Annotated in this window: 56 protein-coding genes (2 of these 56 cut by a window edge); 34 read left to right on the forward strand and 22 right to left on the reverse strand. The window is 68.9% G+C overall.

The annotated features are described in order from the left end of the window. From AC0QTQ_RS16905 to AC0QTQ_RS16925, 5 genes are all read right to left on the reverse strand, one after another. Positions 1–222, reverse strand: the 5' end (the start) of a protein-coding gene (locus tag AC0QTQ_RS16905; RefSeq protein ID WP_480257533.1) for a sulfate/molybdate ABC transporter ATP-binding protein. It extends 498 nt beyond the left edge of the window; only the first 222 of its 720 coding nucleotides appear in the window; the start codon lies at positions 220–222; its stop codon lies beyond the left edge, outside the window. A 12-nt stretch (positions 223–234) separates the two neighbouring features. Further along, positions 235–1,119, reverse strand: coding sequence for a sulfate ABC transporter permease subunit CysW (cysW, locus tag AC0QTQ_RS16910; protein ID WP_480257534.1), 885 nt, complete (start codon positions 1,117–1,119; stop codon positions 235–237). After that, positions 1,112–1,942 carry a sulfate ABC transporter permease subunit CysT gene (gene cysT / locus AC0QTQ_RS16915; RefSeq protein WP_480257535.1) on the reverse strand — a complete coding sequence of 277 codons (831 nt, stop codon included), beginning with the start codon at positions 1,940–1,942 and terminating at the stop codon, positions 1,112–1,114. The genes cysW and cysT overlap by 8 nt, the downstream gene beginning before the upstream one ends. 7 nt (positions 1,943–1,949) lie before the next feature. Then, positions 1,950–3,077, reverse strand: coding sequence for a sulfate ABC transporter substrate-binding protein (locus AC0QTQ_RS16920; protein ID WP_480257536.1), 1,128 nt, complete (start codon positions 3,075–3,077; stop codon positions 1,950–1,952). Between the two features lie 187 nt (positions 3,078–3,264). Next, complete coding sequence (locus AC0QTQ_RS16925) at positions 3,265–3,729, reverse strand: RrF2 family transcriptional regulator (RefSeq protein ID WP_480257537.1); 465 nt, start codon at positions 3,727–3,729, stop codon at positions 3,265–3,267. 198 nt (positions 3,730–3,927) lie between these two features. On the opposite strand from AC0QTQ_RS16925, the gene AC0QTQ_RS16930 reads away from it, so the two are divergent. Together AC0QTQ_RS16930 and AC0QTQ_RS16935 are read left to right on the forward strand one after the other, a co-directional pair. Further along, entirely contained in the window at positions 3,928–4,200 is a 273-nt protein-coding gene (locus AC0QTQ_RS16930) for a hypothetical protein (RefSeq protein WP_480257538.1), read from the forward strand. A gap of 9 nt (positions 4,201–4,209) precedes the next feature. Continuing rightward, positions 4,210–4,656 carry a hypothetical protein gene (locus AC0QTQ_RS16935; protein ID WP_480257539.1) on the forward strand — a complete coding sequence of 149 codons (447 nt, stop codon included), beginning with the start codon at positions 4,210–4,212 and terminating at the stop codon, positions 4,654–4,656. Here AC0QTQ_RS16935 and AC0QTQ_RS16940 read toward each other — a convergent pair. Next, entirely contained in the window at positions 4,628–5,713 is a 1,086-nt protein-coding gene (locus AC0QTQ_RS16940; protein WP_480257540.1) for an AI-2E family transporter, read from the reverse strand. The two genes, AC0QTQ_RS16935 and AC0QTQ_RS16940, sit on opposite strands and share 29 nt — an antisense overlap. Before the next feature lie 287 nt (positions 5,714–6,000). Between AC0QTQ_RS16940 and AC0QTQ_RS16945 the strand changes: the two genes are divergently transcribed. From AC0QTQ_RS16945 to AC0QTQ_RS16965, 5 genes are all read left to right on the forward strand, one after another. Further along, on the forward strand, positions 6,001–7,023 hold the full coding sequence (locus tag AC0QTQ_RS16945) for an HlyD family secretion protein (RefSeq protein WP_480257541.1): 1,023 nt from the start codon (positions 6,001–6,003) through the stop codon (positions 7,021–7,023). 7 nt (positions 7,024–7,030) lie between these two features. Further along, positions 7,031–9,739, forward strand: coding sequence for a ribosome-associated ATPase/putative transporter RbbA (gene rbbA / locus AC0QTQ_RS16950; protein WP_480257542.1), 2,709 nt, complete (start codon positions 7,031–7,033; stop codon positions 9,737–9,739). Between the two features lie 4 nt (positions 9,740–9,743). Beyond that, positions 9,744–10,868 carry an ABC transporter permease gene (locus tag AC0QTQ_RS16955; RefSeq protein WP_480257543.1) on the forward strand — a complete coding sequence of 375 codons (1,125 nt, stop codon included), beginning with the start codon at positions 9,744–9,746 and terminating at the stop codon, positions 10,866–10,868. Positions 10,869–11,001: 133 nt separating this feature from the next. Then, positions 11,002–13,851, forward strand: a complete 2,850-nt coding sequence (locus tag AC0QTQ_RS16960) for a sensor histidine kinase (RefSeq protein ID WP_480257544.1) — start codon at positions 11,002–11,004, stop codon at positions 13,849–13,851. Positions 13,852–14,225: 374 nt separating this feature from the next. After that, positions 14,226–15,590 (forward strand): PAS domain-containing sensor histidine kinase, encoded by a 1,365-nt coding sequence (locus tag AC0QTQ_RS16965; protein ID WP_480257545.1) that lies wholly within the window; start codon positions 14,226–14,228, stop codon positions 15,588–15,590. A 152-nt stretch (positions 15,591–15,742) separates the two neighbouring features. Here AC0QTQ_RS16965 and AC0QTQ_RS16970 read toward each other — a convergent pair whose 3' ends face one another. The 6 genes from AC0QTQ_RS16970 to AC0QTQ_RS16995 all read right to left on the reverse strand — a co-directional run bounded on the left by AC0QTQ_RS16970 (position 15,743) and on the right by AC0QTQ_RS16995 (position 21,105). Next, positions 15,743–16,102: an Hpt domain-containing protein gene (locus AC0QTQ_RS16970; protein WP_480257546.1), complete on the reverse strand. Its 360-nt coding sequence runs from the start codon at positions 16,100–16,102 to the stop codon at positions 15,743–15,745. Between the two features lie 26 nt (positions 16,103–16,128). Continuing rightward, positions 16,129–17,112, reverse strand: coding sequence for a response regulator (locus AC0QTQ_RS16975; protein WP_121533647.1), 984 nt, complete (start codon positions 17,110–17,112; stop codon positions 16,129–16,131). A gap of 221 nt (positions 17,113–17,333) precedes the next feature. Next, positions 17,334–19,133, reverse strand: coding sequence for a translation elongation factor 4 (lepA, locus tag AC0QTQ_RS16980; RefSeq protein WP_480257547.1), 1,800 nt, complete (start codon positions 19,131–19,133; stop codon positions 17,334–17,336). Positions 19,134–19,221: 88 nt separating this feature from the next. Beyond that, positions 19,222–19,770, reverse strand: coding sequence for a biotin transporter BioY (locus tag AC0QTQ_RS16985; protein ID WP_121533651.1), 549 nt, complete (start codon positions 19,768–19,770; stop codon positions 19,222–19,224). Between the two features lies 1 nt (position 19,771). Beyond that, the gene (locus AC0QTQ_RS16990) at positions 19,772–20,404 is read right to left on the reverse strand and encodes an energy-coupling factor transporter transmembrane component T family protein (RefSeq protein WP_480257548.1); all 633 of its coding nucleotides are present in this window, start codon (positions 20,402–20,404) and stop codon (positions 19,772–19,774) included. Continuing rightward, entirely contained in the window at positions 20,398–21,105 is a 708-nt protein-coding gene (locus tag AC0QTQ_RS16995; protein ID WP_480257549.1) for an energy-coupling factor ABC transporter ATP-binding protein, read from the reverse strand. Before AC0QTQ_RS16995 ends, AC0QTQ_RS16990 begins: the two co-directional genes overlap by 7 nt. Positions 21,106–21,258: 153 nt before the next feature. Between AC0QTQ_RS16995 and AC0QTQ_RS17000 the strand changes: the two genes are divergently transcribed. Next, a complete protein-coding gene (locus tag AC0QTQ_RS17000) occupies positions 21,259–21,447 on the forward strand; it encodes a heavy-metal-associated domain-containing protein (protein WP_121533656.1) in 189 nt (62 codons plus the stop codon). Between the two features lie 208 nt (positions 21,448–21,655). Then, positions 21,656–21,952 carry a hypothetical protein gene (locus AC0QTQ_RS17005; protein WP_480257550.1) on the forward strand — a complete coding sequence of 99 codons (297 nt, stop codon included), beginning with the start codon at positions 21,656–21,658 and terminating at the stop codon, positions 21,950–21,952. Here the strand turns inward: AC0QTQ_RS17005 and AC0QTQ_RS17010 are convergent. Next, positions 21,937–22,386 carry a low molecular weight protein-tyrosine-phosphatase gene (locus tag AC0QTQ_RS17010; protein ID WP_480257551.1) on the reverse strand — a complete coding sequence of 150 codons (450 nt, stop codon included), beginning with the start codon at positions 22,384–22,386 and terminating at the stop codon, positions 21,937–21,939. The genes AC0QTQ_RS17005 and AC0QTQ_RS17010 overlap by 16 nt on opposite strands. Positions 22,387–22,414: 28 nt before the next feature. On the opposite strand from AC0QTQ_RS17010, the gene AC0QTQ_RS17015 reads away from it, so the two are divergent. The 4 genes from AC0QTQ_RS17015 to AC0QTQ_RS17030 all read left to right on the forward strand — a co-directional run bounded on the left by AC0QTQ_RS17015 (position 22,415) and on the right by AC0QTQ_RS17030 (position 24,671). Next, entirely contained in the window at positions 22,415–23,104 is a 690-nt protein-coding gene (locus AC0QTQ_RS17015; protein WP_480257552.1) for an NAD-dependent deacylase, read from the forward strand. A 239-nt stretch (positions 23,105–23,343) separates the two neighbouring features. Continuing rightward, positions 23,344–23,631 (forward strand): 50S ribosomal protein L28, encoded by a 288-nt coding sequence (gene rpmB, locus AC0QTQ_RS17020; protein WP_121533664.1) that lies wholly within the window; start codon positions 23,344–23,346, stop codon positions 23,629–23,631. Between the two features lie 120 nt (positions 23,632–23,751). Further along, positions 23,752–24,105 (forward strand): hypothetical protein, encoded by a 354-nt coding sequence (locus tag AC0QTQ_RS17025; RefSeq protein WP_480257553.1) that lies wholly within the window; start codon positions 23,752–23,754, stop codon positions 24,103–24,105. Between the two features lie 44 nt (positions 24,106–24,149). Then, a complete protein-coding gene (locus AC0QTQ_RS17030; protein ID WP_480257554.1) occupies positions 24,150–24,671 on the forward strand; it encodes a copper chaperone PCu(A)C in 522 nt (173 codons plus the stop codon). Between the two features lie 69 nt (positions 24,672–24,740). On the opposite strand, the gene meaB is transcribed toward AC0QTQ_RS17030, so the two are convergent. Continuing rightward, positions 24,741–25,754 (reverse strand): methylmalonyl Co-A mutase-associated GTPase MeaB, encoded by a 1,014-nt coding sequence (gene meaB, locus AC0QTQ_RS17035; protein WP_480257555.1) that lies wholly within the window; start codon positions 25,752–25,754, stop codon positions 24,741–24,743. 123 nt (positions 25,755–25,877) lie between these two features. On the opposite strand from meaB, the gene AC0QTQ_RS17040 reads away from it, so the two are divergent. Together AC0QTQ_RS17040 and hrpB are read left to right on the forward strand one after the other, a co-directional pair. Next, positions 25,878–26,633, forward strand: coding sequence for a DUF3108 domain-containing protein (locus AC0QTQ_RS17040; RefSeq protein ID WP_480257556.1), 756 nt, complete (start codon positions 25,878–25,880; stop codon positions 26,631–26,633). 7 nt (positions 26,634–26,640) lie between these two features. Further along, entirely contained in the window at positions 26,641–29,079 is a 2,439-nt protein-coding gene (gene hrpB / locus AC0QTQ_RS17045) for an ATP-dependent helicase HrpB (RefSeq protein ID WP_480257557.1), read from the forward strand. A 336-nt stretch (positions 29,080–29,415) separates the two neighbouring features. Here the strand turns inward: hrpB and argF are convergent, their stop codons facing one another. Together argF and AC0QTQ_RS17055 are read right to left on the reverse strand one after the other, a co-directional pair. Further along, positions 29,416–30,342 (reverse strand): ornithine carbamoyltransferase, encoded by a 927-nt coding sequence (gene argF / locus AC0QTQ_RS17050; protein ID WP_480257558.1) that lies wholly within the window; start codon positions 30,340–30,342, stop codon positions 29,416–29,418. Between the two features lie 64 nt (positions 30,343–30,406). Next, a complete protein-coding gene (locus tag AC0QTQ_RS17055; protein ID WP_121533678.1) occupies positions 30,407–31,588 on the reverse strand; it encodes an aspartate aminotransferase family protein in 1,182 nt (393 codons plus the stop codon). A gap of 283 nt (positions 31,589–31,871) precedes the next feature. On the opposite strand from AC0QTQ_RS17055, the gene AC0QTQ_RS17060 reads away from it, so the two are divergent. Next, positions 31,872–32,741: a 50S ribosomal protein L11 methyltransferase gene (locus AC0QTQ_RS17060; RefSeq protein ID WP_480257559.1), complete on the forward strand. Its 870-nt coding sequence runs from the start codon at positions 31,872–31,874 to the stop codon at positions 32,739–32,741. A gap of 108 nt (positions 32,742–32,849) precedes the next feature. Further along, positions 32,850–33,197, forward strand: coding sequence for a hypothetical protein (locus AC0QTQ_RS17065; protein ID WP_121533681.1), 348 nt, complete (start codon positions 32,850–32,852; stop codon positions 33,195–33,197). Positions 33,198–33,292: 95 nt separating this feature from the next. On the opposite strand, the gene AC0QTQ_RS17070 is transcribed toward AC0QTQ_RS17065, so the two are convergent. Continuing rightward, positions 33,293–33,481 (reverse strand): DUF1127 domain-containing protein, encoded by a 189-nt coding sequence (locus AC0QTQ_RS17070; protein WP_480257560.1) that lies wholly within the window; start codon positions 33,479–33,481, stop codon positions 33,293–33,295. Positions 33,482–33,814: 333 nt separating this feature from the next. Between AC0QTQ_RS17070 and ruvC the strand changes: the two genes are divergently transcribed. From ruvC to AC0QTQ_RS17090, 4 genes are all read left to right on the forward strand, one after another. Further along, the gene (gene ruvC / locus AC0QTQ_RS17075; RefSeq protein ID WP_121533685.1) at positions 33,815–34,366 is read left to right on the forward strand and encodes a crossover junction endodeoxyribonuclease RuvC; all 552 of its coding nucleotides are present in this window, start codon (positions 33,815–33,817) and stop codon (positions 34,364–34,366) included. Then, complete coding sequence (gene ruvA / locus AC0QTQ_RS17080) at positions 34,363–35,031, forward strand: Holliday junction branch migration protein RuvA (RefSeq protein ID WP_480257561.1); 669 nt, start codon at positions 34,363–34,365, stop codon at positions 35,029–35,031. Before ruvC ends, ruvA begins: the two co-directional genes overlap by 4 nt. A gap of 74 nt (positions 35,032–35,105) precedes the next feature. After that, entirely contained in the window at positions 35,106–36,152 is a 1,047-nt protein-coding gene (gene ruvB / locus AC0QTQ_RS17085) for a Holliday junction branch migration DNA helicase RuvB (protein ID WP_480257562.1), read from the forward strand. 61 nt (positions 36,153–36,213) lie between these two features. After that, complete coding sequence (locus tag AC0QTQ_RS17090) at positions 36,214–36,621, forward strand: group III truncated hemoglobin (protein ID WP_480257563.1); 408 nt, start codon at positions 36,214–36,216, stop codon at positions 36,619–36,621. A gap of 67 nt (positions 36,622–36,688) precedes the next feature. Here AC0QTQ_RS17090 and AC0QTQ_RS17095 read toward each other — a convergent pair whose 3' ends face one another. Both AC0QTQ_RS17095 and AC0QTQ_RS17100 read right to left on the reverse strand, forming a co-directional pair. Then, positions 36,689–37,702, reverse strand: a complete 1,014-nt coding sequence (locus AC0QTQ_RS17095; protein ID WP_480257564.1) for a YcjF family protein — start codon at positions 37,700–37,702, stop codon at positions 36,689–36,691. Then, positions 37,699–39,102, reverse strand: coding sequence for a YcjX family GTP-binding protein (locus tag AC0QTQ_RS17100; RefSeq protein WP_480257565.1), 1,404 nt, complete (start codon positions 39,100–39,102; stop codon positions 37,699–37,701). The genes AC0QTQ_RS17095 and AC0QTQ_RS17100 overlap by 4 nt, the downstream gene beginning before the upstream one ends. A 273-nt stretch (positions 39,103–39,375) precedes the next feature. Here AC0QTQ_RS17100 and truA point away from each other — a divergent pair, with 273 nt between their 5' ends. Beyond that, positions 39,376–40,143, forward strand: coding sequence for a tRNA pseudouridine(38-40) synthase TruA (gene truA / locus AC0QTQ_RS17105; protein ID WP_480257566.1), 768 nt, complete (start codon positions 39,376–39,378; stop codon positions 40,141–40,143). Position 40,144: 1 nt separating this feature from the next. Here the strand turns inward: truA and AC0QTQ_RS17110 are convergent, their stop codons facing one another. The 3 genes from AC0QTQ_RS17110 to AC0QTQ_RS17120 form a co-directional block, all read right to left on the reverse strand. After that, a complete protein-coding gene (locus AC0QTQ_RS17110) occupies positions 40,145–42,073 on the reverse strand; it encodes a polysaccharide biosynthesis protein (protein ID WP_480257567.1) in 1,929 nt (642 codons plus the stop codon). A 125-nt stretch (positions 42,074–42,198) separates the two neighbouring features. Next, complete coding sequence (locus AC0QTQ_RS17115; RefSeq protein ID WP_480257568.1) at positions 42,199–42,804, reverse strand: sugar transferase; 606 nt, start codon at positions 42,802–42,804, stop codon at positions 42,199–42,201. Continuing rightward, positions 42,801–43,751: an NAD-dependent epimerase/dehydratase family protein gene (locus tag AC0QTQ_RS17120; RefSeq protein ID WP_480257569.1), complete on the reverse strand. Its 951-nt coding sequence runs from the start codon at positions 43,749–43,751 to the stop codon at positions 42,801–42,803. The genes AC0QTQ_RS17115 and AC0QTQ_RS17120 overlap by 4 nt, the downstream gene beginning before the upstream one ends. A 130-nt stretch (positions 43,752–43,881) precedes the next feature. On the opposite strand from AC0QTQ_RS17120, the gene AC0QTQ_RS17125 reads away from it, so the two are divergent. The 12 genes from AC0QTQ_RS17125 to AC0QTQ_RS17180 form a co-directional block, all read left to right on the forward strand. Continuing rightward, entirely contained in the window at positions 43,882–44,928 is a 1,047-nt protein-coding gene (locus tag AC0QTQ_RS17125; protein ID WP_480257570.1) for a polysaccharide biosynthesis/export family protein, read from the forward strand. 122 nt (positions 44,929–45,050) lie between these two features. After that, entirely contained in the window at positions 45,051–45,917 is an 867-nt protein-coding gene (locus AC0QTQ_RS17130) for a branched-chain amino acid aminotransferase (RefSeq protein WP_480257571.1), read from the forward strand. 86 nt (positions 45,918–46,003) lie between these two features. Beyond that, positions 46,004–47,038: a hypothetical protein gene (locus AC0QTQ_RS17135; protein WP_480257572.1), complete on the forward strand. Its 1,035-nt coding sequence runs from the start codon at positions 46,004–46,006 to the stop codon at positions 47,036–47,038. A 10-nt stretch (positions 47,039–47,048) separates the two neighbouring features. After that, positions 47,049–47,504, forward strand: a complete 456-nt coding sequence (locus AC0QTQ_RS17140; RefSeq protein ID WP_480257573.1) for a universal stress protein — start codon at positions 47,049–47,051, stop codon at positions 47,502–47,504. A gap of 108 nt (positions 47,505–47,612) precedes the next feature. Continuing rightward, positions 47,613–48,170: a NifU family protein gene (locus AC0QTQ_RS17145; RefSeq protein ID WP_480257574.1), complete on the forward strand. Its 558-nt coding sequence runs from the start codon at positions 47,613–47,615 to the stop codon at positions 48,168–48,170. After that, entirely contained in the window at positions 48,160–48,813 is a 654-nt protein-coding gene (gene tsaB / locus AC0QTQ_RS17150) for a tRNA (adenosine(37)-N6)-threonylcarbamoyltransferase complex dimerization subunit type 1 TsaB (protein ID WP_121533713.1), read from the forward strand. The genes AC0QTQ_RS17145 and tsaB overlap by 11 nt, the downstream gene beginning before the upstream one ends. Next, positions 48,813–49,238 (forward strand): ribosomal protein S18-alanine N-acetyltransferase, encoded by a 426-nt coding sequence (gene rimI / locus AC0QTQ_RS17155; protein WP_480257575.1) that lies wholly within the window; start codon positions 48,813–48,815, stop codon positions 49,236–49,238. Before tsaB ends, rimI begins: the two co-directional genes overlap by 1 nt. 155 nt (positions 49,239–49,393) lie before the next feature. Further along, complete coding sequence (locus AC0QTQ_RS17160) at positions 49,394–50,383, forward strand: BMP family lipoprotein (protein ID WP_480257576.1); 990 nt, start codon at positions 49,394–49,396, stop codon at positions 50,381–50,383. Continuing rightward, entirely contained in the window at positions 50,383–51,957 is a 1,575-nt protein-coding gene (locus AC0QTQ_RS17165) for an ABC transporter ATP-binding protein (protein WP_480257577.1), read from the forward strand. The genes AC0QTQ_RS17160 and AC0QTQ_RS17165 overlap by 1 nt, the downstream gene beginning before the upstream one ends. Continuing rightward, a complete protein-coding gene (locus AC0QTQ_RS17170) occupies positions 51,954–53,045 on the forward strand; it encodes an ABC transporter permease (RefSeq protein ID WP_121533717.1) in 1,092 nt (363 codons plus the stop codon). The genes AC0QTQ_RS17165 and AC0QTQ_RS17170 overlap by 4 nt, the downstream gene beginning before the upstream one ends. Beyond that, the gene (locus AC0QTQ_RS17175) at positions 53,045–54,013 is read left to right on the forward strand and encodes an ABC transporter permease (protein WP_121533718.1); all 969 of its coding nucleotides are present in this window, start codon (positions 53,045–53,047) and stop codon (positions 54,011–54,013) included. The genes AC0QTQ_RS17170 and AC0QTQ_RS17175 overlap by 1 nt, the downstream gene beginning before the upstream one ends. Beyond that, positions 53,997–54,102, forward strand: partial view of a purine-nucleoside phosphorylase gene (locus tag AC0QTQ_RS17180; protein ID WP_480257578.1) — the start only. It continues 695 nt past the right edge of the window; the window shows 106 of its 801 coding nt (coding positions 1–106); the start codon lies at positions 53,997–53,999; its stop codon lies beyond the right edge, outside the window. Before AC0QTQ_RS17175 ends, AC0QTQ_RS17180 begins: the two co-directional genes overlap by 17 nt.

Genomic DNA, 54,102 nt, shown 5'->3' on the forward strand with positions numbered 1-54,102 from the left:
GCGCTCCTGGATCGTCATCCCCGTCGCGTCCTGCCCGTCGAAGAGCACGCGGCCGGATTCGGGAAACTCGAGCCCGCCGAGGATGCGCAGCAGCGTCGTCTTGCCCGAGCCCGAGGGGCCGAGCAGCGCCACCAGCGCCCCCGAGGGGATCGACAGCGACACCGGCTGCAGCGCGGCGGTGCGGCCGAAGGTCTTGGCGATCTCGTCGATCTCGATATGCATGGCAGGCTCCTTTCAGGCGCGGCGGTTGGCCGACAGCGCATCGGCATGACGCCATTCGAGCGCGGTCTTGAGGGCGAGGGTGAAGAGCGCCAGCACGGCGAGCAGCCCTGCAAGCGAGAAGGCGGCGACGGTGAGATACTCGTTGTAGAGCATCTCGATCGCGATCGGGATCGTGGCGGTGACGCCGCGGATCTTGCCCGACACGACGGCGACGGCGCCGAACTCGCCCATGGCGCGGGCGGTGGCGAGCAGCACGCCATACATCAGCGCCCAGCGGATATTGGGCAGCGTCACGGTGAAGAACATCCGCCAGCCCGAGGCGCCGAGGCTGAGCGCGGCCTCTTCCTCGGTGCGGCCCTGCTCGACCATCACCGGCAGGATCTCGCGCGCGACGAAGGGGAAGGTGACGAAGACGGTGGCCAGCACGATCCCCGGCAGGGCGAAGACGACGGGCATCCCCTGCCCCACCAGCCAGCCGCCCAGCGTGGTATTCGCGCCGAAGAGCAGCACGAGGCAGAGCCCCGCCACCACCGGCGAGACCGAGAACGGCAGGTCTATGAGGGTGATGAGCACCGCCTTGCCGGGAAAGTCGAAGCGCGCGATCGCCCAGCCGGCAGCCAGGCCGAAGACGGCGGTCAGCGGCACCGACAGCGCCGTGACCAGCAGCGTCAGCCGGATCGCGGCCTGTGCCTCGGGCTCGGCCAGCGCGGTCAGGGCGGCGCCCGCGCCCTGCGACAGCGCCTCGCCGAAGACGGTGACGAGGGGGGCGAAGAGCAGCACCGCCAGCAGCGCGAGCACAAGGCCGATCAGGGCACGGCGCAGGAACGCCGGCTCCTCGGTCGCGGCACGGAAACGGCGCGCCGGGCGGGGCGGGGCAAGATGGGCGGCATCAGACATGACCGATCCTCCGGCGGCTCCAGACCTGGACCGCGTTGATGAGCAGAAGCATGGCGAAGGAGATGCCGAGCATGGCGATGCCGATCGCGGCGGCGCCGTCGACGTCGAATTCCTCGAGCCGGATGACGATCAGCAGCGGCGCGATCTCGGTCTTCATCGGCAGGTTGCCGGCGATGAAGATGACCGAGCCGTATTCGCCCACCCCCCGCGCCAGCGCGAGGGCAAAGCCGGTGAGTGCCGCCGGCATCAGCACCGGCGCCACCACCCGGCGCAGCGTCGTCAGCCGCGAGGCGCCGAGCGTCGCCGAGGCCTCCTCGACCTCGCGGTCGACCTCGGCGATCACCGGCTGCACGGTGCGCACGACGAAGGGCAGACCGACGAAGACCAGCGCCACCAGAATGCCCGGGGGCGCATAGGCGATGCGCAGCCCGGCCTCGGCCGCGATCTGGCCGAAGACGCCGTTCGGCGCGTAAAGGGCGGTGAGCGCGATGCCCGCGACCGCCGTCGGCAGGGCGAAGGGCAGGTCGATCGCGGCGTCGATCAGGCGCCGGCCGGGGAAGCGGTAGCGCACCAGCACCCAGGCCACGAGCACGCCGAAGACGAGGTTGAAGGCCGCGGCGATCAGCGCCGAGCGGAAGGAGAGCAGGAGCGCAGAGCGCACCCGCTCGCCCGAGATCGCCGCCGTGAGATCGGACAGTCCCATCCCCGCGCCGCGCACGAGCAGCGCGCCGATGGGCAGAAGCACGATCAGGCTCAGCAGGCTGAGCACCAGCCCCGCGCTGAGCGCGAAGCCGGGCATCGGGGATTTCGCGACGATGCGCATGACGGCCTCACTTCGCGGAATAGATCTGGTCGAAGGTGCCGCCGTCGCCGAAGTGCTCGGGCTGCGCCTTGGCCCAGCCGCCAAAGTCCTCGATCGTCACCAGATGCAGCGGGGCGAAGCGGGCGGCATCCTCGGGCGCGGCCTTCGAGCTGTCCCAGGCGCGGTAGAAGTGCTTGAGCGCGAGCGCCTGCGCCTCGGGGCTGTAGAGGTGCTCGAGATAGGCATTGGCCAGGTCGCGCTGCGCATCGGTCTTGATGTTGGCGTCGACCACCGCGACCGGCGGCTCGGCCAGGATCGAGACCGAGGGCACGACGATGTCGAAGGCATCCTCGCCAAGCTGCTTCTCGGCCAGCCAGGCCTCGTTCTCCCAGGCCAGCAGCACATCGCCGATGCCGCGCTGCGCGAAGGTCGTGGTCGCGCCGCGCGCGCCGGTATCAAGCACCGGGACATGGCGGAAGAGATCGCCGACGAAGGTCTTCGGGTCCTGCCCGTTCTTCTCGGCCCAGGCCCAGGCGGCCAGGTAGTTCCAGCGCGCCCCGCCCGAGGTCTTCGGATTCGGGGTGATGACCTCGACGCCGTCCTTCACCAGGTCGCCCCAGTCGTGGATGCCCTTCGGATTGCCCTCGCGCACCAGGAAGACGATGGTCGAGGTATAGGGGGAGGAGTTATGCGGCAGACGCCCCTGCCAGTCGGCCGGCAGCTTGCCCGCGGCGGCGATCTTGTCGATGTCGGAGGCGAGCGCGAGGGTCACGACCTGCGCATCGAGCCCGTCGATCACCGCCCGCGCCTGCGCGCCCGAGCCGCCGTGCGAGACTTCGACCTTCGCCGCCTCGTGCCCCTGGGCAACCCACCAGTCGGAGAACAGCTTGTCGTAATCGCGGTAGAACTCGCGGGTCGGATCGTAGCTGACGTTGAGCAGCGTCTCGGCCGCCTGCGTCGGATGGGGCGCGGCGGCAAGGGCCGCGAGCGCCAGCGCCAGCGCGGTGATGGTCGTGCGCGCCGCCCGCACCAGGTTCACCGGAAAGCCGGTGAGGGTCTCGCGGCCGGTGGTGATGGTGACGCGCCCGTCGGGATGCGCCTCCACGAGCTGGCCCTGAGCGCTGAGACGGCCGGCGAACTGGATCGTCCTGAACATGCTTCCCTCCTGTCGTGCTGGGCTTCTGGCCCATTCACGCTTATCACGACAGAGATTGTCGTTATTTGCAACGGAAAAATCTCGTCTTATTTCATCGAGATTTTGGAAATTTATTCCCCGGCGCAAAAAGACAGGCCCGGACTGCAAGGGCAGCCCGGGCGCAATGGTCTTTCAGCGGCTTGGCGGATCAGCCCGGCGGCAGCGGCTGTGCCAGGATCTTCTGCGCCATCGGCGTGGCGTGCAGCATGTCCTCGAGCGTGAGCGATTCGATCAGCACGAGATAGGACCAGTAGAGTTCGGCGAAGACGCGCCGGATCCGGCAGCTTTCCTCGTCGGAACAGTCGTCGCAGCGCTGGTAGGCCTTGCGCGAGAGGCAGGGCAAGGGCGCGATCGGCCCGTCGATCATCCGCAACAGATCGGAAATCGGCACCTGAGCCGGCTCCTTGATCAGCGCATAGCCGCCCGAACGGCCGCGGGTCGAGGCGATGTAGCCGCCGTTGCGCAGCTCGAGCAGGATGTGTTCGAGGAAGCGCTTCGGCGCGCCCGAGCGCGTCGCGATCTCCTCGATGCGCAGGGCCTTGCCCTCGGCGGCCTTCTCGTCGCCCAGCACCATCAGCGCCTTCAGCGCATATTTCATCTTCTGCGTGATCATGCGCCTTGATAGCCCAGCCCCGCTGGCCCCGCAACAAAATCGACCGATCGGGTCGGGTTTTCACGCCCCGCGGGAACAGACCCGGCCCGGCTCGCGTTCGGCCTGCGGGGCGGGCCGAAATGACGCAGGGTCTTGCCGAACGGGCATTTCCGGCGCTTGATCGGGACCGAGCCCCGGAACCGGAGAAGGGAGCAGACGATGAGCCTCAAGGACGAAATTGCCCAGCTGCGTGCGGAATTTGACGCCCATGTCGCCACGCAGGCGGCCACGGCCCGCAAGGCGGCCGAGACGGTGCGCGACACCGCCGGCGAGATCGGCGACAGCGCGCGGATGGAGGCGCTGATGGAAACCATCGGCGACACGCTTGACGACATGTCGGGCGAGATCGAGAAATTCCCGAAGCTGACGGCCCTTGCCGCGCTTGGCGTCGGGCTGGCGCTTGGCGTGGTGATCGGGCGCCAGCTGCGCTGAGGAGGGATCATGACCGGATTCGAATCGACGAAGTTCTATGCCCGCGTCGCATTGATGCGGCGCCGGCTGTTGCTGAAGCAGATGATCCGCCGCGCGCTTGCGGGCACCCTCGCCGTGGCGGCGCTGATCGTCGCGGCGGGCTTCGCCACCCGCACACTCTATCTGGCACTGGTGCCGTCGCTGGGCGAACTTGGTGCCACCGGTGTGCTGGCGGGCGGCTACCTGATTGTCGCCATCGGGCTGCTGCTCTACGCGCTGAGCGAGCCCGGCTCGGCCGAGATGACGGCGCTGACCGAGATGGAGGAGATCGCCCGCGCCCGCGCGCTGTCGGAGACGCAAGGCACCGTCGCCGGCGTCGAGGGCCGGATCGAATCGCTTGGCAGCTCGATCTCGATCGGGCTCGGTCTGCTGGGCATGCTGCGCCGGGTCATGGCCCGGAAGAAGGCGGCGGAGTAAGCCCGCCGTCCGAGCTTCGGTCGTGCATGTAGAGCGCCCAGACCGCGACGAAGAGCGCCGCGATCAGCGGGCCGACGACGAAGCCGTTCACCCCGACGAGCGTCAGCCCGCCCACGGTCGACAGCAGCACGAGGTAATCGGGCAGCCGCGTGCCCTTGCCGACCAGCGGCGGGCGCAGCAAGTTGTCCACGAGGCTGATCACCAGCATGCCGATCAGCATCAGCGCGACGCCGCGCAGCACCTCGCCCGAAATCAGCAGGTAAAGTGCCACCGGCAACCACACGAGGCTCGCGCCCACCGCCGGCACCAGGGACAGCACCGCCATCAGCACGCCCCAGAGCAGCGCCGCGCGGATGCCGAGCGCGGCAAAGGCCAGCCCGCCGATCGAGCCCTGGATCAGCGCGATGATGATGTTGCCCTTCACCGTGGCGCGCATCACCGCCTCGAACTCCTCGATCAGCTTCTCGGTGTGGCGATCGCTGAGCGGGCTGGCGCGGCGGATCGTGGCGGAAAGCGCCGGCCCGTCGCGGAACAGGAAGAACAGCAGGTAGAGCATCACGCCGAAGCCGACGAACAGTTGTGCCGTGCCCTGGGTGATGGTGAAGGCGCGGGTGGCGATGGTCTGGCTCGCGGTCTCGAGAAAACTGGTGACACCAGACTGCACATCGCCGAAATCGCCAAGGTTCAGCGCCGAAAGCGCCCGCCGCGCCGCCGGCGGCAATGCCGCGCGCACCTGGTCGAGCAGCGCCGCCGGGTCGAGCTCGCGGCTGCTGATCGAGGTGGTGAGCGCCGAGGCCTCGCGCGCGAGCGCCCCGAGAATCACCACCCCCGGGATCACCACGATGCAGATGCAGGCCGCGACGCTGACCAGCGCCGCCAGCGACCGGCGCCCGCCGAAGCGGCGCTCGAGCCAGACCTGCAGCGGCCGGAACAGGAGCGCCAGGATCACCGCCCAGAGCACCGCGCCGTACCAGGGCAGCAGCAGCCAGATGAAGGCGACGGAGACCAGCACCACCAGCGTGAAGAAGCTGGCGCTCTGCGAGGGGGATTTCAGCATCGGGCGGGGCTCCGCAGGGATCACGACGGGGGCAACGCCCCGACCGCGGCAGCATATCGCAGCGCGCGGGCCAAGAACACGCGGATTGCCGCCACGGTTCCCGCCCCGTGCAAGGAACTTGTCAATAAATTGAAAAATATCGGATTTTGTCGCGACGGAACAGCGCGCAGAGCGCACCCCCGCGTTGACAGGGGCCGGCTTTCGCGGCAGCCTGCGCACAACCGCAATGCCGGCGTCCCGCCGGCCGGCCCCGCCTCCCCGGGGCGCGTTCCGCAAGGAGGTCGTGCATGATCCGTGCAAAACAGGTGTCGCTGGCCCGGGCCGTTCTCGTCTGCACCTGCCTCGGCGTCACCCTGCCCGGCCCGGCGCTGGCCGGCGGGTTTTTCGATGGTCTGCTGGTCAGGCTCGGGCTGCGCGAGGCCGAGACGGCGATCGCCAGCTCGAACGGCCGGATCGAGGCGCAAAGCGTCGATGTCGCACCGAAATACGCCGGCCGGATCACCGAGGTCGACGTGCACGAGGGCCAGATCGTCGAGGCGGGCGAGGTGATCGCGAAGATCGACGACCGCTCCTATCAGGCGCAGTTGCTGGCCGCCGAGGCCTCGGTGCTGCAGGCGAAGGCGGCGAAGGAGCAGGCACAGGCCGCGGTGACGCAGGCGCAAAGCGCGCTCTCGGTCGCGCAGACCACCTATGACCGCACCGTCACCCTGCATGCCGAGGGCCACGCCGCGCAAAGCGTGCTGGATGACGTGACGAACGCGCTCGAGACCGCGAAGGCGGCGCTTGCCGCGGCGCAGGCGCAGGTCTCGAATGGCGACGCGCTGATCGCAGCGGCAGAGGCCAGCGTCGAACAGGTCAAGGTGGCGATCGACGATCTGACGGTGCGCGCGCCGCTGCGCGGGCGGGTCGAATACCGGCTGCACGAACCGGGCGAGGTGATCGCCGCCGGCACGCCGGTGGCGACGCTGCTCGATCTGACCGACGTCTACATGAACCTCTATCTGCCGGCGACGGTGGTCGGCACGCTGGCCACCAACGACGAGGCGCGGATGATCCTCGACCCGATCCCGCAATATGTGGTGCCGGCGAAGATCACCTTCATCGCCCCCGAGGCGCAGTTCACGCCGAAGAGCGTCGAGACGCAGGAAGAGCGCGAGCAGCTGGTGTTCCGCGTCAAGCTGACGATCCCGAAGGAGCTGCTCGAGAAGTTCGAGCAGCAGGTGAAGGTCGGCGTGCGCGGCATCGGCTATGTCCGCACCAGCCCCGAGGCCGAGTGGCCGGCGAACCTTCAAGTCAAGCTGCCGCAATAGGCCGGTCATGGGCTTTGCCGCGGAACTCGAGGCTGTCAGCCACCGCTACGGAGCGACCGCCGCGCTTGCCGGGGTGACGCTGCGGATCCCGGCGGGCTGCATGGCCGGGCTGATCGGACCGGACGGCGTCGGCAAGTCAAGCCTGCTCGCCCTCGTCTCGGGGGTGCGCAAGCTGCAGGCGGGCAAGGTCACGGTGCTTGGTCAGGACATGGCGCAGGCCGCCGCCCGGCAGGCGACGGCGCCGCGCATCGCCTACATGCCGCAGGGCCTTGGCCGCAACCTCTACCCGACGCTGACGGTGCAGGAGAACCTCGACTTCTTCGGCCGGCTGTTCGGCCAGAAGGCCGAGGAGCGCGCCGCGCGCAGCAAGATGCTGCTCGAGGCGACGGGGCTTGCCCCCTTCCCCGACCGGCCGGCGGGCAAGTTGTCGGGCGGCATGAAGCAGAAGCTCAGCCTGTGCTGCGCGCTGATCCATGACCCGGACCTGCTGATCCTCGACGAACCGACGACCGGCGTCGACCCGCTGTCGCGCCGGCAGTTCTGGGAACTGATCGACTCCATCCGCGCCCGCATGCCCGGGATGAGCGTGATCGTCGCCACCGCCTACATGGAAGAGGCCGAGCGCTTCGACTGGCTTGCCGCGATGGACGACGGCAAGGTGATCGCGCAAGGCACGCCGGCCGAGCTGCGCGCGCAGGCCGGGGCCGACACGCTGGAAGAGGCCTTCATCCGCCTTCTGCCCGAAGAGGAGCGCGCCGGCCACAAGCCGGTCGAGCTGCGCCCGCGGGTCATCAGCGAAAACAAGGCCCCGGCGATCGAGGCGCGGCACCTGACCAAGCGTTTCGGCGCCTTCACCGCGGTCGAGGACGTGAGCTTCGAGATCCCCGAGGGCGAGATCTTCGGCTTCCTCGGCTCGAACGGCTGCGGCAAGACGACGACGATGAAGATGATGACGGGGCTCCTCGACCCGACCGAGGGCGAGACCCGGCTGTTCGGCGAGGCACTGAAGAACTCCGACATGCAGGCGCGGCTGCGCATCGGCTACATGTCGCAAAGCTTCTCGCTTTATACCGAGCTGACGGTGCGTCAGAACCTCGAGCTGCACGCGAAGCTTTATGGCGTGGCGCCCGAGCGGCGCGCGGCGCGGGTGAGCGAGGTGCTGGCCGAATTCGAGCTGGACGAGATCGCCCGCGAGATGCCCGAGAGCCTGCCGCTCGGCATCCGCCAGCGGTTGCAGCTTGCGGTGGCCACGATCCACGAGCCGCGGATCCTGATCCTCGACGAGCCGACCTCGGGCGTCGACCCGGTGGCGCGCGATGCCTTCTGGCGCAAGCTGATCTCGCTCAGCCGCGACAAGGGCGTGACGATCTTCATCTCGACCCATTTCATGAACGAGGCGGCGCGCTGCGACCGGATCTCGCTGATGCATGCGGGCAAGGTGCTGGCCGTGGGCGCGCCCGCCGAGCTGGTCGAGAGCCGCGGCGCGCAGACGCTGGAAGAGGCCTTCATCGGCTTCCTGCAGGACGCGCTTGGCCCCGAACCCGCGGCGGGCAACACCGATTTCGACGGCGCCCGCAGCCCGCGCAGCCCGCTGCGCCAGTCGTTGACGCGGCTGTGGGCCTATACCTGGCGCGAGACGCTGGAACTCGTGCGCGATCCGATCCGACTGTTCTTCGCGCTGATGGGGCCGGTGATCCTGCTGATCACCGTGGGCTATGGCATCTCCTTCGATGTCGACGACCTGTCCTTTGCCGTGCTCGATCAGGACCAGACCCCGGAAAGCCGGCGCCTGACCGAGCAGTTCAGCGCGATCCGCCAGTACGGCGAGGAGACACCGCTGACCGGCACCGGCGACATGACCGCCCGCATGGGCAAGGGCGATCTGACCGTCGCACTCGAGATCCCGAATGGCTTCGGGCGCGAACTGCATCAGGGCAAGGTGCCCGAGGTCTCGCTCTGGATCGATGGCTCGATGCCCTTCCGCGCCGAGACCGCACGCGGCTATGCCCTTGGCCTGCTGACCTATTTCTCCGAAATCTATGCGCGCGAGAACGGCAGCGCCGACAGCACGGGCGTTTCGATCGAAACGCGCTACCTGTTCAATCAGGCGTTCAAGAGCACCAATGCGATCATGCCCTCGGTGGTGATGCTGATCCTGATCATGATCCCGGCGGTGATGTCGGCGATCGGTGTCGTGCGCGAGGTCGAGACCGGCACCATCGCCAATTTCCGCTCCACCCCGATCCGCAAGATCGAGTTTCTGCTGGGCAAGCAGATCCCCTACATCGTGATCGCGACGCTCAATTTCTGGATGCTCTTCGCGCTCGGCATGGTGCTGTTCCGGCCGCCCTTCACCGGCTCGCTCGTCGCGCTGGCGGCGGTGACGCTGCTCTACGTGATCGCCACCACCGGGATCGGCCAGCTGATCTCCTCCTTCACCAAGACCCAGGTCTCGGCGGTGTTTGCCGTCGCGGTGATCACGATCATCCCGACGGTGAACTTCTCCGGGCTGATCGTGCCGATCTCCTCGCTGCAGCCGAGCGGCCATGCCCTTGGCCTCGCCTTCCCCGGCGCCTGGTATCAGACGGTGGCGATGGGCACCTTCCTGAAAGGGTTCGGCTGGGCCGATATCGGCGCCAACACCCTGGCGATCGCCGGTTTCGCCCTTCTCTACATCGTCGCGGCGGTCTTTGCGCTGCGCAAGCAGGAGGCCTGAACCGATGTGGCGAAGCCTGCTCAACACCCTGCGCCTGACCGGCAAGGAGCTTCGCGCGATCCGGCGCGACACGGTGATGCTGGTGCTGATCTTCTACGTCTTCACCGTGGCCACCTACATGGTGGCCGACGCGATCTCGACCGAGATCAACGATCTCGCCGTTGCCGTGGTCGACGAGGACCAGAGCACATTGTCGCACCGGCTCACCGATGCGATCCAGCCGCCGCTGTTCAAGCATCCGGTGAGCCTGACCCCGGCGCAGGCGGAACAGGCGCTGAAATATGGCGATTACATCCTCGTCGTCTCCGTTCCGCCGAAGTTCGAAAGCGACCTGCTGTCCGGCCACGCGGCGACGCTCTCGATCGACGTGGATGCGACCGCTGTGGCCCATGCCGGCAATGGCGCCGCCTTCATGCAGGAGCTGCTGGCGGGCGAACTCACGTCCTTCTTCACCCCGAACGGCTCGACCGCCTCGCTTGTCGATGTGGTGTTCCGCAACCGCTTCAACCCGAACCTGACCTCGAAATGGTTCACCTCGGTGATGCAGCTGATGAACTCGGTCACCATCCTGACGCTGATCCTCGCCGGCGCCTCGCTGATCCGCGAGCGCGAGCATGGCACGATCGAGCATGTCCTGGTGATGCCGGTGCGCCCGCATGAGATCGTCTTCTCAAAGATCCTCGCGAATGGCGCCGTGATTCTCGGGGCCTCCGTCTTCAGCCTGCTGGTGGTCATCCAGTGGCTGATCGGGGTGCCACTGGCGCAAGGCGTGCTGCCGCTCTTCATCGCGGGCACCGCGATCTATGTCATCGCCGTCGCCTCGATCGGGCTGCTGCTGTCGACCTTCACCCACACGATGGGGCAGTTCGGGCTGCTGATCATCCCGGTCATCATCGTGATGATCCTGCTTTCGGGCGGCATGACACCGATGGAATCCATGCCCGAGTGGCTGCGCCTGCTGATGCAGCTGATCAGCCCGGCGCCGCATTTCGTGGCCTTCACCCAGTCGGTTCTCTACCGCGGTGCGGGGCTTGGTCTGGTCGCGCCGGAGATGGCGGCGATGGCGCTGATGGCCGCGGTGGCGCTGGCCGTCGCGCTTGCCCGCTTCCGCCGGGTGCTGGCGAATTGATCCCTTCCATCAATCTGTTGCAGGAAGGACAGAACTCGCGCATAGCGTGTAGTCCGCTCTGGCGCCGCCGGAATAATTGTGTGACAGTCGCGCGATAGTGTCGGCGACGGCGAGCGCGAAAAAGAAAAGAATGATGCCCGACAAGAACCGCATCAGACGGATCAACCTGATGATCGAGCTGGCGACTTATGTCGCCATCATGCTCGCGTTCGTGTCGCTGTCCTACAACCTCGAACGATTCTCGCGGCTTGCGGCGCAAGATCAGCAGATGTCGGGGCTTTATGCCGCGCAGACCAAGCTCACCGAGCGCATCCACGAGGCGGTGAACCGCAAGGAACTCTTCGCCCGGGGAATCGCCGCGGCGGTGGCGCTGCGGCCCGACATCTCTGAGCAGGAGTTCGCGCGGCTCTCGTCCGGCATCCGGCTCGAGGACCCGTCCGTCGTCAACATGGCGCTGGTGCGCGACAAGCGCATCACCCATGTCTATCCGGAAGACGAGAACGAGGGCCTGATCGGCACCGACCTGCGCAACGTGCCGCGGCAAAGCGCCGTGCTCGATCGCGTCGGCCGCACCGGAAAATCGGCGCTCGACGGCCCGATCACGCTGCTGCAGGGCACGCAGGGCTTCATCCTGCGCGAACCGGTCTTCCTCCTGGGCGACGACGGCGACGCGGGGCAGCTCTGGGCCATCGCCTCGATCGTCTTCGACAAGGACAAGTTCCTGCGCGAGCTCGGTCTCGACGAGTTCACCGCTGAATACCAGATGACCATCCGCGCCCACAACATGCTGGGCGACGAGCGCACGATCTATGGCGACAACGCGATCTTCGCCCGTGGACCGGCCATCCAGCAGTTGCGCCTGCCCTCCTCGATCTGGACCATCGCCCTGCTGCCCGTGGCCGGCTGGGACGCGACCCCCGCGCAGACCGAACGCAACCGGCTGCTGACCGGGATCGCGATGATCGTCACCCTCGCCATGGCCTGGTACCTGAACCGGCTGCGCGCCGCGAACTGGCAAAGCGCGGCGCAGCTGCGCGCTGCGGTGAACGTGCTGCAGTCGGGCTTCGTGCTGTACGACCGCAACGACCGGCTGCAGATCTGCAACGAGCGCTACCGGGAAATCCACGGCCCCGCCGGCGGCGCCATCGTCAAGGGAGCGACCTTCGAAAGCATCCTGCGCGAGGGGCTTCGTCATGGCATCTTCCCCGATGCCATCGGGCACGAGGAGGCCTGGCTTGCCAAGCACCTCGCCCGCGGCGATCACAAGGCCAGCCGTTTCGAGCTCGAGCTCAGCAACGGCCACTGGCTGCAGATCCTCGAGCAGGAAACCCCGACCGGTGGCCGCGTCGCGGTGCTGAACGACATCACCGAACTGCTGCACAGCCGCCAGCGCGCGCAGCTGGCCGAACAGCGCCTGTTCGACGCCATCGACGCGCTGCCGGTGGGCTTCTGGCTGTTCGACGCCGAGGACCGGCTGATCATGTTCAACCGCGTCTCGGGCAACATGCTGCCCGGCATGCAGCGCGCGCTGAAGGAAGGCCGCAAGCTTGCCGAACTGGTCGACCGGCGCGCCGCGATCTCGAAGGAAATGCTGATCGGTGGCCGGCCGGTCACCGACCCGCAGGAGGTGCTCGACAACCTGCACGCCGAGACCTCGGAACTCGAGGTCTGCTATGACGGCGACCTGTGGTTCCGCTACTTCACCCGCCGCACCTCGGAAAACGGGCTGGTGATGTTCCGCATCGAGCTGACCGACCTGCGCCGCCACCAGCGCCAGATCGAGACCTCGAACGCCGAGCTGCGCGCCGCGCTGGCCGAACGCGACGCCGCCGAAAGCCGCTTCCGCGATGTCGCCGACATCAGCACCGAATGGTTCTGGGAGCAGGACGAGAACCTGCACTTCACCTATCTCTCGGAGGGTTTCCGCCGGGCGATGGGGCGTGACCCCGCCGATTTCATCGGCCGCGCCCGGATCGAGTTCCTGGTCGAGCGCGACGGCAGCCCCGAGGCCGAGAGCCTGGTCGCCCTGCGCGAGACGATGGAGCGGCACGAACCCTTCAAGGACGTGGTCTACAGCTATCGTTTCCACCCCGACCGCGAGTCCTGGATCCGCACCAGCGGCAAGCCGGTCTTCGCCAAGGACGGCAGCTTCCGCGGCTACATCGGCACCGCCGCCGATGTGACGCAGTTCTATGCCGCGCTGCGCCAGGCCGAGCAGGCCGACGAAGCCAAGACCCAGTTCCTGAACATCATCAGCCACGAGCTGCGCACGCCGCTGACCGTCGTCACCGGCTTCAACAGCTTCATCTACAACTCGGACCGCCTGCCCTCCTACGTGACGCTGCACAAGCTGCTCGAGGCACAGGACAACCCTTCGCTGCGGCGGCTGTTCGACGCCTATCGCACCGACATCCGTTCGTTCTCCGACCGGATCCGCAGCGCCGGGGTGCAGCTGCAGACGCTGATCGACGACATGCTCGACCTTGCGCGGATCGAGGCGAACACCATCCGCATCGAGACCACGCGCGTCGACAGCCTGCGGGTGACGCAATCGGTGGTCGACCAGATGCAGTCGATGGCCGCCGAGAAGCATCTCGAGCTGCGCTGCGAGATGACCGACCTGCCGGTTGCCGCCGACGAGACGCGGCTGCGCCAGATCCTGACCAACCTGCTCGGCAACGCGCTGAAGTTCACCGATCACGGCTCGATCACCGTGCGCAACGAACGGCAGGGCGACATGGTGGTGTTCCGCGTCGAGGATACCGGCATCGGCATCGCCGCGGACAAGCTCACGGTGATCTTCGACCGTTTCGCGCAGGTGACCGAGGGCACCGGCACCACCCGCCGCAACCAGGGCGTCGGCCTCGGCCTGGCGATCTGCAAGGACCTGGTGCGGCTGCAGGGCGGCTGGATCCGCGCCGAGAGCCGGATCGGACGGGGCAGCACGCTGGTCTTCGCGCTGCCGGCCTGGAAGGACGCCTGAGCCCCTCCCCGCCTCCCCTCGCGGCAATCGCGTCGAAAAAGCGGCGCAGCGCCACGATTTCGACCGGTTCTATCCTTAGTCCCGGACCAATTGGATGAGATAGATTTGTTAACCGCGATTAGGACGATGCCGCCCTGAGCTTCCTGTCTGTGCAATCGGGCCGTGACGCGGTCCGACAGCCGGCGGCTGAAATTCAGGGGCAGATCATTGATGGGGTTTTGTTGACGATGGAACAGTCTGTTCGACTTGCCGTCCCGGCTGTGCTCGGGGCTTTCTCCAGGACGGCGCTTGCGTCGCTGAAAGGAGGTGCAGCCCGGGCAGAGGAGGCCATCGCCGCGCTTCCCCAAAGCGAGCACGGAGGTGCGGGTCAGGTGATGGACGGCAATGCCATGGTCATCGTATCCGGCCCGGATGGCCGGATCTGCGAGGTCAGCGAGAGATTCCTGCACGCGGTCGGCTACCCGAGCGCCGCTCTGATCGGCATGGCCGCAGAGCGGGTCTATGTCGACGAGGACGGCCGGCTGAATGACGAGATCCGCGAGACCACCGGCCGCGGCCGGATCTGGTCGGGCGCGCCGCAACTGCGCGCCGCCGACGGCCGCCTTCTGGCCACGCGCTGTGTCATCATTCCGGTGCGCGACCCCGATGGCCGCAACCGGCGCAACGTGGCGATTCACCTCGAGGTCACCGGCACCCGGCTGACCCAGATGGAACACATGATCGCCTCGGCCTTCAACATGATGCGCGAGGCGGTCTATGTCGTCGACGCCGCCACCCAGACCCTGTGCTTCATGAACGACTTCGCCTTGCAGGAGCAGGGCTGGTGCCTGGGCGAGATCGGCACACGCACCATGTCGGACACCAATTACATGGCCGAACAGGAGGTGATCGACGCGCTCTTCCGCATGGTCGAGAGCGACGGCAAGGGCTCGGCCCTGTTCCAGTCGGAACACGGCGCACGCACCTGCGAGGCGCAGGCCTATGCCATCACCACGGAGACCGGCGAACATCGCATCCTGCTGATCCTGCGTGACATCTCGCAACAGGCGAAGGCCGAGCGCGACCGCAAGGAGCTGCTCTCGGTCATCACCCACGAGCTGCGCACACCGCTGACCAGCATCAAGGGCGCGCTCGAACTGCTGAAGGCCGGCGCCGTGGGTGCGCTCTCCGAACAGGCCCATTCGCTCATCACCATCGCCGCGAACAACAGCGAGCGGATGCTCGGCCTGATCCGCGACATCCTCGACATGGAGGAGATCGGCCAGGACAGTTTCGAGATGGAAAGCGAGCCCGTCGATCTGAGCGCCCTCGTGCGCAACGCGATCGAGGCGCATCGCGGCTATGGCGCGCATCTGGGCGTCAGCTTCGTCGACGGCGGCACCATGCCCGACGTCATCGCCCGGGCCGAGCCGGTGCGGCTTGCCCAGGTGCTGTCGAACCTGCTGTCGAATGCCGCCAAGGTCACCGCGCCGGGCGGCACGATCGAGATCTGGGCACGCCGCGAGCAGGGCTGCGGCGTGATCTACGTGCGCGATCACGGCCCCGGCATTCCGCTGCAGCTGCGCGACAAGCTGTTCAGCCGCTTCACCAAATCCGAGGCCCCGAACCGCTCGCGGGTGTCGGGCTCGGGGCTGGGGCTGAGCATCGTGAAGACCATCATCGACAAGCTCGACGGCGAGATCACCTTCTCGACCGAGACCGGCAAGGGCACCACCTTCCGCGTCGCCCTGCCGCTCTGATCCCCCGTCCCGACCTCCGCCCCGCCCAGCGGTTCCTCCGCGGGCGGGCGTTTCGTTTCGGACGCCCCCCACCGCAGCACCTTCTCGGACAGACGAAAACCGCCGGCACGGGGTGCGGGCGGCGGGGATCGCGCGGCGGCGAGGAAAGCGGGTCAGTCGTCGAAGGCCGCGGCTTCCATCAGATCCATCAGCGGATCGAGCATCGCGGCCAGCCCCGCGGGCACCTTCGGCTGCGGCATCCGCAGCAGGCGCTGCAGCTGCCCGTCCAGCTCGGCCGCGCGGGTTCCAAGTTCGGGAAAGCCGACCGTGGCCGCGACGCCGCTGATCTTGTGGACCAGGAAGGCAAGCGCGCCGATCGCCTCGGCCGCCTGCGCCGGATCATCGAGCGCCGCCTGCAACCGCTCGACCTCGACGATCTGCGGCACCAGACGCTCGGTGAACTGCGCCCGCGCCTCCGCCAGCGCCTTCGCCAGCGGTGCAGGCATCGGACCGGGGAAGGAGGGGGCAGGCATGATCGTCGCCTTTGCGAAAGGGGTCCTCAGTTGAACAGGCCGCGGAACTGCTGCAGCGCGCCGGACCGCGTCCGCGTCTGAGCGTAGGCCTGCGAGATCGTCTTCGCAATCAGGTCCTTCGGGCTCGTGTCGAACATCGAGGTATGGACCTGCTCGCCCACCGAGACCGAGACGTTCATCGGCAGACCGCAATCGATCGTCAGCCCGAATTCCGCCAGCGTCATGCCAAGCGCCACTTCCAGATCCTCGCGCTCGATGTCGTTCACCCGCGGCAGGACGGCGACGAAGCTGCCGTTGCCGTAATAGGTGATCATCACCTCGAGATGGCGCAGGTTCTCGAACACCGCCTCGGCGACATCGGTCAGGATGCCGCGGAACTCGGACGGGCTGCTCATCGAATAGAGGCTTTCCACCCGGCGGATCTGGAAGCCGACCGCCGCCACCATGAAGCGGCGCAGGCGGCTGAGCCGGTGCAGGTAGTTTTCCATGGCGAGCGCGTTGATGACCCGCGGCACATCGTAAAGCGTGATCGGATCGGCCAGCTCGAAGGGCACGGCCTGGCCCTGCTGCAGGCTGTCGATTTCCGAGCGCAGCGCCTGCGCCGCCTTCACCGAATCGGCGGCCCGCTGCTGCTCGGAGTAGAGCGCCTGCGCCACGCGCAGCCGCGCGCCCAGTTCCTGCACCTCGATCGGCTTGGTGATGTAATCGGTCGCGCCGGTGGCGAAGGCCGCGTCGATGAACGGCTTCTCGGTGACCGAGGTCAGCATCAGGATCGGCGTGCGCCGGTGCAGCGGATTGGCGCGGATGTGGCGGACAAGCTCGATCCCGTCCATCCCCGGCATCTTGATGTCGAGCAGGAAGGTGCTGAACAGATCGCCCGAACGGCCGATCTTCTGCAGCGCCTCCTCGCCGCTCATTGCATATTGCACATCCGCGTAACCGAGAGAGGAAAGGACCCCGTCCATCAGTCGCAGGATGATCGGGTCGTCATCGACCACAAGCAATGCCATCGTCTCGTCTCCGCTTCCTCGGGAACCCGCCTGCCCGTGTCGACACCGACCTCGAGGCAACGATTCCCTGCTCAAACAACCTTGAGACGAACGTCAGGGTTAATTCAGGCGCATTTAAGGCAATTTATTGGAAACCATGCCCCGGGGGATTTCATCCGCAGGATGAGTGACCGGGCCGGAGCCCCCGAAGGAAAAGGCCGCGCGGTTTCCCGCGCGGCGCTTCATTCGTCCATCTTGAGGGCAGAGATGAAGGCGGATTGCGGGATCTCGACCTTGCCGAACTGCCGCATCTTCTTCTTGCCGGCCTTCTGCTTTTCCAGAAGCTTCTTCTTCCGGGTGGCGTCGCCGCCATAGCACTTGGCCGTCACGTCCTTGCGCATCGCGCTGAGCGTCTCGCGGGCGATGACGCGGCCGCCGATCGCCGCCTGGATCGGGATCTTGAACATGTGCCGCGGGATCAGCTCCTTGAGCTTTTCCACCATGGCGCGGCCCCGCGCCTCGGCACGGTCGCGGTGCACCATGATCGAGAGCGCATCGACCGGCTCGTCGTTCACCAGGATCGACATCTTCACGAGGAAATCCTCGCGGTACTCGCTGAGCTGGTAGTCGAACGAGGCGTAGCCCTTCGTCACCGATTTCAGCCGGTCGTAGAAGTCGAACACCACTTCGGCGAGCGGCAGGTCATAGACCACCATCGCGCGCGAGCCGGCATAGGTCAGGTCGAGCTGGATGCCGCGGCGGTCCTGGCACAGCTTCAGCACGTCGCCCAGATACTCGTCGGGCACCATGATCGTCGCCTTGATCCGCGGCTCCTCGATATGGTCGAGATAGGTCAGATCGGGCATGTCGGCGGGGTTGTGCAGGTCGCGCACCTCGCCGTCCTTCATGTAGAGCTTGAACACCACCGAGGGCGCGGTGGTGATCAGGTCGAGGTCATATTCGCGCTCCAGCCGGTCGCGGATCACCTCGAGGTGCAGCAGGCCCAGGAAGCCGCAGCGGAAGCCGAAGCCAAGCGCCGCCGAGGTCTCCATCTCGTAGCTGAAGGAGGCGTCGTTCAGCGCCAGCTTCTCGATCGCGTCGCGCAGCGCCTCGAAGTCGTTCGCATCGACCGGGAAGAGGCCGCAGAACACCACCGGCTGCGCCGGCTTGAAGCCCGGCAGCGGCGTCGCGCAGGGCTTCTTCTCGTGGGTGATGGTGTCGCCCACGCGGGTGTCGCGCACCTGCTTGATCGAGGCGGTGAAGACGCCGATCTCGCCCGGGCCCAGTTCCGGGAAATCGACCATCTGCGGTTTCAGAACCGCGAGCTTGTCGATGCCGTAGACGGCGCCGGTCTGCATCATCTTGATCCGGTCGCCCTTGCGGACCACCCCGTCCATGACGCGGATCATCACGACGACGCCGAGATAGGCGTCATACCAGCTGTCGACCAGCATCGCCTTGAGCGGCGCGTCGCGGTCGCCCTTCGGCGCGGGCAGCCGGTGCACGATCGCCTCGAGCACTTCGGGAATGCCAAGCCCGGTCTTCGCCGAGATCGGAATGGCGTCCGAGGCGTCGATGCCGATCACGTCCTCGATGTTCGCCTTGACCGCATCCGGATCGGCCGCCGGCAGGTCGATCTTGTTCAGCACCGGCACGATCTCGTGGCCCGCGTCGATCGCCTGATAGACGTTGGCGAGGGTCTGCGCCTCGACGCCCTGCGAGGCGTCGACGACGAGGAGCGAGCCCTCGACGGCGCGCATCGAGCGGCTGACCTCATAGGCGAAGTCGACGTGGCCGGGGGTGTCGATCAGGTTCAGGACGTAGGTCTCGCCATCCTTCGCCGGGTATTCGATGCGGACGGTGTTCGCCTTGATGGTGATGCCGCGTTCGCGCTCGATATCCATGCTGTCGAGCAGCTGCGCCTTCATGTCGCGCTCGGCCACCGTCCCGGTCATCTGGATGAGCCGGTCGGCGAGCGTGGATTTGCCGTGGTCGATATGCGCCACGATGGAGAAGTTGCGGATGTGATCGAGCTGGGTCATGGCGCGCGTATAGCTGTAAAAACAAGGGCCGGGAAGAGGGATTGCGTGCCCTCCCCGGCCCCGTCGCGGGCGCCGTTCCGGTCCGGGCTCAGCGCGTGCGCGACAGAAGCGCGCCGGGGCGGTAACGGGCGATGGTGGCGGTCAGCCAGCCGGCGATCGCGGCCTTGATCAGGTCGCCCGGCACGAAGGGCAGCGACAGCATCAGCGCCTCGACCGGCCCCTTGCCCAGCACCGCCATCAGCCCGAGCGTGCCGCAGGCGTAAAGCACGACGATACCGCCAAGCGCCGCGCCAAGACCGGCGGCAATGCCGATGTGCAGCCCGCGCAGCTTCTCGACGATCAGCCCGGTGACGAAGGCCGCGGGCAGCCAGCCCACCAGGAAGCCGACGGTCGGCCCGGCGAAGACGCCCAGCCCGCCGCGCCCGCCCGCCAGCACCGGCAGGCCGAGCGCGACGATGATCTCGACCACCAGCACGGCAAGCGCGCCGCGCACCGAGCCGAGCACCGCGCCCGCCAGCATGACGCCCAGCGACTGCGCCGAGACCGGCACGCCCGAGGCGAGCGGGATCGGCGGCACGAGGCCGAGCACCGCGATCAGTGCGGCGAACAGCACGACGAGGGTGAAATTGCGTTCCAAGTCAGTCTCTCCCTTGGGTTGGTTGGGCCGGGCGCGGGGCAAGCCCGCCACGCGCACGCAGCGCATCGGCCAGATGGTCTGAATCATCGAGAAGCGAGAGCGCCAGCGGCGCGATCAGCCGCGGCCCCGGGCGGCGGCGCGAACGCGCCCGCCAGGACAGCGCCAGCAGCTCCATCCGCCCGCGCAGCACCGGGATGAAGCGCAGCACCAGCGCGACGGCCAGCGCCGGCAGCCGCGGTGAAAGGCCGAAGCGGGCCAGCGGCCGCGCCAGCCGCTCGATCAGCGCGATGAGGTCCGGCAGCGGCGTGACCAGCGTGACGAAAGTCGCCAGTGCCACCATGGTGCAGATCCGCAGGCCAAGGGTAAGGCCCAGCAGCGGCGCCCCCTCCCAGACCTGCCAGGCCGCGATGAAGGCGACGATCCACAGCACCGGGCGCAGCGCGCGGGCGCCCTCGGCCACCGCGCGACGGCCAAGGCTGACATAGAGCCCCGCCGTTGCGCCAAGCGCCGCGGCAAGCGGCAGCGGCGCGGTGAGCCAGGTCAGCCCGAGCATCGCCGCCGCAAGCGCGCCGAACTTCAGCCCGACCGGCAGCCGGTGCGCCCAGCTCGTGCCCGGCAGCGCAAGGCTCAGCATGGCTCGTCCTGCGCCGCGGCCTGCATCGCCGCGACATAGGCGGGCAGAACCGCGTCGGGCGGGCCGTCGGCGGCGACACGCCCGGCCTCGATCCAGATCACCCGGTCATAGCCCGCGACGCGGGCCGGATCGTGGGTGATCAGCATCACGTTTTGCGCAAGCGCGGCGATCCGTGCCTCGATCCGCAGCGCGGCGGGGATGTCGAGGCTGTTGAAGGGCTCGTCGAAGAGGACCCAGCGCGGCTCCATCGCCAGCACCGCCATCAGGCAGACGAGCTGGCGCTGGCCCTGCGACAGGGTGTGGCACAGCCGCTCTTCCCAGTCGGCATGGCCGAACCGGGAAAGCATCGCGCGGGCACGCTCGCGCGCCGCGCCACGCGGATGGCCCTGCTGCTCGAGCCCGAAGGCAAGCTCCTCGATCACCGTCGGGAAGATGATCTGGTGGTCAGGGTTCTGGAACAGGATGCCGACGGCCGAGAGCGCCCCGGCCCGGTCGCGCGCCACATCGACGCCCGCCACCCGCAGCCGCCCCGCCTTCGGCGCGATCAGCCCGGCCACCGCGCGCAGAAGCGTGCTTTTCCCCGAGCCGTTGCGGCCGACGACGCCGACGCGCCGCTCGCCGATGTGCAGGCTCAGCCCGTCGAAGATGCGGGTGCCCTCGCGCTCCAGCGTCAGGGTCTCGATCTCGATGCTGCCGTCCATCACGCCCTCCGGTCGCGGTGGTTTGCCCGCTTGTCGGTCGCGGGTCAAACGAAACCCGCGCCGCAGGGCCCGTGCGCAAGAAATTCATCACGCGGGGCATTGACGCGGCGTCGGCGCGGGAGAATCTGTAGCGCAGAAGATCAGGAGGCACAGATGATCCTTTCCGTCCCGAACATGACCTGCGGTCACTGCAAGGCCGCCGTCGAATCCGCCATCACCGAGGTCGGCGGCAAGGCCATCGTCAGCCTCGAAGACCGTGAGGTCGAGGTGAACGGCCTGCCCGAATCGACCGTGCTCGCCGCGTTGAAGGCCGCGGGCTACGAGGCCGAGGTCATCGCCTGAGACGGCAAGACCGGCCTGGGCAGACGCAAGCGGTTGGGCCGGAAACGGCCCCGCCCCGCAAAGTCTGCCATCGCGGTTCCCGACGAAATTTCGCATCGGCGAAATTCCGCCTGTTTCATTGTGAAACCTTGCGTGATCGGGTAGGATCGGCTGCTAATCGACGGGACTCGGGCAACGGACCCACCCGCAGGAATTGAGGCAGCAGCAGATGAAGAAATCCCTCCTTGTGGCGGCCTGCATGATGGTCGCCGGTGCGGCCGGTGCCGGCCCGATCGACAGCGCCTGCATGAAGGCCGGACGCGCGAACAACCGCGCGCTGTGCGGCTGCATCCAGCAGGTCGCCGACCTGACGCTCAGCACCTCTGACCAGCGCCGCGCGGCGGGCTTCTTCAAGGACCCCGACAAGGCACAGCAGGTGCGGATGTCGGACAGCGCCTCGGACAACGACTTCTGGGCGCGCTACAAGAATTTCGCCGCGACGGCCGAATCCTACTGCGGTGGCTGAAGCCGGGCGAGCAGGGCGCGCGCCCCGGCCTCGATGATGTCGAGGCAGCCGTCGAAATCACGGGTATAGTAGGGATCGGGCACCTCTTCGGTGCCCGTTTCGCCATTCAGGAACAGCGAAAGCCCGGCCCGCGCCCCCGCGGGGGCCAGACGGGCGGCATCGCGCAGGTTCTGCCGGTCCATCGCCAGAATCAGGTCGAAGCGGTCGAAATCGGCGCGCACCAGCTGCCGGGCGCGCAGCGCGGCAAGGTCATAGCCCCGCGCCCGGGCCGCCGCCTGCATCGGGCCATAGGGCGGCTCGCCCACATGCCAGTCGCCGGTGCCGGCACTGTCGAGATCGAGCGCAAGCCCCGCGTCCTGCGCGAGCTGGCGCACCACCCCTTCGGCGGCGGGAGAGCGGCAGATGTTGCCAAGGCAGAGAAACAGGATACGCATGAAGCCTTGGTAACCGAGGAGCGGACGGATGGCCAGAATCGTGATTCTCACCGGCGCCGGGATCTCGGCCGAAAGCGGCATCCGCACCTTCCGCGCCGCGGACGGGCTGTGGGAGGATCACCGGGTCGAGGATGTGGCGACGCCCGAGGGCTTTGCCCGCGACCCAGAACTGGTGCTGCGCTTCTACAACGAGCGCCGCGCGGCGGCCGCCGCGGCCGAACCGAATGCCGCACATCGCGCGCTCGCCGCACTCGAGGCCGATGGCCGGCACGAGGTGCTGGTGGTGACGCAGAACGTCGACGACCTGCACGAGCGGGCGGGCTCGCAGGCGCTGATCCACATGCACGGCACACTGACCGGGGCGCTGTGCGCCGCCTGCGGCGCGCGCTGGCCCGCGCCCGCGGTGATGCGGATCACCGATCCCTGCCCCGCCTGCGCGGCGCGTGCGGCGCGGCCCGACATCGTCTGGTTCGGCGAGATGCCCTATCGGATGGAGGAGATCTGGGCCGCGCTGCGGGCGGCCGATCTCTTCGTCTCGATCGGCACTTCGGGCAATGTCTATCCGGCGGCGGGATTCGTCGCCGATGCGCGGCATGCCGGGGTCGAGACGCTCGAGCTGAACCTCAAGCCCTCGATGGGCACGCGGTTCTTCGATGCGGCCCGGCACGGGCCGGCGACGCAGGTGGTGCCGGACTGGGTCGCGGGGATGCTGGCCTGAGGTCGCGAGGGGCGCCGCCCCTCTTCGGCTGCGCCGCATTCACCCCACCGAATTCATCCGCGGGATTTCGGGCAAGGAGAAAGCGCGCGGGCAGGCAGGGGCGCGGCGCGATGAATCGCTTGACGCGGCGGGGCTTTGCCCTTATGCCCCGCAAACAGATTTCCGGGCGCCGCCTTTGCGGTGTCCGCTTGGTATGAACAGGGCGGACACGCGCCCCGAGGAAACGAAGGATTGATGCCATGTCGCGCGTCTGCGAACTGACCGGCAAGGGCCCGATGTCGGGCAACAATATCAGCCACGCGAACAACAAGACGCGTCGCCGGTTTCTGCCGAACCTGAACGAAGTTACCCTGATCTCGGACGTGCTGGGCCAGTCGTTCAAGCTGCGCATCTCGGCCGCCGGCCTGCGCACCGTGGACCACCGCGGCGGGCTTGACGCCTTCCTGCTGAAGGCCGCCGATGCCGAGCTCTCGGGCACCGCGCTGAAGATCAAGAAGGCGATCCTCAAGGCTCAGGCCGCCGCCTGATCCGGGATCTCCCGACGACTTGAAAGGCCTCGCCTCGGCGGGGCCTTTTCGTTTTGCCTGCGTCACGATGACGTGAAAGGGCCTCTGGCGCGCCCCCGGGCGCGCGGATATGCTGCCCTCATGTCCGTGCGATCCCTGCGCCCCCTCTTCATCGCCCTGATGGCGACGATCCTCGCGGTGACGAGCCTGACCATGGCCGTCGCCCGGGGGCAGGCGCGGGTTGCCGGCGAGATCGTGATCTGCACCGGCTACGGCATCACCATGGTCACGGTGGACGACGAGGGCAATCCCACAGGCCCCGTCCATCTGTGCCCGGACATGGTGCTTGGCATGATGGCCGCGCTCGATACGCCGCCCCCGGTCCTCACGCGTCCCGAGGGACGGGTGGAGCGGGTCGAGGCGCCCGCCCCCGCGCCGCTGCGGGGCAGCCTGGTGCCCCAGCCCCGGGCGCGCGATCCGCCGGCTTTCGTCTGATCCCTTCGCATTCCGAACGCTTCTGGACAGACCGAGGACCCTTCATGTTCCGCACTTCCCTTCTTGCGACCGCCGCGGCGGTCTTTCTTGCCGCGCCCGCTCTTGCCGGCGACATCACGATCACGGACCCCTATGCCATCGCCTCGACGATGATGTCGAAATCCGGCGCCGCCTTCATGCGCATCGAGAATGCCGGCGCCAGCGATGACCGGCTGGTCGGCGCGGCCTCCGACATCGCCGAGCGGGTCGAGCTGCACACCCATATCGCCGATGCCAATGGCGTGATGAAGATGGTCGAGGTGAAGGAAGGCTTCCCGGTGCCAGCCCATGGCGAACACATCCTGCAGCGCGGCTCCGACCATGTGATGTTCCTCGGGCTGAAGCAGCCGCTGAACGACGGCGACACCGTGCATGTGGTGCTGACCTTCGAGAAGGCGGGCGAGGTTCCGGTCGACATTCCGGTCGATCTGAAGCGCGTGCCGGCCGCCGCCGCCCCCGCCGCCGGCCAGATGAACATGAAAGGCATGGACCATGGCGCCATGCCCGGCATGAACATGTCGAACTGAGCCTGCCCCCTGCAGCACAGCGAAACGCCGCCCCGAGGGGCGGCGTTTTTCGTTGCCTTGGGGGTTTTCTCAGGCGCCGAGGGCGGCCAGCATCTCGGCCGCGGCCGCCGCAGGAGCGGCCTCGCCACGGGCCACGGCGGCGCCAAGCGCGTCCATCTTCGCGCGGATCTCGGGGTCGCGGTGCAGCCGGGCCAGAAGCCCCTCGCGCACCTCGCTTTCGAACCAGTGCCGCGCCTGCGCCGCGCGACGGCGGTCGAAATGGCCGTGCTCGCGGCGCCAGGCGGCCAGCGTCGACATCTCGTCCCAGGCCGATTTCAGCCCCTGCTCCTCGAGCGCCGAGACCGGCAGTGCCTTCGGGAAGCCCTCGGGGTCCTGCGGCCGCTTGCGCAGAAGCCGCAGCGCCCCGGCGTAATCGCTGACCGTGCGCATCGCCGCGGGCTTCAGATCACCATCGGCCTTGTTCACCAGGATCATGTCGGCCATCTCCATGATGCCGCGCTTGACCCCCTGCAACTCGTCGCCGCCCGCGGGCGCCATGAGCAGGATGAACAGGTCGGTCATCTCGGCCACCAGGGTCTCGGACTGGCCCACCCCCACGGTCTCGATCAGCACCACGTCGAAGCCCGCCGCCTCGCACAGGGCCACCGCCTCGCGGGTGCGCCGCGCCACGCCGCCCAGCTGCGCCTGGCTCGGCGAAGGCCGGATGAAGGCCATCGGATCGCGCGAGAGCCGCTCCATCCGCGTCTTGTCGCCGAGGATCGAGCCGCCCGAGCGCGCCGAGGACGGGTCGACCGCCAGCACCGCGACCTTCAGCCCCTGCCCGGTCAGCATCAGGCCGAAGCTCTCGATGAAGGTCGACTTGCCGACGCCGGGCGTGCCCGACAGCCCGACCCGCAGCGCCTGCCGGCCGGCGCCCGCAAGCGCCTCGAGCAGCGCCGTCGCCTGCGCGCGGTGATCCGCCCGCCCCGATTCCACCAGCGTGATCGCCCGCGCCAGCGCCCGCCGCTCGCCCGCAAGGATGCGTGGAACCAGATCGGCGACGAGAGGATCGGAGACGGGAGCGGCGGAAATCGGATCGGTCATCGGCGGGCCTTCGCTGACGGGGCAGGACGCACGATCCCTCAGCGGATCGTGAAACGGTTTCGGTTTTCTGCCCCCATCGGGCAGTGTATGTCCAGTGCGAAGGCCGTGTTTCCGAGGAGAGCCATGATCCGCGCGTTTCCGAACCCCCTGCGCCGCGCCGCCCTGCCGCTCGCCGGTGCGCTGGCTGCGACGCTGTGTCTCGCCGCGCCGCTCCACGCGGACCAGACCGACCGCATCGTCTTCGACGTCTCGCTGCGCGGCGTCTCGGCGGGCCGGCTCAGCATCAACGGCAAGATCGAGGGGGCCAATTACGGCGCGAACGGCACGCTCGAGACCACCGGCCTGCTCGGCTTCCTGCGCAAGATCCGCTATGACGCGACGGTCGCCGGCAGCTATGCCGCGGGCACCTTCACCCCGCAGCGCTTCGACGAGACCGCGAACCGGCCGGGCGACGAATCGGAACATGTGATCGTCTATCAGAACGGCACCCCGGTCTCGGTCAGCCGCAACCCGCCACGCAAGCCGCGCAAGACAGATGTCGACCCGGCCAAGCAGGGCGGCACGATCGACCCGCTCACCGCGCTTTACGCGGTGCTGCGCGATGTCGACCGCGACGAGGCCTGCAAGCTGAACGTCACCATGTATGACGGCGCCCGGCGCAGCCAGGTCAGCCTGAACGCGCCGCAGGCCGATGGCGACGGCGTCACCTGCACGGGCGAGTATCGCCGGCTCGAGGGCTTCTCGGCCAAGGACATGAAGGAGAAGAGCCGCTTCCCCTTCACCCTGATCTATGCCCCCACGCCCGACGGCAAGCGCCTGCAGGTGGTCGAGATCAACACCGACACGATCTATGGCACCGGCCGGCTGAAACGGCGATAAGGGCCGGGTGAAAGACCGACTGCCCATAGACACGGTTCTGCCCGACCTCGCCTCGGCGCTGATGCGCGCGGGGCGCGTGGTGTTGATGGCGCCGCCCGGCGCCGGCAAGACCACGCGCGTGCCGCTCGCGCTTCTCGACCATGTCGCGGGCCGGATCGTGATGCTGGAACCGCGCCGCCTTGCCGCGCGCGCCGCGGCCGAGCGCATGGCCGAGACGCTCGGCGAGCCCGTCGGCGCGCGCGTCGGCTACCGCATCCGTGGCGAGACGAAGGTGTCGAAGGCCACCCGGATCGAGGTGGTGACCGAGGGCATCCTCACCCGGATGCTGCAATCCGACCCCGAGCTGTCGGGCATCGGCTGCCTGATCTTCGACGAATTCCACGAGCGCTCGCTGAACGCCGATCTCGGCCTTGCGCTGGCCTGGGAGGCGCGGGGCGCGCTGCGCCCGGATCTGGCGATCGTGGTGATGTCGGCGACGCTTGATGCCGGGCCGGTGGCCGCGCTTCTCGACGATGCACCGGTGATCGTGTCGGAGGGCCGGGCCTTCCCGGTCGAAACCCGCTGGCTTGGCCGCCCCATCGCCGCGGGGATGCGGCTCGAGGCGGCGGTGGCGGGGCTGGTCACCGACGCCGTGACCGACAGCACCGGCGGCGTCCTTGTCTTCCTGCCCGGCGAAGGCGAGATCCGCCGCACCGAGGCGCTGCTGAAGGGCCGCCTGCCCGCCGATGTGGCGATCCGCCCGCTTTTCGGCGCGATGGATTTCGCCGCACAGCGCGCCGCCATCGCGCCCGCCGCGCAGGGCCGCAAGGTGGTGCTGGCCACGGCGATCGCCGAGACCTCGCTCACCATCGAGGACGTCCGCATTGTCGTCGATGCCGGCCGCACCCGGCGGCTGCGCTTCGATCCGGCCTCGGGCATGGCACGGCTGGTCACCGAGCGGGTGAGCCGCGCCGAGGCCGAGCAGCGCCGCGGTCGTGCCGGCCGCGTCGCCGAGGGCACCTGCTACCGGCTCTGGACGAAGGGCGAGGAGGGCGCGCTCGCGGCCTTTGCCCCGCCCGAGATCGCGGTGGCCGATCTCGCCGGCCTCGCGCTCGAGCTCGCGCAATGGGGCTCGGACGGCTCCGATCTCGCCTTCCTGACGCCGCCGCCCGCCCCGGCCCTCGCCGAGGCGAGGGCCCTGCTGCACGGCCTCGGCGCACTCGAGGGCACGCGGATCACCGCCCATGGCCGGGCGCTTGCCGCGCTGCCGCTCCACCCGCGGCTCGCCCATATGCTGGTGACCGCCGGGCCCGAGGCGGCGGCGCTCGCCGCGACGCTGGAAGAGCGCGACCCGATCCGCGGCGCCCCCGCCGACCTTGCCCTGCGCCTTGCCGCGATCGCCAATCCGGGCCGCTTCGAGGCCGATCACCCCTGGCCGGTGCACCGCGGCGCGGTCGAGCGCATCCGGCTCGAGGCGAAACGCCTCGCCCGCCTCGTCACGCCCGGCACTGAACGCTTCTCTCTCGCCGAGCAGCTTGCGCTGGCCTATCCCGACCGGATCGGGCTGCGGCGCAAGGGCGAGGCCGCGCGCTATGTGCTTTCGGGCGGCAAGGGCGCGGTGGTGGACGAGACCGATGCCCTTGGCAAGCACCGCCTGATCGTCGCCTCCGACCTCGACGGCGACCCGCGCGAGGCGCGCGTGCGCCAGGGGGTTGCCCTGGCCGATGCCGAGCTGCGCCGCCTCTACGCCGATCAGATCGGCTGGCACGACGTCTGCGAATGGTCGAAGCGCGAGGGCCGGGTGGTGGCGCGCCGACAGGAGCGCTTCGGCGCCCTCGTCCTCGAGGACCGGCACTGGCCCGAGGCCCCGCCCGAGGCCCTCGCCCGCGGCGCGCTCGACGGGCTGCGCCAGATCGGGCTCACGTTCTCCCCGGCCGCCGCACGCTTCCGTGCCCGGGTCGAGATCCTGCGTGCCGACGGCGCCGCCCTGCCCGATCTCTCGGACGGCGCACTTCTGGCGGGCGAGGCGCTGCTGCCCTTCCTGCGCGGCAAGCGGACCGAGGCCGAGCTGCGCGCGCTCGACCTGACCGAGGCTCTGCGCGCCCAGCTGAGCTGGGAGCAGATGGCCGAGCTCGACCGTCTCGTGCCCGGCCATTTCGAGACCCCGCTCGGCCGGCGCGTGCCGATCGACTACGCGGGCGAGGTGCCGACGATCGAGGTGAAACTGCCCGAGATGTATGGCGTCACCATCCACCCCACGGTCGGGCAAAGGCGCCACCCGCTGCGCATCGCGCTGCTCTCGCCGGGGTCGAAGCCGATCCAGGTCACGATGGACCTGCCCGGCTTCTGGGACGGCTCCTATGCCGAGGTGCGCAAGGAGATGCGCGGAAGATACCCACGCCATCCCTGGCCCGAGAACCCGCGCGAGGCCGACCCGACGATGCGCGCGAAACCGCGCGGCACCTGAGCGCAGTGCTGATCCCGAGGGAGGCAGGGGGCGCTGCCCCCTCGCGGCTACGCCGCTCACCCCCGGGATATTTGCAGCAATTGGAAGCCCTTCAGGGATGGTCGAAGGGGGATGGCTGAAAGTCACCCGACTCGGGCCGCAGTGGGGCGGGCAAGCCGGGTGCTTCCAATTGCACGGTCATCGGCGTCCCCGCCTGTACCGTGCAATCAGGCTGGCCGATTCCCCTTAAGAAAGGCTTTCGCCCTTCCAATTGCGCCAAATATCCCGGGGGGTGAATTTGCCGAAGGCAAAGAGGGGGGCAGCGCCCCCCTCCCTTTCCGTCGCCCGTGCCGGCGGTCAGCGGCCGAGGCACCAGCGCATCACCGCCTTCTGCGCGTGCAGCCGGTTTTCCGCCTCGTCGAAGATCACCGAATGCGGCCCGTCCATCACCGCCGAGGTCGCCTCGTCGTTGCGATGCGCGGGCAGGCAATGCATGAACAGCGCGTCGGGCTTCGCCTTCGCCATCAGCGCCTCGTTCACCTGATAGGGGCGCAGCTGGTTATGCCGCCGTTCCTTCGCCGATTCCGGGTCGTGCATCGAGACCCAGGTGTCGGTGACGATCAGATCCGCGCCCTCGACCGCCTTCGCCGGATCGCGTTCGATCTCGACCGTCACCCCTTTCGAGCGGGCGAAGTCGATCCATTCGCGCTCGGGGTCGAGGGTCTGCGGCCCGGTGAAGGTGAGGTCGAAACCGAACTGCCCCGCCGCCTGCAGGAAGGACGCGCAGACGTTGTTGCCGTCGCCCGACCACACCACCTTGCGCCCGGCGATCGGGCCGCGGTGTTCCTCGTAGGTCACGATGTCAGCCATGATCTGGCACGGGTGGGTGCGGTTCGTCAGCCCGTTGATGACGGGCACCGAGGCGTATTCCGCCATCTCGAGCAGCGTCGCCTCCTCGAAGGTGCGGATCATGATCATGTCGACATAGCGCGACAGAACCCGCGCGGTGTCGGCGATGGTCTCGCCATGGCCGAGCTGCATTTCCTTGCCCGAGAGCACCATCGTCTGCCCGCCCAGCTGACGCACACCGACGTCGAAGCTGACGCGGGTGCGGGTCGAGGGCTTCTCGAAGATCAGCGCGACCATGCAGCCCGCAAGCGGCTGCTCGTCGTCGGGCGCGCCCTTCGGGCGGCCGGCGCGGGCGTCCTTCATCGCGCGCGCGGAATCGATGATCTTGCGCAGTTCGGTGGCGTCGGTGGTGTGGATGTCGAGAAAATTGGTCATCGGTTCGTCTTTCTGACGGCGGCCGGGGCAGAGCCCCCGGACCTCCGGAGCGTGGGCCGGAAACTCAGGCCGCGGGTTTAGCAAGGGCGGTGGCGGCAGCATCGAGGCGCGACACCGCCTCGGCCATCTCCTCCTCGGTGATCGTCAGCGCGGGCAGGATGCGCAGCACATTGTCCGCCGCGGCGACGGTCAGCAGATGTTCGGCATAGCCCGCCGCCACCAGCTCGCCCGGCGCCACCTTGCATTTCAGCCCGAGCATCAGGCCGACACCACGCACTTCCTCGAAGATCTCGGGATGCGCGGCCACGAGCCCCTCGAGGCGCTGGCGCAGGAAGCCGCCCTTGGCGTTCACCGCAGCGAGGAAACCGGGCTCGGCCACGATCTCCATCACCTTCGCGCCGACCGCACAGCCGAGCGGGTTGCCGCCATAGGTCGAACCGTGGGTGCCCGCGGTCATGCCTGCCGCCGCCGCCTCGGTCGCGAGCACCGCGCCGAGCGGGAAGCCGCCGCCGATGCCCTTCGCCACCATCATGATGTCGGGGGTCACGCCCGACCATTCATGCGCAAAGAGCCGCCCGGTGCGGCCCATGCCGCATTGCACCTCGTCGAAGATCAGAAGCGTGCCGGTCTCTTCCGAGATCTGCTTGAGCGCCTTCAGGAAGGCGTCGGGCGCGGGCCGGATGCCACCCTCGCCCTGCACGGGTTCGAGCATGATCGCGCAGGTCTTCTCCGACACCGCCGCCTTCACCGCCTCGAGGTCGAGCCAGTCGAGATGGACGAAGCCCGGCAGCACCGGGCCGAAGCCCTTCACCATCTTCTCGGACCCCGCCGCGGCAATCGCCGCCGAGGAGCGGCCATGGAAGGCGCCGCGGAAGGTGATGATCTCGACCCGCTCGGGCGCGCCCTTCTCGTACCAGTACTTGCGCGCCATCTTCACCGCGAGCTCGCAGGCCTCGGTGCCCGAGTTGGTGAAGAACACGGTGTCGGCGAAGGTCTTCTCGACCAGCGCGTCGGCAAGCTTCTGCTGCTCGGGGATCTGGTAGAGGTTCGACACGTGCCAGACCTTGTGCGCCTGTTCGGTCAGCGCCTCGACAAGGACCGGGGCGGCATGGCCGAGGGCGTTCACCGCGATCCCAGCGCCAAGGTCGAGGTATCGGGTGCCGTCCGCCGTCTCGAGCCAGGAGCCCGCACCCTTCACGAAGGCGAGGGGCGCGCGATTATAGGTGGGCAGGACGGAAGAAATCATCGTCAGTCTCCAGAAAGGAAGGCCAAAGGCGTGCCCGACACCCGGGGGGCTGTCAACGGCTTTGGCCGGATTTCGGCGGGTTTGCTGGGAAATGTGGCGATGGGCCACGGGCGATCGGACGTCAGGCGCTGGCGCGGCGACGTCGGGGACGAGCGATATGGGTGGTCCGTGCGATCATGTCCGCCCGATAGCGCGCGCCCCCCCTTCTGTCAAAGGAAATGCGCGCCGGCTTGACCTGTGGCGCGCTTCGCGCCATTGCGGACACAACCCGAAAGGAGCCGCCATGCCCACCTTCACCGCCTTCTGCACCCTCGATGATCGCGACGCCGCCGAGGCGCTGGCCGAACGGATCGAGGACCTCGATCCCGCGCCCTATGGTGTGGGTGTCTTCGAGATCGAGGATGGCTCGGATCGCTGGGAGGTCGGCTCGTATTTCCTCGCCGCGCCGGACGGCGTGGTGCTCGACCTGCTCGCCGCCGCGCATGGGGCGACGCATTTCGTGGTGTCGGAACTGCCCGAGACCGACTGGGTCGCGCATGTGAAACGTGAACTTGCGCCGGTCGTCGCCGGCCGCTTCTTCGTCTATGGCAGCCACGACGCCGACAAGGTGCCCACCGAGTCCGTGCCGCTGCTGATCGAGGCGGCGATGGCCTTCGGCACCGGCCACCATGGCACCACGCTCGGCTGCCTGAGCGCGCTCGACCGGCTGGAACGGGCCGGGCTGCGGGCGAAGAACGTCGCCGACATCGGCTGCGGCACCGCGGTGCTGGCGATGGCGGCCGCGAAGCTCTGGCCCGAGACGGTGCTGGCCTCCGACATCGACCCGGTGGCGGTCGAGACGGCGGCGGCGAATGTCGTGGCGAACGGGCTTGCGGGCCGGGTGATCTGCCTCGAGGCGGCGGGTTTCGCCCATCCGCAGATCGAGGCCGCCGCCCCCTTCGACCTGATCTTCGCCAATATCCTGAAGGCGCCGCTGATCTCGCTCGCCCCCGACATGGGGCGGTTCTGCGCCGAATCAGGGCACGTGATCCTGTCGGGCATCCTGCATGAACAGGCCGACGAGGTGATCGCCGCCTACGAAGCCCAGGGATTTACCCTTGTTTCGCGCGACGAATACGGCGACTGGACGACATTGGTGATGCAGCGGAAATAATGCCGCAATTGATCGTTCGCACCTCGGCCGCATTTGCGCCATAATCCATTAATGCCTTGTTAGGCATGTCATTCGGATGACGTGGTGAGTGGACCGGGGAGTGTGACCATGAGCGACCATGGCCTGAAGAGTTTCGAGAAGCGGCTTGCGCGGATCGACCGGATCCACGCGGCCGGTGGCGCCTTCGAGGCGACGGGGGCGCTCGGGCGTTCCTATTTCGACTCGATGCGGCCGCGGAGCCGCCGGGCGATCCCGTTCCGGGCGATCGCCCTGCTCTTCGTCGGCGCGCTGCTGTTCAAGGGGGCGATCTTCGCCCAGCTCGGCGCCGAGACCTATGATGCCCGCGTCGGCGCCCTGGCACAGGGCACGCTGCCGGAACAGGTCGGGGCCTGGGTGCTGCATGCCGATCCCGTCACGCGCGGCATCGGAGATCTGCTGCACCGGCTGATCTACTGATTTCGGGGGAGGGTGCCGGCTCGGGAGGGTCGGCAGAAACGGAAAGGGCCGCGCGGCGTCACGCCTGCGCGGCCCTACCGATTGCGGCGCTCACGTCAGAGCCCCATGTGCTCGGCGTCGTAGCGGGTCAGGCCGATGTCGCTCAGCTCGCGGTCGCTCAGCTTGGCCAGCGCATTGCGGGTCACGCGCGCGTCATTCCAGGCGACGACGGCGTCGATCAGTTTCGAGAAGGGGCTGGTGCGGCCAGCGCGGCCGAGCACCCGGTTGGTGTCGATAGCGGACATTTCGCGTTTTCCTTGGTTTTTACAAACTGCGTAATTGATGGGCGATGCCCTTGTGACACCGCACATAGAGGGGGCCATTTGCAAAAACAACAGCGGCACAGGCAGTCCCGCCATGCGTTTTCTGCATGCCGCAACGCAGCGAAGCCAGGGATCGCGGGCACCGGACAGAACGCCGGCAAAACCGGTCATTCTGCAGTGCAGCAGAGCGGCCGAACGCGCATTCCGCCCGGTTTCGCGGCCGTCTCCGCCGATCCCCGCCGGGGGCTTTCCTGTTTGCGATGTTCACTTTTCGTGCTAGTCGTTGGAAAAATGCCACAGCGAAGGGCGAGCAGGATGCGGGTGATCGGAATCGATCCGGGGTTGCGAAACCTCGGCTGGGGCGTGATCGAGATGGAGGGCTCGCGCCTGCGCCACCTCGGCAACGGCATCATCCACTCGGCCGGCGAGGAGCTGGCGCTGCGCCTCGTCACCCTGCACGAAGGCCTGACCGAGGTCGTCGCCCGCTTCGCCCCCGAGGCGGCGGCGGTCGAACAGACCTTCGTCAACAAGGATGCCGTGGCGACGCTGAAACTCGGTCAGGCGCGCGGCATCGCGCTGCTGGTGCCGGCGCAGGCCGGCATTCCGGTCGGCGAATATGCGCCCAATGCGATCAAGAAGGCCGTGGTCGGCGTCGGCCATGCCGACAAGGGCCAGGTGCAGCACATGGTCCGCCACCAGCTGCCCGGCGTCACCTTCGAGGGGCCCGACGCCGCCGATGCGCTGGCGATCGCGATCTGCCACGCCCATCACCTGCAATCGGCACATCGCGCCAATGCCGCCCAGCTCGGCCGCGGCGCGATCGAGATCACCGCCGGTCAGGCCCGGATCCGGAGGGCCGCGCAATGATCGGCCGCATCGCCGGCACCATCCTGCACCGCGCCATGGATCACGTGCTGATCGACGTGCGCGGCGTGGGCTATATCGTGCATGTCTCGACCCGCACCGCCTCGAGCCTGCCGCCGGTGGGCGAGGCCTGCGCGCTCTATACCGACCTTCTGGTGCGCGAGGATCTGTTGCAGCTCTTCGGCTTCCCGACGCTCCTCGAGAAGGAGTGGCACCGGCTGCTGACCTCGGTGCAGGGGATCGGCGCCAAGGCCTCGCTCGCCATTCTCGGCACGCTCGGCCCCGAGGGCCTGGGCCGCGCGCTCGCGCTTGGCGACGCGTCGGCGATCAAGGCGGCCCCCGGCGTCGGGCCGAAGCTCGCGCAGCGCGTGGTGATGGAGCTGAAGGACAAGGCGCCGACGGTGATGGCCATGGGCGGCACGCTGACCGTCGACACTGCCCCCTCCGACGAGGGGATCGAGACGACGCCGAAGCCGCGCACCCGCCCCGCCCCCGCCGCGACCCCGAAGGTGAACTTCACCGCCGAGGCGCTCTCGGCCCTCACCAACCTCGGCTACAACCCGTCCGAGGCGGCCAGTGCCGTCGCCCAGGCCGCGGAAAACCCGGAAGCGACCGACACCGCGAAACTGATCCGCGCCGCGCTGCGCCTGCTTGCGCCGAAGGACTGATCCCTTCATCTTGCCGAAAATACCTCGGGGGCGCGGGGGCAGCGCCCCCGCCCTCGCCACAAAGGCCCTGACCGATGACCGAGCCCGACCCCACCCTTCGCCCCGACCGCCTGCCCGAAGACTCCGACCGCGCGCTGCGGCCACAGGCGCTCGAGGAGTTCGTGGGCCAGGCCGAGGCGCGGGCGAACCTGCGCGTCTTCATCGAAAGCGCGAAGATGCGTGGCCAGGCGATGGACCACACGCTGTTCCACGGCCCGCCCGGCCTTGGCAAGACCACGCTCGCACAGATCATGGCGCGCGAGCTCGGCGTCAATTTCAAGATGACCTCGGGCCCGGTGCTGGCGAAGGCCGGCGATCTGGCCGCGATCCTGACCAATCTCGAGCGCAACGACGTGCTCTTCATCGACGAGATCCACCGGATGAACCCGGCGGTCGAGGAAGTCCTCTATCCGGCGATGGAGGATTTCGAGCTCGATCTGGTGATCGGCGAGGGCCCGGCCGCGCGCACCGTGCGGATCGAGCTGCAGCCCTTCACCCTCGTCGGCGCCACGACCCGCCTCGGCCTGCTGACGACGCCCTTGCGCGACCGCTTCGGCATCCCGACGCGGCTGCAGTTCTACACCGAGGACGAGCTTGACCTGATCGTCGCGCGCGGCGCGCGGCTTCTGGGCATCCCGGCCGACCCGGACGGCACCCGCGAGATCGCCAAGCGCGCCCGCGGCACACCGCGCATCGCCGGCCGCCTGCTGCGCCGCGTCGTCGATTTCGCACTGGTCGAGGGCGATGGCCGGCTGACCCGCGCCATCGCCGACCGGGCGCTCACCCGGCTCGGCGTCGACCATCTCGGCCTCGATGGCGCCGACCGGCGCTACATGATGCTGATGGCCGAGCATTACGGCGGCGGCCCGGTGGGCGTAGAGACGCTGTCCGCGGCGCTGTCGGAAAGCCGCGACGCGATCGAGGAAGTGATCGAGCCCTACCTGCTGCAGCAGGGGCTGGTGCAGCGCACGCCGCGCGGGCGGATGCTCGGCCAACGGGCCTGGCGCCACCTCGGCCTGGACGCACCGCCTGTTCCGGGTGCCGTGCCGCCGCCGCAGGGCGAGCTGTTCGAGGACCGCTGAGACATCCTGTCGCTGGACGCGCCTGCCCCCGTGCCCTAGCTCGGACGGGAAGGAGACCCGCATGACCGCCATTCCGCCGCGTTTCGAGATCACCGAGGCCGAGATCGACCTTGTCGTGCAGCGCTTCTACCTGCGCGTGCGCGCCCACCCCGAGCTTGCCCCGATCTTTGCTGCCCATGTCACCGACTGGCCCGCGCATGAGGCGAAGATCGCGCGGTTCTGGAAGGGGGCGATCCTGCATGCGCCCGGCTACGAGGGCAGCCCGATGATGGCGCATCGCCGTGCGGGCAACGTGGCGCCCGGGCACTTCCCCGACTGGCTCGGCACCTTCGACGCGGTGCTGAAGCAGAGCCTTGCGCCCGAGGCGGCGGCGGGCTGGTCGGCGCTCGCACACCGCATCGGCCTTGGTCTGCGCCAGGGGGTCGAGGATGTCGGGCGCGCCCCGGGCGCGGTGCCGAACCTGCGCTGAGCCCCCCTGCCCCGCGGGCGGGTTTCGAGTATTCTTGCCAGGGAAAAGCCAGGGGGCGGGAGATCGGTCAGGCGGCCGGGTCTTCGGGCGCCTTGTCGCGACCGAAGAGCCCGGTCAACGCGCGCCGGGTCAGGTTCGTCACGCGCGGTTTTTGCAGGGCGCGGAAGGGCATCGGCCGGCACACCTCGATCGCGGCGACGCCGACGCGGGCGGTGAGCGCGCCGTTCACCACCCCCTCGCCGAAGCGGCGCGAGAGTTTCGCGAAGAGATGCCCGCCGGTCACCGTCTCGATCAGGTCGTCGCCCGCGGCCACGGCGCCCGTTGCGACGAGATGGGTCATCACCGTGCGCGCAAGCCGCATCGCCCCCAATGTGCCGGCGCGGCCGCCATAGATCTCGGCGACGCGGCGGATCATCCGCAGGTTCGCGGTGAGCGCGGCAAAGACATCGGCGAGCGCCAGCGGCACCACCGCCGTCACCGTCGCCACCATGCGCGCCGCCGCCTCGACCTCGAGCCGCGCGGCGGCATCAAGCGGCGCCATCAGCTCGGTTTCGGCGAGCCGCAGCAGCGTATCGGTATCAAGCTGCTCGGGCCCGCGCTCGGCCAGCGTCCGGCGCGGCCAGTCCATCTCGGCCCGCGCTGCATAAAGCCCCGAGACATGGGTGACGACCTTGCGCGCCCGCCCGAGGTCATCGGCCTGCGCCGCCTCGAGCACCTCGCGATGCACCCGGTCGAGCCGGCCGAGCCGGGCAAAGGCCGCAAGCTCGCGCGCCGCGATCAACAACGCCGCAAGGACAAAGGCGGCAAACAGCACGGTCGCGATCCAGCCCAGCACCGGGTTCGATGCGAACAGCCCCTCGACGAAGCGCCAGGCCGCGACCGAGGCGAGGAAGGTCACAAGCGCCCCGGCAGCGCGCCAGAAGAAGCGGCCGAGTTTCGAGGGCGGGCGCGCGGCGATCCGCGCCGCGATCTGCATCGCGCGGCCTTCGGGCGGCGGCACGTCGCCCGGATCGGTGACCGGCGGCGCCTCGGCCGGCGAGGGCGCGGCCTCCTCGATCTCGATCAGCAGGGGTTTCTTCACAGCTTGTCTCCGATCAGGAATTCCGCGGCGCGATCAAGACGGATATGCGGCGGCCCCTCGCCCGGGCGCAGGGTGACGGGGGCAGGCACGAAGTCCATCAGCGTGTAATCGGCATCGAGCCAGCGCGTCGCGCCCTCGCGCGCGGGCGCCAGAAGCTGTGCCGGATCGGCCGGCAGATCGCCCGGGAAAAGCGCGACCGAGCGGCCGTCGGCCAGCCGGCCCCGCAGCGCCGGCAGCTCCTCGCCCTCGTGGCGGATCACGTCCTCGGTGGTGGTGCGCAGGCTCGCGAGCGACAGCGCCAGCGTCTGCGCCCCGGCGAAATCGGCCCGGTCCTTCGCCTCGCGCAGGAGCGCGCCGGTGATCGCGGTCAGCCGGGCGTGCTGCGAATGGTGCAGGTGATCGGCCTTGGTCGCGGCAAAGAGAATGCGCTCGATCCGCCGCGCGCCCAGGAGCGCGGCCAGAACCCCCGCCTTGCCCGGGCGGAAGGCCGCGAGGATCCCCGCCATCGCGGCGCGCAGATCCTCGAGCGCGGCGGGCCCGGCATGGATCGCGCCGAGCACGTCGACCAGCACCACCTGCCGGTCGATGCGGGCGAAATGCTCGCGGAAGAAGGGCTTGACCACCTTGTCCTTGTAGGCCTCGAAGCGGCGCGCCATCTCGCGACCAAGCGAGCCGCGGGGATACTCGCCCGGTGGCAACGGCGCGAAGGTGAGCGCGGGGGAGCCCGCCATTTCACCGGGCAGCAGGAAGCGGCCGGGAGAACAGTCGGAAAAGCCCACCTCGCGCGCGGCATGCAGATGCGCGGTGAAGGGCGCGGCCAGCGCCCGAGCGGCGGGTTCGGTGAAGGGGGCGGCCAGGTCGGCCGCCGCCAGCGCGGCAAGGAAGGGGCCGCTTTCGGGGCGGCCCGGCAGACGCGCCAGCACCGCCTCGGACCATTGCGCGAAGCTGCGGTCGAGCAGCCCCAGATCCAGCAACCACTCACCCGGGTAATCGACGATGTCGAGATGCACGGTGCGCAGCCCCCGCAGCCCGCCCAGCAGTCCCGTGGGCGCCACGCGAAAGCTCAGCCGCAGCTCGGAGATGGCGCGCGTGCCCTCGGGCCAATGCGGCGCGGGACCGGTCAGCGCGGCAAGATGGCGCTCGTAATCGAAGCGCGGAACGGTGTCGTCGGGCTGTGGCTGCAGGAAGGCCGCGCGGATATTTCCGCCCCCGGTCAGCGCCGGCATCCGGCCGCGGTCGAGCAGGTTGGCGACGAGCGAGGTGATGAACACCGTCTTGCCCGCCCGCGACAGGCCGGTGACGCCCAGCCGGATCACCGGCTCGAACAGCGCCTCGGAAACGGTGGCGCCCAGCCCCTCGACCTGGCGGGTGAGCGTGTCGGCGATGTCGGAAATGCCCAATGCGCTGCCTCGTGTCTTGCCTTCCCTAGATAGGCAACCGCCCGCCGGTTTCACAGGGGGAAAGGCGGGGGCGCTGCCCCCTCTGCGCCTGCGGCGCATTCACCCCCGGGATATTTGAAGCAATTGGAAGCGGATCGTCCCCTGCTTTCTCCTTGCCGGAAATACCTCGGGGGTGAGGCCGCGAGGCCGAGGGGGGCAGCGCCCCCTGCCCCGCTCGGGGCCCCTGTTCGCTCGGGGATTGCGCGCGGGCCGGCGGCAGGCTATCGCCGGGGCATGCCCAGATATGCGTTCAGGATCGAATATGACGGTGGCCCCTTCGCGGGCTGGCAGCGACAGGCGGACCAGCCCTCGGTGCAGGGCGCGGTCGAGGCGGCGCTGGCGCGGCTCGAGCCCGGCCCCCACACCATCGCCGCGGCGGGCCGCACCGATGCGGGCGTGCATGCGACGGCGCAGGTCGCGCATGCGGATCTGCGCAAGGACTGGGACCCGTTCCGCCTGTCCGAGGCGCTGAACTTCCATCTGAAGCCCGCGCCGGTGGCGATCAGCGCCTGTGCGCGGGTGGCCGACGATTTCCACGCCCGCTTCTCGGCGCTCGAACGGCGCTATCTGTTCCGTCTCGTCGCCCGCCGCGCGCCGGTCGTGCATGACCGCGGCCTCGTCTGGCAGGTGCAGAACCCGCTCGATGTCGCGGCGATGCAGGCGGGGGCGGCGCATCTGCTCGGCCGGCACGACTTCACCACCTTCCGCTCCTCGCTGTGTCAGGCGGCAAGCCCGGTGAAGACGCTCGACGAGATCCGGATCGAGGAGATCGACTACCCGTCCGGGCGCGAGATCCGCTTTCATCTGCGCGCGCGCAGCTTCCTGCACAACCAGGTGCGCTCGATCGTCGGCACGCTCGAGCGGGTCGGCGCCGGCTCCTGGGCGCCCGATCAGGTGCGCATGGCGCTCGAGGCCTGTGACCGGGCCGCCTGCGGGCCGGTCTGCCCGCCGCAGGGGCTCTACCTGAACGGGGTGAGCTATCCGGAGGAGCCCTTCGGCTGAGTCACTCCGCCGGCACGTCGGCGGCGTGCTGCGCCTCGACGATGCGGCATTGCAGCGCCGATTTCGGCAGGCTCTGCGGGTCGTATTCGCGCACCGCCCGCGCCACGACCGAGATCACCTCGGCGTCGCTGCCGCGCTCGACCGAGTCGCGCAGATCGCGCAGGGCCGCGGCGGTTTCCAGCTCGGACAGGTGATCCTCGCGCACCCGGATGATCTTCGGATGCGCGGTGGCCTGGGCGCCCTTGCGCACCATCAGCTCCTCGTGCAGCTTCTCGCCCGGGCGCAGGCCGGTGACCACGATCTCGATGTCGCCATTCGGGTTCCCGTCATCGCGCACGGTGTAGCCCGAGGCGGCGATCATCCGCCGCGCCAGATCGCCGATGCGCTGCGGTTTGCCCATGTCGAGAACATAGACCTCGCCGCCCTCGGCGAAGGAGCCCGCGAGCAGCACGAGGCGCGAGGCCTCCTGGATCGTCATGAAATAGCGCGTCACCTTCTCGTCGGTCAGCGTGACCGGGCCGCCGCGGGCGATCTGCTGCTGGAAGAGCGGAATCACCGACCCCGAGGAACCGAGCACGTTGCCGAAGCGCACGATCGAGAAGATCGTCTTCGGCGCCCGCGCCGCCAGATCCTGGATCACCAGTTCCGCGAAGCGTTTCGAGGCGCCCATCAGGTTGCCCGGCCGCACCGCCTTGTCCGAGGAGACGAGCACGAAGCGTTTCACCCCGGCGTCGCGCGCGGCCTTCGCCAGCACCGCGGTGCCGAGCGTGTTGTTCGCCAGACCGACGCGCGGGTTCATCTCGACCAGCGGCACGTGCTTGTAGGCCGCGGCATGCAGCACCACGGCGATCGCGTTGCGCTCGATCACCTGGCTCACATGCACGCCGTCGCAGATCGAGCCGAGCACCGGAATGATCTCGACGCCGAAGGATTCGGCCAGAACGCGCATCTCGGCTTCAGCATTGTAGAGCGCGATCTCGGAGAGTTCGAACAGCACCAGCCGCGCCGGCCGGCAGCCGATCACCTGACGGCAAAGCTCGAGCCCGATCGAGCCGCCGGCGCCGGTGATCATCACATTCGCGCCGCGATAGGCCGAACAGCCGGTGGTCAGCGCCTCGTTCAGCGGGTCGCGCATCAGCAGCGCCGCGGGGCCCGCGGGCACCAGCCGGCTCATCAGCTCGTCGCCGCCATGCAGCTGCGAGAAGGCCGGCAGGGTCTGCACCTCGAGCCCGAGCTTGTGCAGCCGCTTCGTGATGAAGGTCTGCTTGTCGACCGAAACCGAGGGCATCGCGAGGATCACCCGGTTGATCTTGAAGCGGTCGCGCAGCAGCCCGGCATGCACGCCCGAATAGATCGGCAGCCCGTTCGCGTTCATCCCGGCCAGCGTGGCGTTGTCATCGAGGAAGGCATAGACGACCAGCCCGTCGACCTTTCGCAGCTCGCGCGCCAGTGCCATGCCGGTGCGGCCCGCGCCATAGATCGCCACGCGCGTGAAGATTCGCGACCGGCGGTACATCTGCGTCAGCAGCCAGACCATGACCTGCCGGGTGCCGAAATAGGCGGCAAAATAGACCAGCGCGAAGATCACGTGGAACCCGCCGCTGAGCCCCATGCCCGCAACCTTCGAGAAGGCCGCCGACAGAACCCCGAGCGCCGCCGCGACCAGCATCGACCGGGCGACGGCATCGCCCTCGTATTCCTTCAGCTTCAGCCGGTTCAGCCCGAAGACAGCACTGAGCAGCGCTGCAGCGCCCATCAGCACGGGCAGCAGCAACCAGTGATTGAGCAAGACCGAGGCGATCAGCGCCTCGGCCCGCGTACCCTTGAGCAGCATCGTCGCAAGGAATGCGAGAGGCACAAGCGCGACATCGACGAGGAGAAGGATGGAGGCCTTCTGCGCGCGGGTCAGCGTGATGATCTTCTTAATCATGATTTCCGGCCGTCCGCGTGGCAAGGGAATAAACGAAACATACTTTGTCGCGGGAGTTCTATCAACTCTTCGCAGGTGCAGAAACCCCGGTGCCTGCCGAAAAAAACGGCAAATATCCGCCGAACTCAGCGCGCCACCCGGCTTAGCGTTCTGAAAATCAGCACAATGTCAAAACAAACTGACGCATTCTGCGCATAGATCAGGTCCAGGCGGGCCTTCGCGGGAACGCAGCGGGCGCAATAGACCCGGTCGGTCTCTGCTGCAGTGCGGCATCGGGCCAGCAGCCATTCCTCGTGCCGGTGATAATGGATCGAGGCAAGCCCCGTCACCCCCGGGCGCGAGCGCAGCACCTGCGCATAGACCTCGGGAAAGCGCTCGACATATTGCCGCAGCGGCGGGCGCGGCCCGACGAAGGAGATGTCGCCGATCAGGATGTTCCACAGCTGCGGCAGCTCGTCGAGACGGAAGCGGCGCAGGACCCGGCCCGCCGGCGTGATCCGCGCGGTCTTGTCCGCCCCCGACACGCCCGAGTCGCGCGCCACGGTGGTCATCGTGCGGAACTTCCACAGCCGGAAGCCCCGGGTCGGCGTCTTCATCCGTTCGGCCGCATAGAAGAGCGGGCGCCCCTGGGTGAGCAGCAGCGCCGCCGCCACGATCAGCCCGACCGGCAGCACGATCGGCAGGATCGCAAGGGCGAAGAGGATGTCGAAAAGACGTTTTGAAAGGGTCACGCACGGGTCTCCTGCAGGGCGCGCAGATCGGCCACCACGGCCGCGGCGCGGGCCGGCGTCTCGGGCACGAGGCCGAGATCGACGGCGCGGGTCACGTCAAGCTCGACCTGCGCGATCACGCTGGCGGGCGCCGGGCGCGGCATCCAGGTCTCGCCCGCCGCGGCCAGCAGCGCATCCATCGGCAGCGCACCGGCAAGCGACAGGTTCAGCACCGACGGCAGATCCGCCCCCGCCGCCGCGAGCCGCACCAGGCGGGCCAGCGCCGCGGCGAGCGCCTGCGGCCCGATGAAGCTGCGCCGCGGCCCGTGCCCGTCGGCCAGGATGTCGAGCACCCGCCCGCCCTCGGGCGCGGCGCGGCCCAGAAGCGCATCCGCCCCGGCGACATTGCCGATGCGCAGCCAGATCGCCCCCGCCCGCCCGGCAAGCGCCTCCTCCATCGCGGCCTTCGCCGCGCCATAGGGGGCAAGCGGCGCGGGCGCGTCGGTCTCTCGGCACAGTCCCTCGTGACCCGCGCCATAGACCGCGGCCGAAGACGCCAGCAGCACCGGCCGGCCGCCGGCCGCATCCGCGGCATCGAGCGCCGCCCGCGCCAGCGTGGTGTTCAGCGCCAGCGCCTCGGGCGTCCCGGCGGTCACCCCGGCAAGATTGACAATCACGTCGCAGGCCCGGGCCGCGGCCGCGAAGGCCTCGGGGTCGCGCAGGGGATCGAAGACCAGCGACGCCCCTCCCTGCCCGGCAAAGGCCGATTCGCGTCGGGCCTGCCAGACGATGTTTTCCGGAGCCGGTTCCGCAGCTGCCGCGAAAGCGGGCGACCATGCCTGCCGCAGCAGCGGACCGAGGCGTCCACTTCCGCCGATAACGAGGAGGCGCGGATTCTTCGGCTTGAGAAATGGCTGTTTTGTGCTCATAGACGAAGGACGGAATGCTGGGGTGACTCGTGCTGCCATCGCAAAGCCTTAGCATCGGTCGCATGACCGCGAAACGGGGGATGTCTGAATGAAGTCGATGCGCCGTCTATCGGCCTCAGCCGTGTTGTTGTGCTCGCTCGCCGCCTGCACCCTGCCCCGCGGGGCCGCGATGCAGTCGGAGATCCTGGAGAACACGGGCTCGGAAGCACCGCAATTCGCCCATTACCCGGTCAACAGCAAGCTGCTGCCCGCGGTCCAGCACTGGCCCGCCAGCCAGGCGGCGGTGTCGCGGCAATGGCTCACGGGCGGGGTCGGTCGCTCCGGACAGGTGCTGACGGCCGGCGATTCGGTGCAGATCGCGGTTTGGGAAAACGGCGAGAACAAGCTGATGACCAACCCCGGCTCGCCGACGACGCAGCTGCAGACGACGCAGATCTCGAGCTCGGGCTCGGTCTTCGTGCCCTATGCCGGCCCGGTCAAGATCGCCGGCCTCACCCCCGACGAAGCGCGCGAGAAGATCCAGACCAAGGTGTCGGAACTGATCCCCGCGGCGCAGGTGCAGCTGGAATCGACGCCCGGCAAGTCGAATGCCGTCTCGCTGGTCGGCGGCGTCCTGCGGCCGGGCAACGTGCCGCTCACCGACCGCTCGCTCACCGTGCTGAACGTGATCTCGGAAGGCGGCGGCGTGCAGCCCTCGATCCTGAACCCGCAGCTGCGTCTGCTGCGCGGCGGCAAGGTCTACGAGACCTCGATGCAGCGTGTGCTCGACGATCCGGCGCTCGATGCCGGGGTGCGGCCGGGTGACAAGCTGGTGGTCGAGCCCGACCGGCGCAGCTTCCTGGCGCTTGGTGCCGCGGGGCGCGAGCAGGTCGTCAAGTTCCCGCAAGACCACGTCAGCGCGCTTGAAGCCGTGACCCTCGTCGGCGGCATCGACGGCGCCCGCGCCAACCCCAAGGGGGTGCTGATCCTGCGCCAATACCCGGCCTCGGCGGTGCGCGCCGACGGCAGGGGCGGCCCGATGCAGCAGCGCGTGGTGTTCTCGATCGACCTGACGACGACCGACGGGCTGTTCTCGGCGCAGAATTTCGAGATCCAGCCGGACGATCTCGTGCTGGCGACCGAAAGCGCGCTGGTCAACGTGCGGACCGTGCTCGGGCTGTTCAACACCTCGCTCACCTCGGTGCGCACGGTGCAGCGAATCGAGGCAAGCAACTGATCCCGCTCGCGGGCGGCGGCAGCGCGGCAGCCCGCTCCACCGCTTGATACCGATACAATCGCGGTGCTGGACCTTTGCCGGGATCGGGGCTTAGTCTCCGCCCCCGACAAAGGAGAGCAGACATGTCTTTCGGCAAGAATATCCGCACCTATTTCGAGGGCAAATGGCATGAGGGCGACATTCCCGTCATGCGCGCGGCCGACCACGGCCTGTGGCAGGGCTCGTCCGTCTTCGACGGCGCCCGCCTCTTCGACGGGCTCGTCCCCGACCTCGAGGCGCATTGCGCGCGCCTGAACCGCTCGGCGCAGGCGCTGATGATCACCCCCACCGTCGGCGACGAGGAGATGGTCGAGATCGCCCGCGAGGGGCTGAAGAAATACCCCGCGGGCGCCGCGGTCTATGTCCGGCCGATGTACTGGGCGATCGACGGCTCGGACGTGGGCGTCTCCCCGGCGCCGAACTCGACCCGCTTCGCGCTGTGCCTCGAAGAGGTGCCGATGCCCGCCGCCGATGCCGCGACGACGCTGACCACCACCTCGTTCCGCCGTCCGGTGATGGCCGACAACGTGTGCAACGCCAAGGCCGGCTGCCTTTACCCGAACAACGCCCGGATGCTGGTCGAGGCGCGCTCGAAGGGCTTCGGCAACGCGCTGGTGCAGGACGCCATGGGCAATGTCGCCGAAACCGCCACGGCGAACGTCTGGATGGTGAAGGACGGCGAATATTTCACCCCGATCGCGAACGGCACCTTCCTGTCGGGCCTGACCCGCAGGCGCCACATGGGCCTGCTGCGCGAAGCGGGCTATACCGTGACCGAGGCGGTGCTGACGCTCGATGACTTCCGCGGCGCCGACGAGATCTTCCTGACCGGGAACTTCTCGAAGGTGACGCCGGCGGTGGCCTTCGACGAGGTGAAATATGCCCACGGGCCCCTCACCAAGAAGGCGCGCGAGCTTTACATGGACTGGGCGCTCAGCCGTCCGCTCTGAGCCTGGCGTTCGGGCGGCGGGGGCGAGCGGCCCGATCAGAGGAGTCCGTCGATGCCCCCGTTCCCACCCGACGACCGGAGCCCGCGATGATCCGCGCCACGGCGCGGCTGGCCCTCGCCCTCTGGGCGGCGGCCTGTCTGGCCGGAGCCCTCTGGGGCCTTGCCCAGAACCCCTTGGCCGTCCCCTTCCTTGACCGCAGCGCCGCCGAGGCGAGGGCCGTGCTCACCTGGGCCACGGCGCGCGAGGCGACGCCCGAGTGGCTGCTGCCCCGCCTGAGTGCCGCGATCGCCGCCGATGACGCCGACGAGGTCGCCCTGCTGCGCGACATCGGCCACGACCACGCCATTCCGATTCCGCCCGATCTTGCCACCAGGGCCGAGGCGCTGATCGCCCGCCAAGAAAGCCTCGAGGCGCAGGCCGGCGCCTGCCTGCAGTGCATGGCCGACCTCTCCACCTGCCCCTCGCTCACCCTGGTCGCGGTCTGCGCGATTCCCTTCGAGCTGAGCCCGGCGGGCGATGTCGCGGCCCTTGGCCGACAGGGGGTGAACCTCGTCACCGGGCAGGATTTCGACGGGGTGGAGGCGGGGCTGGCGGCCGTGGGGCTGGCCGCGACGCTGGTCGCGATCCCGTCGCTCGGCACCTCGGTGCCGGTGAAGCTCGGCGCCAGCGTCCTGCGCGTGGCACGCAAGGCCCGCGCGCTGACGCCCGGCATGACCCGGGCACTGCGGCTGGCCGCGCGCGGCGGCGGCCGGATCGAGCGGTTGACCGCCTTCGCCAGCGATGTCACCCGCATCGCCAAGCAGACCTCGCCGGCCGAGGCGCTGCGGGTGCTGCGCCTTGCCGACAGTCCGGCCGAGCTGAGCCGCCTTGCGCGTCTGACAGATGCCGCCGGCCCCGACACGCGCAAGGCCCTTGCGGTTCTGGGCAAGGGGCGTAGCCTGCGCATCCTGCACCGTCTGAGCGATCTTGCGGTGATGACGGCGGGTCTCCTGTTGTCGATCGCCGCGCAGATTGGCACTCTGGCCGGAGCCATACTGAAACTGATGCTGCGCCGCGCCCTGCGCCGCCCTCCGCCCCGGCGCCTGCCGCCCGGGCTGCGGACCCGGCCGGGCCCCGGCTGAAGGAGACCCGATGCGCAAGTTCCTTGTCGTGCTCGACGACACGCGCGAATGCCTGAACGCGATGCGCTATGCCGCGATGCGCGCCGCCCATACCGGCGGCGGCGTGACCATCGTCTCGGTGATCCCGCCCGAGGAATATCAGCACTGGATCGGCGTCGCCGAGATCATGCGCGCCGAGGCCCGCGAGCGGATCGAGGCGCATTTCGAGGTCTTCGCGAAATGGATGCGCGACCGGCAGGGGGTGGACCCGGAACTGGTGATCCGCGAGGGCGAGCCGGTGCACGAGATCCTCGACGTGATCCGCACCGATACCGAGATCGGGGTGCTTGTCCTTGGCGCCGGAACCGACAAGTCGGGCCCCGGCCCGCTGGTCACCCAGCTCAGCCGTACCTCCGGCTCGCTGCCCTGCCCGCTGACCGTGGTGCCCGGCGACATGTCGAAGGAACGGCTCGAATCGATCACCTGAGCCACGGCGGGCGGGGTCCGGCTGCGCCAAAGCGGCGCATTTTGCCCCGCAAAACTTGACGGAAACACTCGGCGGCCGCATATGTGCCGCAAGCCAAGGAGGCGCGCCATGTTCATCCAGACCGAAACCACCCCGAACCCCGCAACGCTGAAGTTCCTGCCCGGCATGACCGTGCTCGAGGCCGGCACCGCCGATTTCCCCTCGGCCGAGGCGGCGGCGAAATCGCCGCTCGCGAAGCGGCTGTTCTCCGTGCCGGGGGTGGCCGGGGTGTTCCTCGGCGCCGATTTCGTCACCGTGACCAAGGATGCGGCGACCGACTGGGCGCATGCGAAGCCCGCGATCCTCGGCGCGATCATGGAGCATTTCCAGTCCGGCGCCCCGGTGATGGAAGGCGAAGGCACCCCGGTGCACGCCGAGCATGACGGCGAGGACGGCGCGATCGTCGCGCAGATCAAGGAGCTGCTCGACACCCGTGTGCGGCCTGCCGTGGCGCAGGACGGCGGCGACATCACCTTCCACGGTTTCGAGCGGGGCGTCGTCTACCTGCACATGAAGGGCGCCTGCGCCGGCTGCCCGTCCTCGACCCTGACGCTGAAGATGGGCATCGAGAACCTGCTGCGCCACTACATCCCCGAGGTCACCGAGGTGCGCCCCGTTGCCGGTTGAGGGATACGTTCTCGGCTTCGACACGTCGGCCGCGCATTGCGCGGCCGCTTTGCTGCGCGCGGGCCAGCCGGTGGCCGAGCGGCGCGAGGAGATGTCGAAGGGCCAGGCCGAACGGCTGATGCCGCTGCTCGAGGAGCTGCTCGCCTGTGCCGGCATCGGCTGGCATGACCTGGCCGCGATCGGCGTCGGCACCGGCCCGGGCAATTTCACCGGGGTGCGGATCTCGGTCGCGGCGGCACGCGGACTGGCGCTGTCGCTCGGCATCCCGGCAATCGGCGTGAGCACGCTCGAGGCGCTGGCCGAGGGCCTCGCCCGCCCGGTCACCGTGGTCGAGGACGCCCGCCGCGGCGAGGTCTATCTGCAGAGCTTCACCGCCGAGGGCGCCGGCGCCCCCGCTCTTCTGGCGCTGACCGAGCTGCCCGCGGGCATCGCCGGCCATGCGCTGACCGGCTCGGCCGCGGCACTCGCCTATTCCGAGGTGCAGGCGGGCGAACTGGTCGAGCCGGCAATGCCCTTGGCCGAAGCCATCGCCCGCATCGCCGCGCGCCGCGCCGGCACGCCGCAGCCGCGCCCGGCGCCGCTGTACCTGCGCTCGGCCGATGCCGCGCCGCCCTCGGACCCGCCGCCGGTGATCCTCGACTGATGACCGCCGCCGAGCTCGCCGCGCTGCATGCCGCGTGTTTCACCACGCCGCGCCCCTGGTCCGAGGCGGAGATCGCGGATCTCCTCGCCTCGCGCTTCTGCTTCCTGATCGAGGCGCCCGCGGGCTTCCTGATCGGGCGCGAGATCGCAGGCGAGGCCGAACTGCTGACTGTCGCCGTCGATCCCGCCGCGCGCCGGCAGGGGATCGGCCGGCGCCTGCTTGCGGACTTTGCCGCCGAGGCCCGCGCCCGCGGCGCCGACACCGCGTTCCTGGAAGTCGCCGAGGACAACGCCGCCGCCCGCGCGCTGTATGCCGCGGCCGGCTGGCAGGGCGCCGGGCGCCGGCGCGGCTATTACCACAGCCCCGACGGGCGCGCCGTGGACGCCCTCGTGCTGAGCCTCGCGCTGGCGCCGCCCAGCATTTGACCATCCGCTCAAATCCCCGCCAACTGCTGCCCGGGCGCGGCAAAATCGCGCTTGACCGGCCGCCGGTCCTCGGCGCTAATCGGGCTGGTCCGCGGGCCCTGCGCCCGCCAACGGCGTTCCGCGAGGGAACGCAGCACAACGACCGGGAGTGACCAATGACCTTGATGAAAAAGTTTCTCGGCGCGGCCGCCACGCTGGCGCTTCTCTCCGGCGCAGCCGCTGCCGATCCGGCGCTGATCTACGACCTCGGCGGCAAGTTCGACAAATCCTTCAACGAAGCGGCCTATGCCGGCGCGAAGAAATGGGCCGAGGAAACCGGCGGTTCCTACAAGGAACTGGAAATGCAGTCCGAGGCGCAGCGCGAACAGGCCCTGCGCCGTCTGGCCGAGTCGGGCGCCAACCCGATCGCGATGACCGGCTTTGCCTTCGGTGACGTGCTGAACACCGTCGCGCCGGACTATCCGAACACCAAGTTCGTCATCATCGACGCCGTGGTCGACCAGCCGAACGTGCGCTCGGTCGTCTTCACCGAGGAGCAGGGCTCCTACCTCGTCGGCATGATGGCCGCGCTCGCCTCGAAGTCGCAGACCGTGGGCTTCATCGGCGGCATGGACATCCCGCTGATCCGCAAGTTCGCCTGTGGCTATGCCCAGGGCGTGAAGGCGGTGAACGCCGACGCCAAGGTGCTGCAGAACATGACCGGCACCACCCCCGCCGCCTGGAACGACCCGGTGAAGGGCGCCGAGCTGACCAAGGCTCAGGTCGCGCAGGGTGCCGACGTAATCTATGCCGCCGCGGGCTCGACCGGCATCGGCATCCTGCAGGCGGCGGCCGACGCGAACATCCTGTCGATCGGCGTCGACAGCAACCAGAACTATCTGCACCCGGGCCAGGTCCTGACCTCGATGGTGAAGCGCGTCGACAACTCGGTCTACGAGGCGTTCAAGGAAGGCCCCGAGCTGAGCACCGGCACCATGGTGATGGACCTCGCCAAGGATGGCGTCGGCTATGCGATGGACGAGAACAACGCCAAGCTCGTCACCGACGAGATGAAGGCCAAGGTCGATGCCGCGGCCGCCAAGATCAAGTCGGGCGAGATCACCGTGCACGACTACATGACGGACAACACCTGCCCGGTGGAATGATGGCACCGGCACAGGACACGGGGCGGCAGGCAACTGCCGCCCCGGCGATCGAGCTGCGGGGCATCTCCAAGGCCTTCGGCCCGGTGCAGGCGAACAAGGACATCTCGATCCGGGTGATGCCCGGCACGATCCATGGCATCATCGGCGAGAACGGCGCGGGCAAGTCCACGCTGATGTCCATCCTTTACGGCTTCTACAAGGCCGACGCGGGCGAGATCCTGATCCACGGCCGCGAGGCGAAGATCACCGACAGCCAGGCCGCGATCCGCGCCGGCATCGGCATGGTCTTCCAGCATTTCAAGCTGGTGCAGAATTTCACCGTGCTCGAGAACGTCATTCTCGGCGCGGAAGAGGGGGCGCTGTTGCGCCCCTCCCTCGCCAAGGCGCGGCGCGAGCTGAAGCGGCTGGCCGAGGAATACGAGCTCGAGGTCGACCCCGATGCGCTGGTCGAGGAGCTGTCCGTAGGCCACCAGCAGCGCGTCGAGATCCTGAAGGCCCTTTACCGTCAGGCCGATATCCTGATCCTCGACGAGCCCACCGGGGTGCTGACGCCCGCCGAGGCGGACCACCTGTTCCGCATCCTCGCGAACCTGCGGATGCAGGGCAAGACGATCCTGCTGATCACCCACAAGCTGCGCGAGATCATGGAGATCACCGACACCGTCAGCGTCATGCGCCGCGGCGAGATGACCGCGACGGTGACCACGGCCGGGACCTCGCCCGAAGAACTGGCCGAGCTGATGGTCGGGCGCAAGGTGCTGCTGCACGTGCCGAAGGCGCCCGCCAATCCGGGCCGCACCGTGCTCGAAATTCGTGACCTGCGGCTGCGCGACGCGACCGGGGTCGAGCGGATCAAGGGGATCGATCTGACGATCCGCGCGGGCGAGATCCTGGGCATCGCGGGGGTCGCCGGCAACGGCCAGTCGGAACTCCTCGAGGTGCTCGGCGGCTTTGCCGCGGCGACCGGGAGCGTGCGGATGAACGGCGAGGAGATCGACCTGACCGGCCGGCACTCCGACGGCCAGACCCGGCGCGCACGCGGCATCGCCCATGTCCCCGAGGACCGCCACCACCTGGGCCTGATCCTCGATTTCTCCGCCTGGGAGAACATCGCCTTCGGCTATCACAACGCGCCCGAATACCAGAAGAACGCGCTTCTGATGGACAATGCCGCGATCATCGCCGACACCGAGGGCAAGATCGAGCGCTTCGACGTGCGCCCGCCGAATGCCTTCCTGCCGGCGAAGAGCTTCTCGGGCGGCAACCAGCAGAAGATCGTCCTCGCGCGCGAGATCGAGCGCAATCCCGATCTTCTTCTGGTCGGCCAGCCCACCCGCGGCGTCGACATCGGCGCGATCGAATTCATCCACAAGCGCATCGTCGAGCTGCGCGACGCCGGCAAGGCGGTGCTTCTGGTCTCGGTCGAGCTTGACGAGATCATGTCGCTCGCCGACCGCATCGCGGTGATGTTCGACGGCCGCATCATGGGCGAGCGCCTGCCCGCCGACACCAACGAACGCGAGCTGGGCCTGCTGATGGCCGGCGTCGCCGACAGCGCGGAGACCGCGGCATGACGAAACTGCCGACCTGGGCCGACCTCGTGCTCGTGCCACTGATCTCGCTCGTGCTGGCCGCGGCGATCTCGGCGCTCGTCATCCTCGGGATCGGCGGCGATCCGGTCGAGGCGGTGAAGGTGATGGTCGATGGCGCGCTCGGCTCGCCCTATGGCTGGGGCTATACGCTTTACTACACCACCTCGTTCATCTTCACCGGGCTCGGGGTGACGGTCGCCTATCACGCCGGGCAGTTCAACATCGGCGGCGAGGGGCAGGCGCAGCTCGGCGGGCTTGGCGTGGCGCTCGTCTGCTTGGCGCTGCCCTGGCCGCACTGGACGCTCGCCCTGCCCGCGGCGATGGTCGGCGCGGCGCTCTTCGGTGCAGCCTGGGCCGCGGTACCGGCCTGGCTGCAGGCGAAACGCGGCAGCCACATCGTCATCACCACGATCATGTTCAACTACATCGCCGCGGCGCTGATCGTCTATCTGCTGGTCGAGGTGCTGCGCCCCGCCGGGCAGATGGACCCGGCCACCCCCCGCTTCCCGAAGGGCGCGGCGCTGCCTGGCTTCCACGAGATCCCCGGCCTGTCGCTGATCTTCACCAGCAAGGTGCCGGCGAACGTCACCTTCTTCGTCGCGCTGCTGGCCTGCGTCGGCGTCTGGCTTTTGCTGTGGCGCACCCGGCTCGGCTACGAGATCCGCGCCTTCGGCAAGTCGAACTCGGCCGCGCGCTATGCCGGGATCTCGCCCGTCAAGGTCATCCTGCTGTCGATGCTGATCTCGGGCGGGCTGTCGGGGCTGATGGCGATCAACAACGTCATGGGCGAGGCCGGGCGGCTCTTGCAGAACTCGGCCGAGGGCGCGGGCTTCATCGGCATCGCGGTGGCGCTGATGGGCCGCAACCACCCGCTCGGCGTGTTCCTGGCCGCGTTCCTCTTCGGCTTCCTCTATCAGGGCGGGGCCGAGATGGGGCTCTGGACCTCGATCCCGATCGAACTGCGCCTGCTGGTGCAGGGCCTCGTGATCCTGTTCACCGGGGCGCTCGACACCATGGTGCGGATGATGATCGCCCCGTTCTTCCGCCCGCGCCGGAAGGAGGCCGCCTGATGGATTACGCAACGCTTCTGCAGGTTCTGGCCTCGACGCTGCGGCTCGCGACGCCGCTGCTGCTTGCCTGTCTGGCGGGGCTCTATTCCGAGCGCTCGGGCATCTTCGACATCGGCCTTGAAGGCAAGATGCTGATGGCGGCGATGGCCTCGGGCGCGATCGCGGCGATGACCGGTTCGGCCTGGATCGGGCTCGCCGCGGGGATCGGCGCCTCGCTGCTGCTGGCGGCGCTTCACGGCGTCGCCTCGATCACCTTCCGCGGCAATCAGCTGATCTCGGGCGTGGCGCTGAACTTCGTCGCCTCGGGCGCGACGGTGCTGATCGCGCAGGCGCTCTTTCAGCAGGGCGGCCGCACGCCCCCGCTGACCGGCGCGGCCCGGTTCGAGCCGCTCGCCCTGCCCTTCGTCGACACGCTGAAGGGGGTGCCCCTGTTCGGCCCCTTCTATGCGCAGGTTCTGTCGGGCCATTCGATCCTCGTCTATCTCGCGCTTGCCGCGGTGCCGGCGAGCTGGTGGCTGCTTTACCGCACCCGCTTCGGGCTGCGCCTGCGCGCCGTGGGCGAGAACCCGGAATCGGTCGACACCGCGGGCGTCTCGGTGATCCGGCTGCGCTATACCGCCGTCGCGCTGACCGGCGTGCTGTGCGGTGTCGCCGGCGCCTATATGGCGACCGCGCTGCAGGCGGGCTTTGGCCGCGAGATGACCGCGGGGCGGGGCTATATCGCGCTTGCCGCGCTGATCTTCGCGAAATGGCGGCCGTGGTCGGCACTGTGGGCGACGCTGCTCTTCGGCTTCCTGCAGGCGCTGGCGCTGCGCCCCGACGTGATCGAGGGCACGCTGCACATGAAGATCCCGGTGTCGTTCCTCGACGCCCTGCCCTACATCCTGACGGTGATCGTGCTGGCCGGTTTCGTCGGCCGCGCCATCCCGCCCCGTGCCGGAGGAGAACCCTATGTCAAAGAGCGCTGAGCTTGCCGAACTGATCCGCGCGCGCGCCGGCACCGAGCCGCCGCGCCTCGGGCTGATCCTCGGCTCGGGCCTCGGCCATCTCGCGGCCG

This window comes from Paenirhodobacter sp. YD-8, assembly GCF_056590935.1.

Excerpts from the sequence above, each read along its gene's own strand:
- cysW (WP_480257534.1), bottom strand. The coding sequence starts at position 1,119 with ATGTCTGATGCCGCCCATCTTGCCCCGCCCCGCCCGGCGCGCCGTTTC.
- cysT (WP_480257535.1), bottom strand. The coding sequence starts at position 1,942 with ATGCGCATCGTCGCGAAATCCCCGATGCCCGGCTTCGCGCTCAGCGCG.
- AC0QTQ_RS16920 (WP_480257536.1), bottom strand. The coding sequence starts at position 3,077 with ATGTTCAGGACGATCCAGTTCGCCGGCCGTCTCAGCGCTCAGGGCCAG.
- AC0QTQ_RS16925 (WP_480257537.1), bottom strand. The coding sequence starts at position 3,729 with ATGATCACGCAGAAGATGAAATATGCGCTGAAGGCGCTGATGGTGCTG.
- AC0QTQ_RS16930 (WP_480257538.1), top strand. The coding sequence starts at position 3,928 with ATGAGCCTCAAGGACGAAATTGCCCAGCTGCGTGCGGAATTTGACGCC.
- AC0QTQ_RS16935 (WP_480257539.1), top strand. The coding sequence starts at position 4,210 with ATGACCGGATTCGAATCGACGAAGTTCTATGCCCGCGTCGCATTGATG.
- AC0QTQ_RS16940 (WP_480257540.1), bottom strand. The coding sequence starts at position 5,713 with ATGCTGAAATCCCCCTCGCAGAGCGCCAGCTTCTTCACGCTGGTGGTG.
- AC0QTQ_RS16945 (WP_480257541.1), top strand. The coding sequence starts at position 6,001 with ATGATCCGTGCAAAACAGGTGTCGCTGGCCCGGGCCGTTCTCGTCTGC.
- rbbA (WP_480257542.1), top strand. The coding sequence starts at position 7,031 with ATGGGCTTTGCCGCGGAACTCGAGGCTGTCAGCCACCGCTACGGAGCG.
- AC0QTQ_RS16955 (WP_480257543.1), top strand. The coding sequence starts at position 9,744 with ATGTGGCGAAGCCTGCTCAACACCCTGCGCCTGACCGGCAAGGAGCTT.
- AC0QTQ_RS16960 (WP_480257544.1), top strand. The coding sequence starts at position 11,002 with ATGCCCGACAAGAACCGCATCAGACGGATCAACCTGATGATCGAGCTG.
- AC0QTQ_RS16965 (WP_480257545.1), top strand. The coding sequence starts at position 14,226 with ATGGACGGCAATGCCATGGTCATCGTATCCGGCCCGGATGGCCGGATC.
- AC0QTQ_RS16970 (WP_480257546.1), bottom strand. The coding sequence starts at position 16,102 with ATGCCTGCCCCCTCCTTCCCCGGTCCGATGCCTGCACCGCTGGCGAAG.
- AC0QTQ_RS16975 (WP_121533647.1), bottom strand. The coding sequence starts at position 17,112 with ATGGCATTGCTTGTGGTCGATGACGACCCGATCATCCTGCGACTGATG.
- lepA (WP_480257547.1), bottom strand. The coding sequence starts at position 19,133 with ATGACCCAGCTCGATCACATCCGCAACTTCTCCATCGTGGCGCATATC.
- AC0QTQ_RS16990 (WP_480257548.1), bottom strand. The coding sequence starts at position 20,404 with ATGCTGAGCCTTGCGCTGCCGGGCACGAGCTGGGCGCACCGGCTGCCG.
- AC0QTQ_RS16995 (WP_480257549.1), bottom strand. The coding sequence starts at position 21,105 with ATGGACGGCAGCATCGAGATCGAGACCCTGACGCTGGAGCGCGAGGGC.
- AC0QTQ_RS17000 (WP_121533656.1), top strand. The coding sequence starts at position 21,259 with ATGATCCTTTCCGTCCCGAACATGACCTGCGGTCACTGCAAGGCCGCC.
- AC0QTQ_RS17005 (WP_480257550.1), top strand. The coding sequence starts at position 21,656 with ATGAAGAAATCCCTCCTTGTGGCGGCCTGCATGATGGTCGCCGGTGCG.
- AC0QTQ_RS17010 (WP_480257551.1), bottom strand. The coding sequence starts at position 22,386 with ATGCGTATCCTGTTTCTCTGCCTTGGCAACATCTGCCGCTCTCCCGCC.
- AC0QTQ_RS17015 (WP_480257552.1), top strand. The coding sequence starts at position 22,415 with ATGGCCAGAATCGTGATTCTCACCGGCGCCGGGATCTCGGCCGAAAGC.
- rpmB (WP_121533664.1), top strand. The coding sequence starts at position 23,344 with ATGTCGCGCGTCTGCGAACTGACCGGCAAGGGCCCGATGTCGGGCAAC.
- AC0QTQ_RS17025 (WP_480257553.1), top strand. The coding sequence starts at position 23,752 with ATGTCCGTGCGATCCCTGCGCCCCCTCTTCATCGCCCTGATGGCGACG.
- AC0QTQ_RS17030 (WP_480257554.1), top strand. The coding sequence starts at position 24,150 with ATGTTCCGCACTTCCCTTCTTGCGACCGCCGCGGCGGTCTTTCTTGCC.
- meaB (WP_480257555.1), bottom strand. The coding sequence starts at position 25,754 with ATGACCGATCCGATTTCCGCCGCTCCCGTCTCCGATCCTCTCGTCGCC.
- AC0QTQ_RS17040 (WP_480257556.1), top strand. The coding sequence starts at position 25,878 with ATGATCCGCGCGTTTCCGAACCCCCTGCGCCGCGCCGCCCTGCCGCTC.
- argF (WP_480257558.1), bottom strand. The coding sequence starts at position 30,342 with ATGACCAATTTTCTCGACATCCACACCACCGACGCCACCGAACTGCGC.
- AC0QTQ_RS17055 (WP_121533678.1), bottom strand. The coding sequence starts at position 31,588 with ATGATTTCTTCCGTCCTGCCCACCTATAATCGCGCGCCCCTCGCCTTC.
- AC0QTQ_RS17060 (WP_480257559.1), top strand. The coding sequence starts at position 31,872 with ATGCCCACCTTCACCGCCTTCTGCACCCTCGATGATCGCGACGCCGCC.
- AC0QTQ_RS17065 (WP_121533681.1), top strand. The coding sequence starts at position 32,850 with ATGAGCGACCATGGCCTGAAGAGTTTCGAGAAGCGGCTTGCGCGGATC.
- AC0QTQ_RS17070 (WP_480257560.1), bottom strand. The coding sequence starts at position 33,481 with ATGTCCGCTATCGACACCAACCGGGTGCTCGGCCGCGCTGGCCGCACC.
- ruvC (WP_121533685.1), top strand. The coding sequence starts at position 33,815 with ATGCGGGTGATCGGAATCGATCCGGGGTTGCGAAACCTCGGCTGGGGC.
- ruvA (WP_480257561.1), top strand. The coding sequence starts at position 34,363 with ATGATCGGCCGCATCGCCGGCACCATCCTGCACCGCGCCATGGATCAC.
- ruvB (WP_480257562.1), top strand. The coding sequence starts at position 35,106 with ATGACCGAGCCCGACCCCACCCTTCGCCCCGACCGCCTGCCCGAAGAC.
- AC0QTQ_RS17090 (WP_480257563.1), top strand. The coding sequence starts at position 36,214 with ATGACCGCCATTCCGCCGCGTTTCGAGATCACCGAGGCCGAGATCGAC.
- truA (WP_480257566.1), top strand. The coding sequence starts at position 39,376 with ATGCCCAGATATGCGTTCAGGATCGAATATGACGGTGGCCCCTTCGCG.
- AC0QTQ_RS17110 (WP_480257567.1), bottom strand. The coding sequence starts at position 42,073 with ATGATTAAGAAGATCATCACGCTGACCCGCGCGCAGAAGGCCTCCATC.
- AC0QTQ_RS17120 (WP_480257569.1), bottom strand. The coding sequence starts at position 43,751 with ATGGCAGCACGAGTCACCCCAGCATTCCGTCCTTCGTCTATGAGCACA.
- AC0QTQ_RS17125 (WP_480257570.1), top strand. The coding sequence starts at position 43,882 with ATGCAGTCGGAGATCCTGGAGAACACGGGCTCGGAAGCACCGCAATTC.
- AC0QTQ_RS17130 (WP_480257571.1), top strand. The coding sequence starts at position 45,051 with ATGTCTTTCGGCAAGAATATCCGCACCTATTTCGAGGGCAAATGGCAT.
- AC0QTQ_RS17135 (WP_480257572.1), top strand. The coding sequence starts at position 46,004 with ATGATCCGCGCCACGGCGCGGCTGGCCCTCGCCCTCTGGGCGGCGGCC.
- AC0QTQ_RS17140 (WP_480257573.1), top strand. The coding sequence starts at position 47,049 with ATGCGCAAGTTCCTTGTCGTGCTCGACGACACGCGCGAATGCCTGAAC.
- AC0QTQ_RS17145 (WP_480257574.1), top strand. The coding sequence starts at position 47,613 with ATGTTCATCCAGACCGAAACCACCCCGAACCCCGCAACGCTGAAGTTC.
- rimI (WP_480257575.1), top strand. The coding sequence starts at position 48,813 with ATGACCGCCGCCGAGCTCGCCGCGCTGCATGCCGCGTGTTTCACCACG.
- AC0QTQ_RS17160 (WP_480257576.1), top strand. The coding sequence starts at position 49,394 with ATGACCTTGATGAAAAAGTTTCTCGGCGCGGCCGCCACGCTGGCGCTT.
- AC0QTQ_RS17165 (WP_480257577.1), top strand. The coding sequence starts at position 50,383 with ATGGCACCGGCACAGGACACGGGGCGGCAGGCAACTGCCGCCCCGGCG.
- AC0QTQ_RS17170 (WP_121533717.1), top strand. The coding sequence starts at position 51,954 with ATGACGAAACTGCCGACCTGGGCCGACCTCGTGCTCGTGCCACTGATC.
- AC0QTQ_RS17175 (WP_121533718.1), top strand. The coding sequence starts at position 53,045 with ATGGATTACGCAACGCTTCTGCAGGTTCTGGCCTCGACGCTGCGGCTC.